General features: G+C 71.8%; 52 protein-coding genes, 2 tRNA genes and 1 riboswitch. Of the genes, 23 read left to right on the forward strand and 31 right to left on the reverse strand.

Annotated elements, in window-relative coordinates; genetic code table 11:
• From ACWGN5_RS29490 to ACWGN5_RS29500, 3 genes are all read left to right on the forward strand, one after another.
• Positions 1 to 1,010 (forward strand): AIM24 family protein (locus ACWGN5_RS29490; protein ID WP_453520689.1); only part of this gene is annotated, 1,010 nt, incomplete at its 5' end.
• A gap of 11 nt (positions 1,011 to 1,021) precedes the next feature.
• Positions 1,022 to 1,702: an AIM24 family protein gene (locus tag ACWGN5_RS29495; protein WP_453520691.1), complete on the forward strand. Its 681-nt coding sequence runs from the start codon at positions 1,022 to 1,024 to the stop codon at positions 1,700 to 1,702.
• Positions 1,703 to 1,721: 19 nt separating this feature from the next.
• The gene (locus ACWGN5_RS29500) at positions 1,722 to 2,477 is read left to right on the forward strand and encodes an AIM24 family protein (protein WP_453520692.1); all 756 of its coding nucleotides are present in this window, start codon (positions 1,722 to 1,724) and stop codon (positions 2,475 to 2,477) included.
• Between the two features lie 47 nt (positions 2,478 to 2,524).
• On the opposite strand, the gene ACWGN5_RS29505 is transcribed toward ACWGN5_RS29500, so the two are convergent.
• Both ACWGN5_RS29505 and ACWGN5_RS29510 read right to left on the reverse strand, forming a co-directional pair.
• The gene (locus tag ACWGN5_RS29505) at positions 2,525 to 3,049 is read right to left on the reverse strand and encodes an NUDIX hydrolase (protein ID WP_453520695.1); all 525 of its coding nucleotides are present in this window, start codon (positions 3,047 to 3,049) and stop codon (positions 2,525 to 2,527) included.
• Entirely contained in the window at positions 3,046 to 4,467 is a 1,422-nt protein-coding gene (locus ACWGN5_RS29510; protein ID WP_453520698.1) for a zinc-dependent metalloprotease, read from the reverse strand. Before ACWGN5_RS29510 ends, ACWGN5_RS29505 begins: the two co-directional genes overlap by 4 nt.
• Positions 4,468 to 4,681: 214 nt before the next feature.
• Here ACWGN5_RS29510 and ACWGN5_RS29515 point away from each other — a divergent pair, with 214 nt between their 5' ends.
• From ACWGN5_RS29515 to ACWGN5_RS29530, 4 genes are all read left to right on the forward strand, one after another.
• Positions 4,682 to 5,791, forward strand: a complete 1,110-nt coding sequence (locus ACWGN5_RS29515; RefSeq protein ID WP_351193747.1) for an SDR family oxidoreductase — start codon at positions 4,682 to 4,684, stop codon at positions 5,789 to 5,791.
• Positions 5,792 to 5,885: 94 nt separating this feature from the next.
• Entirely contained in the window at positions 5,886 to 6,347 is a 462-nt protein-coding gene (locus ACWGN5_RS29520; RefSeq protein ID WP_017239996.1) for a molybdenum cofactor biosynthesis protein MoaE, read from the forward strand.
• 224 nt (positions 6,348 to 6,571) lie between these two features.
• Positions 6,572 to 6,706 (forward strand): hypothetical protein, encoded by a 135-nt coding sequence (locus tag ACWGN5_RS29525; protein ID WP_453520701.1) that lies wholly within the window; start codon positions 6,572 to 6,574, stop codon positions 6,704 to 6,706.
• A 65-nt stretch (positions 6,707 to 6,771) separates the two neighbouring features.
• The gene (locus tag ACWGN5_RS29530; protein WP_453520702.1) at positions 6,772 to 7,860 is read left to right on the forward strand and encodes a YlbL family protein; all 1,089 of its coding nucleotides are present in this window, start codon (positions 6,772 to 6,774) and stop codon (positions 7,858 to 7,860) included.
• Between the two features lie 187 nt (positions 7,861 to 8,047).
• On the opposite strand, the gene ACWGN5_RS29535 is transcribed toward ACWGN5_RS29530, so the two are convergent.
• Positions 8,048 to 8,599, reverse strand: coding sequence for a PPA1309 family protein (locus ACWGN5_RS29535; RefSeq protein ID WP_453520704.1), 552 nt, complete (start codon positions 8,597 to 8,599; stop codon positions 8,048 to 8,050).
• 135 nt (positions 8,600 to 8,734) lie between these two features.
• Here ACWGN5_RS29535 and ACWGN5_RS29540 point away from each other — a divergent pair, with 135 nt between their 5' ends.
• The 4 genes from ACWGN5_RS29540 to ACWGN5_RS29555 all read left to right on the forward strand — a co-directional run bounded on the left by ACWGN5_RS29540 (position 8,735) and on the right by ACWGN5_RS29555 (position 14,071).
• On the forward strand, positions 8,735 to 11,641 hold the full coding sequence (locus ACWGN5_RS29540; protein ID WP_453520706.1) for a UPF0182 family membrane protein: 2,907 nt from the start codon (positions 8,735 to 8,737) through the stop codon (positions 11,639 to 11,641).
• A 53-nt stretch (positions 11,642 to 11,694) separates the two neighbouring features.
• Positions 11,695 to 11,768, forward strand: a tRNA-Met gene (locus tag ACWGN5_RS29545).
• Positions 11,769 to 11,970: 202 nt separating this feature from the next.
• The gene (locus tag ACWGN5_RS29550) at positions 11,971 to 13,932 is read left to right on the forward strand and encodes a sel1 repeat family protein (RefSeq protein WP_453520708.1); all 1,962 of its coding nucleotides are present in this window, start codon (positions 11,971 to 11,973) and stop codon (positions 13,930 to 13,932) included.
• A 65-nt stretch (positions 13,933 to 13,997) separates the two neighbouring features.
• A tRNA-Met gene (locus tag ACWGN5_RS29555) sits at positions 13,998 to 14,071 on the forward strand.
• 111 nt (positions 14,072 to 14,182) lie between these two features.
• On the opposite strand, the gene ACWGN5_RS29560 is transcribed toward ACWGN5_RS29555, so the two are convergent.
• Positions 14,183 to 14,602 (reverse strand): Fur family transcriptional regulator, encoded by a 420-nt coding sequence (locus tag ACWGN5_RS29560; protein WP_366040983.1) that lies wholly within the window; start codon positions 14,600 to 14,602, stop codon positions 14,183 to 14,185.
• A 169-nt stretch (positions 14,603 to 14,771) separates the two neighbouring features.
• On the opposite strand from ACWGN5_RS29560, the gene ACWGN5_RS29565 reads away from it, so the two are divergent.
• Positions 14,772 to 16,223 carry a catalase gene (locus tag ACWGN5_RS29565; RefSeq protein WP_453520712.1) on the forward strand — a complete coding sequence of 484 codons (1,452 nt, stop codon included), beginning with the start codon at positions 14,772 to 14,774 and terminating at the stop codon, positions 16,221 to 16,223.
• A 65-nt stretch (positions 16,224 to 16,288) separates the two neighbouring features.
• Here the strand turns inward: ACWGN5_RS29565 and ACWGN5_RS29570 are convergent, their stop codons facing one another.
• Together ACWGN5_RS29570 and hisN are read right to left on the reverse strand one after the other, a co-directional pair.
• Positions 16,289 to 16,678, reverse strand: coding sequence for a CBS domain-containing protein (locus ACWGN5_RS29570; RefSeq protein WP_369146409.1), 390 nt, complete (start codon positions 16,676 to 16,678; stop codon positions 16,289 to 16,291).
• A 162-nt stretch (positions 16,679 to 16,840) separates the two neighbouring features.
• On the reverse strand, positions 16,841 to 17,650 hold the full coding sequence (gene hisN / locus ACWGN5_RS29575) for a histidinol-phosphatase (protein ID WP_453520714.1): 810 nt from the start codon (positions 17,648 to 17,650) through the stop codon (positions 16,841 to 16,843).
• A gap of 116 nt (positions 17,651 to 17,766) precedes the next feature.
• Here hisN and ACWGN5_RS29580 point away from each other — a divergent pair, with 116 nt between their 5' ends.
• On the forward strand, positions 17,767 to 18,402 hold the full coding sequence (locus ACWGN5_RS29580; protein WP_453520716.1) for a TetR/AcrR family transcriptional regulator: 636 nt from the start codon (positions 17,767 to 17,769) through the stop codon (positions 18,400 to 18,402).
• Here the strand turns inward: ACWGN5_RS29580 and ACWGN5_RS29585 are convergent.
• From ACWGN5_RS29585 to ACWGN5_RS29600, 4 genes are all read right to left on the reverse strand, one after another.
• Entirely contained in the window at positions 18,294 to 18,617 is a 324-nt protein-coding gene (locus tag ACWGN5_RS29585) for a DMT family transporter (protein ID WP_351184086.1), read from the reverse strand. The two genes, ACWGN5_RS29580 and ACWGN5_RS29585, sit on opposite strands and share 109 nt — an antisense overlap.
• 92 nt (positions 18,618 to 18,709) lie before the next feature.
• Complete coding sequence (gene rsgA / locus ACWGN5_RS29590; protein ID WP_453520718.1) at positions 18,710 to 19,720, reverse strand: ribosome small subunit-dependent GTPase A; 1,011 nt, start codon at positions 19,718 to 19,720, stop codon at positions 18,710 to 18,712.
• Positions 19,721 to 19,723: 3 nt separating this feature from the next.
• Positions 19,724 to 21,055: a 3-phosphoshikimate 1-carboxyvinyltransferase gene (gene aroA, locus ACWGN5_RS29595; RefSeq protein WP_453520719.1), complete on the reverse strand. Its 1,332-nt coding sequence runs from the start codon at positions 21,053 to 21,055 to the stop codon at positions 19,724 to 19,726.
• A 20-nt stretch (positions 21,056 to 21,075) separates the two neighbouring features.
• A complete protein-coding gene (locus tag ACWGN5_RS29600) occupies positions 21,076 to 21,762 on the reverse strand; it encodes a M50 family metallopeptidase (protein ID WP_453520721.1) in 687 nt (228 codons plus the stop codon).
• Positions 21,763 to 21,812: 50 nt separating this feature from the next.
• On the opposite strand from ACWGN5_RS29600, the gene ACWGN5_RS29605 reads away from it, so the two are divergent.
• The 8 genes from ACWGN5_RS29605 to def all read left to right on the forward strand — a co-directional run bounded on the left by ACWGN5_RS29605 (position 21,813) and on the right by def (position 29,156).
• Complete coding sequence (locus tag ACWGN5_RS29605) at positions 21,813 to 22,628, forward strand: SOS response-associated peptidase (protein ID WP_453520723.1); 816 nt, start codon at positions 21,813 to 21,815, stop codon at positions 22,626 to 22,628.
• A 33-nt stretch (positions 22,629 to 22,661) separates the two neighbouring features.
• A complete protein-coding gene (locus ACWGN5_RS29610) occupies positions 22,662 to 23,294 on the forward strand; it encodes an alpha/beta hydrolase family protein (protein WP_453520724.1) in 633 nt (210 codons plus the stop codon).
• A 252-nt stretch (positions 23,295 to 23,546) separates the two neighbouring features.
• Positions 23,547 to 24,203, forward strand: a complete 657-nt coding sequence (locus ACWGN5_RS29615; RefSeq protein WP_030207302.1) for a sigma-70 family RNA polymerase sigma factor — start codon at positions 23,547 to 23,549, stop codon at positions 24,201 to 24,203.
• Entirely contained in the window at positions 24,200 to 24,517 is a 318-nt protein-coding gene (gene rsrA, locus ACWGN5_RS29620; protein ID WP_369146417.1) for a mycothiol system anti-sigma-R factor, read from the forward strand. The genes ACWGN5_RS29615 and rsrA overlap by 4 nt, the downstream gene beginning before the upstream one ends.
• Positions 24,518 to 24,704: 187 nt before the next feature.
• A complete protein-coding gene (locus tag ACWGN5_RS29625; protein ID WP_453520786.1) occupies positions 24,705 to 26,120 on the forward strand; it encodes an HD-GYP domain-containing protein in 1,416 nt (471 codons plus the stop codon).
• Positions 26,117 to 27,373: an HD-GYP domain-containing protein gene (locus ACWGN5_RS29630; protein WP_453520726.1), complete on the forward strand. Its 1,257-nt coding sequence runs from the start codon at positions 26,117 to 26,119 to the stop codon at positions 27,371 to 27,373. Before ACWGN5_RS29625 ends, ACWGN5_RS29630 begins: the two co-directional genes overlap by 4 nt.
• Before the next feature lie 79 nt (positions 27,374 to 27,452).
• On the forward strand, positions 27,453 to 28,433 hold the full coding sequence (locus ACWGN5_RS29635) for a tetratricopeptide repeat protein (protein ID WP_017236276.1): 981 nt from the start codon (positions 27,453 to 27,455) through the stop codon (positions 28,431 to 28,433).
• A gap of 72 nt (positions 28,434 to 28,505) precedes the next feature.
• The gene (def, locus tag ACWGN5_RS29640; protein ID WP_453520729.1) at positions 28,506 to 29,156 is read left to right on the forward strand and encodes a peptide deformylase; all 651 of its coding nucleotides are present in this window, start codon (positions 28,506 to 28,508) and stop codon (positions 29,154 to 29,156) included.
• Between the two features lie 70 nt (positions 29,157 to 29,226).
• On the opposite strand, the gene ACWGN5_RS29645 is transcribed toward def, so the two are convergent.
• Both ACWGN5_RS29645 and ACWGN5_RS29650 read right to left on the reverse strand, forming a co-directional pair.
• The gene (locus tag ACWGN5_RS29645; RefSeq protein ID WP_453520731.1) at positions 29,227 to 29,634 is read right to left on the reverse strand and encodes an SUKH-4 family immunity protein; all 408 of its coding nucleotides are present in this window, start codon (positions 29,632 to 29,634) and stop codon (positions 29,227 to 29,229) included.
• Entirely contained in the window at positions 29,631 to 30,515 is an 885-nt protein-coding gene (locus tag ACWGN5_RS29650; RefSeq protein WP_453520733.1) for a helix-turn-helix domain-containing protein, read from the reverse strand. Before ACWGN5_RS29650 ends, ACWGN5_RS29645 begins: the two co-directional genes overlap by 4 nt.
• A gap of 232 nt (positions 30,516 to 30,747) precedes the next feature.
• Between ACWGN5_RS29650 and ACWGN5_RS29655 the strand changes: the two genes are divergently transcribed.
• Positions 30,748 to 32,391 (forward strand): recombinase family protein, encoded by a 1,644-nt coding sequence (locus ACWGN5_RS29655; RefSeq protein ID WP_453520735.1) that lies wholly within the window; start codon positions 30,748 to 30,750, stop codon positions 32,389 to 32,391.
• 58 nt (positions 32,392 to 32,449) lie between these two features.
• Here the strand turns inward: ACWGN5_RS29655 and ACWGN5_RS29660 are convergent, their stop codons facing one another.
• The 19 genes from ACWGN5_RS29660 to ACWGN5_RS29750 all read right to left on the reverse strand — a co-directional run bounded on the left by ACWGN5_RS29660 (position 32,450) and on the right by ACWGN5_RS29750 (position 52,890).
• Positions 32,450 to 33,466, reverse strand: coding sequence for a ribonucleotide-diphosphate reductase subunit beta (locus ACWGN5_RS29660; RefSeq protein WP_453520737.1), 1,017 nt, complete (start codon positions 33,464 to 33,466; stop codon positions 32,450 to 32,452).
• Complete coding sequence (locus ACWGN5_RS29665; RefSeq protein WP_453520740.1) at positions 33,466 to 35,820, reverse strand: ribonucleoside-diphosphate reductase subunit alpha; 2,355 nt, start codon at positions 35,818 to 35,820, stop codon at positions 33,466 to 33,468. Before ACWGN5_RS29665 ends, ACWGN5_RS29660 begins: the two co-directional genes overlap by 1 nt.
• Before the next feature lie 132 nt (positions 35,821 to 35,952).
• Positions 35,953 to 36,075: riboswitch (cobalamin riboswitch) on the reverse strand.
• Positions 36,076 to 36,129: 54 nt separating this feature from the next.
• Positions 36,130 to 36,630: a GNAT family N-acetyltransferase gene (locus ACWGN5_RS29670; protein WP_453520741.1), complete on the reverse strand. Its 501-nt coding sequence runs from the start codon at positions 36,628 to 36,630 to the stop codon at positions 36,130 to 36,132.
• A gap of 86 nt (positions 36,631 to 36,716) precedes the next feature.
• Positions 36,717 to 38,339 carry a monocarboxylate uptake permease MctP gene (gene mctP / locus ACWGN5_RS29675; RefSeq protein WP_453520742.1) on the reverse strand — a complete coding sequence of 541 codons (1,623 nt, stop codon included), beginning with the start codon at positions 38,337 to 38,339 and terminating at the stop codon, positions 36,717 to 36,719.
• Entirely contained in the window at positions 38,336 to 38,599 is a 264-nt protein-coding gene (locus ACWGN5_RS29680) for a DUF3311 domain-containing protein (RefSeq protein WP_453520744.1), read from the reverse strand. The genes mctP and ACWGN5_RS29680 overlap by 4 nt, the downstream gene beginning before the upstream one ends.
• Positions 38,600 to 38,699: 100 nt before the next feature.
• Positions 38,700 to 39,683, reverse strand: coding sequence for a LuxR C-terminal-related transcriptional regulator (locus ACWGN5_RS29685; protein WP_453520747.1), 984 nt, complete (start codon positions 39,681 to 39,683; stop codon positions 38,700 to 38,702).
• Between the two features lie 90 nt (positions 39,684 to 39,773).
• Positions 39,774 to 41,639 carry a hypothetical protein gene (locus ACWGN5_RS29690; RefSeq protein ID WP_453520750.1) on the reverse strand — a complete coding sequence of 622 codons (1,866 nt, stop codon included), beginning with the start codon at positions 41,637 to 41,639 and terminating at the stop codon, positions 39,774 to 39,776.
• Positions 41,629 to 42,594, reverse strand: a complete 966-nt coding sequence (locus ACWGN5_RS29695) for an aldo/keto reductase (RefSeq protein ID WP_453520753.1) — start codon at positions 42,592 to 42,594, stop codon at positions 41,629 to 41,631. Before ACWGN5_RS29695 ends, ACWGN5_RS29690 begins: the two co-directional genes overlap by 11 nt.
• Before the next feature lie 16 nt (positions 42,595 to 42,610).
• The gene (locus ACWGN5_RS29700) at positions 42,611 to 43,582 is read right to left on the reverse strand and encodes an endonuclease/exonuclease/phosphatase family protein (protein ID WP_453520756.1); all 972 of its coding nucleotides are present in this window, start codon (positions 43,580 to 43,582) and stop codon (positions 42,611 to 42,613) included.
• Positions 43,579 to 44,682 (reverse strand): endonuclease/exonuclease/phosphatase family protein, encoded by a 1,104-nt coding sequence (locus ACWGN5_RS29705; protein ID WP_453520759.1) that lies wholly within the window; start codon positions 44,680 to 44,682, stop codon positions 43,579 to 43,581. The genes ACWGN5_RS29700 and ACWGN5_RS29705 overlap by 4 nt, the downstream gene beginning before the upstream one ends.
• Entirely contained in the window at positions 44,675 to 45,718 is a 1,044-nt protein-coding gene (locus ACWGN5_RS29710; RefSeq protein WP_453520762.1) for a glycosyltransferase family 2 protein, read from the reverse strand. The genes ACWGN5_RS29705 and ACWGN5_RS29710 overlap by 8 nt, the downstream gene beginning before the upstream one ends.
• Positions 45,719 to 45,731: 13 nt before the next feature.
• A complete protein-coding gene (locus ACWGN5_RS29715; RefSeq protein ID WP_453520765.1) occupies positions 45,732 to 46,784 on the reverse strand; it encodes an NAD-dependent epimerase/dehydratase family protein in 1,053 nt (350 codons plus the stop codon).
• Complete coding sequence (locus tag ACWGN5_RS29720) at positions 46,778 to 48,211, reverse strand: aspartate aminotransferase family protein (RefSeq protein WP_453520768.1); 1,434 nt, start codon at positions 48,209 to 48,211, stop codon at positions 46,778 to 46,780. Before ACWGN5_RS29720 ends, ACWGN5_RS29715 begins: the two co-directional genes overlap by 7 nt.
• Positions 48,169 to 49,170, reverse strand: a complete 1,002-nt coding sequence (locus ACWGN5_RS29725; protein WP_453520771.1) for a lysylphosphatidylglycerol synthase domain-containing protein — start codon at positions 49,168 to 49,170, stop codon at positions 48,169 to 48,171. The genes ACWGN5_RS29720 and ACWGN5_RS29725 overlap by 43 nt, the downstream gene beginning before the upstream one ends.
• The gene (locus tag ACWGN5_RS29730; protein WP_453520773.1) at positions 49,167 to 50,129 is read right to left on the reverse strand and encodes a UbiA prenyltransferase family protein; all 963 of its coding nucleotides are present in this window, start codon (positions 50,127 to 50,129) and stop codon (positions 49,167 to 49,169) included. The genes ACWGN5_RS29725 and ACWGN5_RS29730 overlap by 4 nt, the downstream gene beginning before the upstream one ends.
• 34 nt (positions 50,130 to 50,163) lie before the next feature.
• Positions 50,164 to 51,183: a glycosyltransferase family 2 protein gene (locus ACWGN5_RS29735; protein ID WP_453520775.1), complete on the reverse strand. Its 1,020-nt coding sequence runs from the start codon at positions 51,181 to 51,183 to the stop codon at positions 50,164 to 50,166.
• Between the two features lie 96 nt (positions 51,184 to 51,279).
• Complete coding sequence (locus ACWGN5_RS29740) at positions 51,280 to 51,558, reverse strand: hypothetical protein (RefSeq protein WP_453520777.1); 279 nt, start codon at positions 51,556 to 51,558, stop codon at positions 51,280 to 51,282.
• Positions 51,559 to 51,584: 26 nt separating this feature from the next.
• Positions 51,585 to 51,791 (reverse strand): hypothetical protein, encoded by a 207-nt coding sequence (locus ACWGN5_RS29745; RefSeq protein WP_453520780.1) that lies wholly within the window; start codon positions 51,789 to 51,791, stop codon positions 51,585 to 51,587.
• Positions 51,792 to 52,125: 334 nt separating this feature from the next.
• A complete protein-coding gene (locus ACWGN5_RS29750) occupies positions 52,126 to 52,890 on the reverse strand; it encodes a GntR family transcriptional regulator (protein ID WP_329851808.1) in 765 nt (254 codons plus the stop codon).
• Positions 52,891 to 53,175: 285 nt separating this feature from the next.
• Here ACWGN5_RS29750 and ACWGN5_RS29755 point away from each other — a divergent pair, with 285 nt between their 5' ends.
• Complete coding sequence (locus tag ACWGN5_RS29755; protein WP_453520783.1) at positions 53,176 to 54,471, forward strand: extracellular solute-binding protein; 1,296 nt, start codon at positions 53,176 to 53,178, stop codon at positions 54,469 to 54,471.
• The last annotated feature ends 61 nt before the right edge of the window (positions 54,472 to 54,532 follow it).

Consider the following 54,532-nt stretch of genomic DNA (forward strand, 5'->3'; position numbering starts at 1 on the left):
CGCCCGCCCCGGCCCCCGCGTTCGGCGCCCCGCAGGCCCCGGTTCCGCCCGCGCCGCCGGTCCACACGGCGCCCACGATGGTCGCGCCCATGGCCCCGACGGCCCCCGTGCCGCCGCCGGCCCCGGCCCCCGCCCCCTACGGGCAGCCGCCGCAGCAGCCCCAGTACGGCCAGGTCCCGGGTCAGCCGCCCGGCCAGTACCCCGGGCAGATCCCGGGCCAGGCACCCGGCCAGTACCCCGGTCAGGGCCAGCCGCCGCAGGCCCCCTACGGCCAGCCCGCCCCGTACGGGCAGCAGCCGCCGGCGTACGGGCAGCAGCCCGGTGTCCCGCAGGGCGCCCCGGCGACCGGCGCGGGACTCGCCGCCGCGCTCGCGCCGTACAAGGAGACCGCCACCGGCACCCGGTGGACCCCGCAGAACCAGCAGCTCATGCGGGTCGACCTCGCGATGGGCGGCGTTCCCGTCCTGGCCCGGCAGGGCTCCATGGTCATGTACCAGGGCAAGGTCGACTTCGGCTACAAGGGCGCGGGCTTCGCCGGCCGCATCGTCGGCAACGCCACCGGCCAGGAGATGCAGCTGATGAAGTGCACCGGCCGCGGCCAGGTCTTCCTCGCCGAACAGGGCGCCCATCTGCACCCGATCGAGCTCCAGGGCGACGGCATCTGCGTCTCCGCCGAGAACGTCCTCGCTTTCGACGAGTCCCTGCAGTACGAGGTCCGCCGCATCGAGGGCCACGGCATCCCCGGCGGCGCGCTGTTCACCATGCAGTTCCAGGGCACCGGCACCGTCGTCGTGAAGACCCACGGCGTCCCCGTCGTCCTGCCCGTCACGCCGACGACCTTCGCCGACTGCAACGCCGTCGTCGCCTGGTCGTCCGCGTCCCAGGTCATCCTCTCCAGCCAGGTCAGGCTGCGCCGCAACGCCTACCCGGGCCACAGCGGGGAGACCGTGAACCTCCAGTTCCGGGGAGCCCCCGGCAACTTCATCGTCGTCCAGCCCTACGAGGTCTGAGGGAGCCCGTCATGAACCAGCAACTCGCGGGCTACGCCCCGACCCCCGTCGCGGCCCGCATGGAGAACCACGGCCGCACCATGCTCAAGGTCGCCATGGCCTCCGGCCAGGACCTGTACGCCCGGACCGGCTCGATGGTCGCCTACGAGGGCTTCATCAGCTACGAGCCCAACCCGCCCGCCGTCCGCCAGGTCGCCCAGCAGTGGGCCACCGGCGAGGGCGCGCCCATCATGAAGTGCACCGGCGACGGGCTGCTCTACCTCGCCGACTACGGCGCCGACGTCGTCGTCATCAACCTCCAGAACGACTCGATCTCGGTCAACGGCACCAACGTGCTCGCCTTCGACGCCCACCTCCAGTGGGGCGTCGAGCGGGTCAAGGGACTCGCCAAGTTCGCCGGCCAGGGCCTGTTCAACGTGGAGATCGCCGGCACCGGCTGGGTCGCGCTCACCTCGCGCGGCACGCCGATCGTCGTGGACTGCGGCCGCGGCGAGGACGAGACGTACGTCGACCCCGACGCGCTCGTCGCCTGGTCGCCCGCGCTCAAGGTCAAGGGCAAGCGCAGCTTCAAGGCCTCCTCCCTCATCGGGCGGGGCAGCGGCGAGGCCTACCAGATGGCCTTCTCGGGCCAGGGCATCGTCGTCGTACAGCCGAGCGAGGACAGCACCGACCGCCTGCGGATCCGGGGCTGAGGGGGAGCGAGAACACACCATGCAGAGCCCGCTTTTCAACCACGCCGAACAGCAGAGCCAGGAGCGGTACGTCATCCAGAACCCGCAGCTCCTGCGGGTCAGCCTGACCGGGCACGACGACGTCCTCGCCCGCAAGGGCGCCATGGTCGCGTACCAGGGACTCGTCGACTTCGACGGCGAGTACCAGACCCCCAACCAGCGGCGGGCCCGCGCCCGCACCGGTGAGGGCCTGGACCTGATGCGCTGCTCCGGCCAGGGCACGGTCTACTTCGCCAACCTCGCCCAGTACGTCCACATCGTGGAGGTCGAGCAGGAGGGCCTGACCGTCGACAGCTCCTACGTCCTGGCGCTCGACTCGAGCCTCCACACCGAGGTCATCGCCGTCGACAGCCAGTACGGCATCTCCGGCTCCGGCAAGTACCAGCTCAACATCTCCGGCCGCGGCAAGGTCGCCCTGATGACCTCGGGGCAGCCGCTGATGATGCAGGTCACGCCCGAGAAGTACGTGAGCGTCGACGCCGACGCCATCGTCGCCTGGTCCACCGGCCTGCGCGTCCAGATGCAGGCGCAGACGACCAACTCCAGCGTCCGCCGCCGCCGTGGCAACACGGGCGAGGGCTGGGAGCTCAGCTTCCTCGGCCAGGGCTTCGCGCTCGTCCAGCCGAGCGAGGTCATGCCCCCGCAGAACGCCGCCATCGGGCAGGGCATCGCCGCCCAGTTCGGCGCCGGCCAGCACGGCTCCCACGCCCAGAACCAGAACAACGCCTGGAACTGAGTACGAGTAAGGGCCGGTCGCCAGGCGACCGGCCCTTACCGCTGTCCTCAGGCCAGCCGCGCCAGGGTGCCCTTCAGCAGCTCCACCACCGACGTGTCGGCGACATCCGCCACGTCCTCGTACGCGAACCAGCGCAGGTCCAGCGACTCCTCGCTGATCTCCGCCACCGCGTCCGCCGGGGCGAGCGCCGCGTACTGCACGTCCAGATGCCAGTGACACGGCGCCGGGATCGGATGCCGGTCGAGCCGCACCGGACCGCCCGGCAGCAGCGTCAGACCCGCGATGCCGGACTCCTCGGTCGCCTCGCGCAGCGCCGCGGCCTCCACCGTCGCGTCACCCTCCTCGCAGTGACCGCCCATCTGCAGCCACATGCCCAGCTTCTTGTGCAGGGTCAGCAGCACGCGCCCGCGTGACGGGTCGATCACCAGCGCGCTGGAGGTCAGATGCCCGGCCTCGCAGGGCTTGTACATGCCGTCGGGATGCCCGGCGAGATGGTCCAGATAGACATCGCGCAGCTCCGGCTGGTCCTCGTACCCCTTCAGGACGAGGACCGCGTCGTCGTACAGGCTCACTTCTCGCCGTCCCCGTCCTCGGGGTTCTCACCCTTGGCGGCCTCGCCGAGCATCTTGTCCAGCTCGGAGAAGTCCAGGTGCTCGCGGTGCACGAAGCCGTCGGGGTCGTCCAGATCGGTCGCCGTCGGCAGCATGTCCGGGTGCTCCCACAGACCGTCCCGGCCGTCGACCCCGCGCGCGTCGGTGAGCGAGGCCCACAGGCGCGCCGCGTCCCGCAGCCGCCGCGGACGCAGCTCGAGACCGATCAGCGTCGCGAAGGTCTGCTCCGCGGGACCGCCCGAGGCCCGGCGCCGGCGCAGCGTCTCGCGCAGCGCGTCCGCCGAGGTCAGCCGCGACTTGGCGGCCTCGTGGACCACCGCGTCCACCCAGCCCTCGACCAGCGCGAGCGCCGTCTCCAGACGGGCCAGGGCCGCCTTCTGCTCGGGGGTGTCCTGCGGCTGGAACATGCCCTGCTGGAGTGCCTCCTGCAGCTGCTCCGGATGCGTCGGGTCGAGCTGACCCACCGCCTCCTCCAGCTTCGAGGTGTCGACCTTGATCCCGCGCGCGTACCCCTCGACCGCGCCGAACAGGTGCGCCCGCAGCCACGGCACGTGCGCGAAGAGACGCTGGTGCGCGGCCTCGCGCAGGGCCAGGTAGAGCCGCACCTCGTCCGAGGGGACGCCCAGGTCCTTGCCGAAGGCCTCGATGTTCAGCGGCAGCAGCGCGGCACGCCCGGCCGGGCCCAGCGGCAGACCGACGTCCGTCGAGCCGACGACCTCACCGGCCAGCGCGCCCACGGCCTGCCCGATCTGCTGGCCGAACATGGCGCCGCCCATCGAGCGCATCATGCCGATCAGCGGGCCGGCCATGGCCTGCATCTCCTCCGGCAGGACGTCGCCCATCGCCGAGCCGACCCGCTCGGCGACCGGGTCCACGAGCTGCTGCCACGCCGGCAGCGTCGCCTCGACCCACTCCGCGCGGCTCCACGCCACGGCGGTGTTCGCGCCCGAGGGCAGCGAGGTGACCTGGTCGAGCCACAGGTCGGCCAGGCGCACGGCCTCCTCGACCGCGGACTTCTCGGCCGGGCCCACGCTGGCGTCCTTGACGCCGTCGGCGGTGCCCTGGGCCACCACCTGGCGGGCGATCTGCTTGGCCATGTCCCAGTTCACGGGACCGCCCTCGTAGCTCAGCATCTGCCCGAGCTGCTGGAAGGCCGCGCCCAGATCGCCGGGGTTCAGGGAGCCGAACATCGCGGCGAACGGATTGTCCGCGCCACCGGGACCGCCCATGCCGGGCAGCCCGCCGAAGCCGAACGGGTTCGCACCGAACGGGTTGCCGCCGGACCCCTGGCCACCTCCGGCGGGGTCCTTCTTCTTGCCCTCGTCGCCGTTCTCCGGCTCCTCCGGCGGAAGGCCGAATCCGAATGGGGTGTCACTCACAGGTTTCCTCGGCTCGTAGGGCCGCCGGCCTCCTGCCGACGGCGACTGCCCGACCAGGGCCTGTCCAGACAGGCCCCGCACACCACCAGCGTAGACATCCGGGCCGGAAATGGGCTCGGTGCTCCGCCGGGCCGTGCCCTGCGGCAGGATGGACGCCACCTGGTCCGTACGCGTCATGCGCGTGCGTACTGAAGACAACCGCTGGAGACGCCCGGTGAGTTCCCCAGATCCACAGGTTCGCGGAGCGCGAAACCCCTCAACCCGGTCCGCCGTGCGAGGCCCCGTCGTCGCGGTCACCGGTGCCGCCTCCGGCGTCGGTGACCTGCTGACCAGGCGCCTCGCCGCCTCCGAGGAGATCAAGCGGGTCGTCGCCATCGACGAGCGCCGGGGCGAGGTCGCCGAGGCGCAGTGGCACATCCTCGACGTGCGCGACCCGGCCATCGCCGAGAAGCTGCGCGGCGCGGACGTCGTCGTGCACCTCGCCGTCGACCTCGACCTGGAGACCGACCCCGCCGCCCGGACGGCCTACAACGTGCGCGGCACCCAGACCGTCCTGACCGCGGCCGCCGCGGCCGGGGTCCACCGGGTCGTGCTCTGCACCTCCGCGATGGTCTACGGCGCCCTGCCCGACAACGACATCCCGCTCTCCGAGGACGCCGAGCTCAGGGCGACCGCGGAGGCCACCGGCGTCGGCGACATGCTGGAGATCGAGCGCCTCGGCCGCCGCGCCCCCCGCGCGCACCCCGGCCTGCACGTCACCGTCGTCCGCCCCGCCGTCCTCGTGGGCGGTACGGACACGGCGCTGACCCGCTACTTCGAGTCACCCCGGCTGCTCGTCGTCGCCGGATCCCGGCCCACCTGGCAGTTCTGCCACGTCGAGGACCTGGTGAGCGCCCTGGAGTACGCGGCCCTGGAGAAGGTCGACGGCGAGTTCGCGGTCGGCTGCGAGGGCTGGCTGGAACAGGAGGAGGTCGAGGAGCTCTCCGGGATCCGGCGCATGGAGCTGCCCTCGGCGGTCGCCCTCGGCACGGCGGCCCGCCTCCACCGGATCGGGCTCACCCCGTCCCCGGCGGGCGACCTCGCCTACACGATGCACCCGTGGGTGGTGAGCGTCGGACGGCTGCACGACGCCGGCTGGCGCCCGAAGTGGACGAACGAGGAGGTCCTCGCGGCGCTCCTGGAGGAGGTCGAGGGCCGTCACACGGTCGCCGGCCGCCGCCTGGGCCGCAAGGACGCCACGGCGGCCGGTGCGGCCGGTGCGACGGTGGCGCTGCTCGGCACGGCGGCCCTGGTCCGGCAGATGCGGAAGCGGCGCGGCCTGTAGAAACCGTGGCTTGTAGGACCCTCCTACGGAGGGTCCGGTCCACAGGTCGAAAGGTCCCTTACCGGATGTCGGAGCCGTACGGCACCATGGGCGCATGGCGCAGAAGCACGACCACCCCGGCGAGCAGGCAGCGGACGACCCGATCAAGCTGCTCGCGATCCGTGACACCCCGCTCTCGGTCGACGAGGTCTTCCGGGCCGTCGGAGACGACGCCTCGGGCGGCACCACCCTCTTCGTCGGCACCGTCCGCAACCACGACGGCGGAGCGGACGTCGACGCGCTGGGCTACTCCTGCCATCCGACCGCCGAGGCGGAGCTGCGCCGCGTCGCCGAGAAGGTCGTCGCGAACTACCCGGTCCGCGCCCTGGCCGCCGTGCACCGCGTCGGCGACCTGCGCGTCGGTGACATCGCGGTGGTCGTCGCCGTGTCCTGCCCGCACCGCGGGGAGGCCTTCGAGGCCTGCCGCAAGCTCATCGACGACCTCAAGCACGAGGTCCCGATCTGGAAGCACCAGACGTTCTCGGACGGCACCGAGGAGTGGGTGGGGGCCTGCTAGGGCAGCAAGGCGGCGCGCCGACAGGGCGTAGTCGAACGCCCGATTTGCGTAACCGCCCCCCAGGCGCGAGCGTTGATCCCACAGATGACACAGTCTGCTGATCAACTCACTGGGGATGGGAGGTCGGGATGGCAGCGCTGGCCTGGTTGCTGATTCCGCTTTTCGCAGTCGTCGGCGCGGCGATATGGGGAAGCTGGGCTTCGAGGAACAAGACCATAGGTGACGTGGCGGAACTCGCCGGGTACGCGCGCTTCCGGGACGCCATGGAGCGGTCCCACGTCGCCACCGCCGATCCCGTTCGTCCCGAGCGCGAACCGGCCGCGACGGCCTCCGCCGTCAGTACTTCCACGTCCGGCTGACGCGGGCCGCCTCGTACGGACCGCCCCAGGGGTGCACCCACAGACGAGTCCCGTACTGTCGTTCCATGCCACGCCGCACCGCGACGATGCTCGCCTCCACCCTGGTCCTGATCTGTCTGCTCATCGCGGGCGTCCTGATCCCGGTGCCGTACGCGGAGATGAGCCCGGGTCCCACGGTCAACACCCTCGGCGAGGCCAGGGGAGAGCCGGTCCTCCGGATCTCGGGCCGCAAGACCTACCCGACCGACGGTCACCTCAACATGACGACGGTCCGCGTCACGAGCGCGGACTACAAGATGAACGCCGTCGAGGCCGTCTACGGATGGCTCGCCCACGACAACGTGGTGGTGCCGCACGACACCCTCTACCCGGACGGCAAGACCGAGGAGGAGTCGAGCCAGGAGAACGCCGAGGAGTTCAGCCAGTCCCAGGAGAGCGCCAAGGTGGCGGCCCTCGGGGAGCTGGGCATCCCGGTGGTCGCCCGGGTCGTCGTCGCCACCGTCGTCAAGGGCGCCCCGGCCGAGGGCAAGCTGCACGCCGGGGACGTCATCAGGGCCGTCGACGGCGTGCCGGTCAAGGAGCAGGGTGACGTCGCCAAGCAGGTGACGAAGCGCAAGCCCGGGCAGGACGTCGAGTTCACGATCGTCCCGGCCAAGGAGGCGGCGGCCGCCGAGAAGGCCCACAAGGAGCCCACCGTCACCCGGAAGGTCGTCATCAGGACGACCACGTCCGAGGAGGGCGACCGGGCCGTCGTCGGCATCCAGGCGGGCACCGACCACGTCTTCCCGTTCACGATCGACATCAACCTGGCCGACGTCGGCGGACCCAGCGCCGGTCTGATGTTCGCCCTCGGCATCGTCGACAAGCTCACCCCGGAGAGCCTCACCGACGGCCGGTTCGTCGCCGGCACCGGCACCATCGACGACAAGGGCCAGGTCGGCCCGATCGGCGGCATCGAGATGAAGCTGGTCGGCGCGCGCAACGCCGGCGCCGAGTACTTCCTCACCCCGGCCGACAACTGCGAGGCGGCCGCCGCCGACACGCCTGACGGGCTCACCCTGATCAAGGTCGACACCATCGACGACGCCACGAAGTCGCTGGAGAAGCTCCGCAAGGGCGACACGAAGTCCCTGCCGAGCTGCTCGAAGAGCTAGCCGCAGCCACGCAGAGGGGCGGCCCGGGGCCCTGGCCCGGGCCCCCGCGCCCGGGCCGGCGGCCCCGCCGCGCAGCAGGGTCGCCGCCACCCCCCCCGGGCCCGTCGTTTCTATTCGCCCCCCCCCCCCCGGCGGGGGGCCCCCGGCCCCACCCCCGCGCCCCCCCCTCTCGCGTACGCGCGCGCGCTCAGCTCTCGAAGGTCGCCGCCAGCGCCTCGGCGAGGCCCGGCACCAGGTCGGGGCCGGTCAGCACCTCGGTCGCGGAGTCCTTCTCGCGCAGCCGGATCGCCGCCTCGCGGGCGCCGTCCCGCAGCACGGCCACGGTCATCCGGACCTCCTGGCGGTCCGGGTGCCCGGCGACCCACTTGGCGAGCTGCTTCTCGCTCAGGCCCTGCGGGACCTGGGCCTCGGCCGACGGGGGCAGCATGAGCCGCTCCACGGTCAGGGCGCAGCCGGCGACGGCGTCCGGCCACGCGATCGTGCCGAGGAACTCGTCGAGGGCCTTGCCGCGCGGCAGCTTGTCCTGCTCGATCGGGGTGTAGGCGGTGGCGTCGTCGCCCAGGCCGAGCTGGGAGGCGAGCTTGGGCTCCTGGGCGCGCAGCCGTGCGGTGTCGACCAGGGCGAACAGACGGGCGGGCTGGTCCCAGCCGAGGCCCGAGGCGTACTCGTCGATCTCGAGCACGGCACGGGTGAGGGGGCTCGCGGCCATCGCCGGGCCGGAGGGGGAAAGGTTGGACATGACCAATATCCTGCCTCCTCTTCCCCTGAAGACGGGAACTAGGTAAAGCCTCAGTAAGTTGCATCAGTGGGCTCTACGATCGCGGGGCCTGCTTTCAGACGCATCAACATCGAGGGGCGCACGTTGGCTTTCCAGATGCCGGACCGTGGCCAAGGCCCGTCCGGGCCGAGGGTGAGAGTCGGCCGGCCGTCCCGGCGGGCCCGCACCCTGCTCATGACACTCGGGGTGCTGGCCGTCCTCGCCATGGCGTTCGTGATGTTCGCCGGGTTCTGGACGGACTGGCTCTGGTACCGCTCGGTCGAGTACTCGTCCGTGTTCACCACCACGCTGTGGACCAAGATCGGTCTCTTCCTGGTCTTCGGCCTGCTGATGGGGCTCGCCGTCGGCTTCAACATCTGGCTGGCGTACCGGCTGCGGCCGCCGCTCAGCGCGATGTCGATGGAGCAGCAGAGCCTCGACCGGTACCGGATGGGTCTGGCCCCGTTCAAGAAGTGGGTGCTCCTCGCGGTCACCGCGCTGGTGGCCCTGATCGCCGGCGCCTCCGCGTCGGGCCAGTGGCGCACCTGGCTCATGTGGGTCAACGGGGTGAAGTTCGGCCAGAAGGACCCGCAGTTCGACCTCGACGTGTCGTTCTACGCCTTCGACCTGCCCTGGTACCGCTTCCTCCTCGCGTTCGGCTTCGCCGCCGCCGTCCTGTCGCTGATCGCCGCCGCGCTCACGCACTACCTGTACGGCGGGCTCAGGATCACCAGCCCGGGCGCGCGTGCCACCGCCGCGGCCACCGGGCACCTCTCGGTGCTGCTCGGCCTCTTCGTCGCGCTGAAGGCCGTCGCGTACTGGCTCGACCGGTACGGCCTCGCGGTGAAGTCCAGTGACTTCAAGGCGACCGGCAACTGGACGGGCCTGCGGTACGTGGACGCCAACGCGTACCTGCCGGCGAAGACGATCCTGTTCTGCATCGCCGTCATCTGCGCGCTGCTGTTCTTCGCGACGCTCTGGCGCCGCACCTGGCAGCTGCCGGTGATCGGCTTCGGTCTGATGGTGCTCTCCGCGATCCTGATCGGCGGTCTGTACCCGGCGATCGTGCAGAAGTTCCAGGTCCAGCCGAACGAGCAGGCCAAGGAAGCGCCGTACATCCAGAAGAACATCGACGCGACCCGCAAGGCGTACGCGATCGACGGGACGAAGGCCGAGAACTACTCGGGCAAGTCGACGGTCAAGGCCAAGGACAAGCTGCGGACGGACGCCGACACGGCGGCCAGCTACCGCCTGCTCGACCCGAACATCGTGTCGCCGACGTTCCAGCAGCTGGAGCAGAAGCGGAAGTACTACCAGTTCCCGACGACCCTGGACGTGGACCGCTACCAGGGCAAGGACACCGTCGTCGGTCTGCGCGAGCTGAACATCAAGGGCATCCCGAAGCGGAACTGGATCAACGACCACTTCACGTACACCCACGGCTACGGCGCGATCCTCGCCTCGGGCACGCAGACCGACGCCAACGGCTCCCCGGTCTTCACCGAGGCCGGACTCCCGACGACCGGCTCCCTCGGCACGTACCAGCAGCGGATCTACTACGGCGAGAAGACCGACCAGTACTCGATCGTGGGCGGCCCGCAGAAGGAGCTGGACTACGAGGAGAACGGCGAGAAGACCACCAGCTACAAGGAGAAGAGCGGCGTCAGCCTCTCCAACACCTTCAACCGCGCCGCGTACGCGGTGGCCTTCAGCGAGCCGCAGATCCTCTACTCGGGAGCCATCGGCGACGGCTCCCGGATCCTGTACAACCGCACGCCCAAGGAGCGCGTCGAGGCCGTCGCGCCCTGGCTGACCATCGACGGCGACGCCTACCCGGCGGTCGTCGACGGCCGGATCCAGTGGATCGTCGACGCCTACACGACGACCAACGGCTACCCGTACGCCTCGCGCACCACGCTCGGCGACACCACGGCCGACTCGCTGACCGTCGGCAACCAGCAGCGCACGGTCGTCGCCCAGCAGAACCAGGTCAACTACATCCGCAACTCGGTCAAGGCCACCGTCGACGCCTACGACGGCACGGTGAAGCTCTACGAGTGGGACACCCAGGACCCGGTCCTCAAGACCTGGATGAAGGCCTTCCCGGACACGGTGAAGCCGAAGTCCGAGATCAAGGGCGACCTGCTCGCGCACCTGCGCTACCCGCAGGACATGTTCAAGGTCCAGCGCGAGCTGCTGACCCGCTATCACGTCACCGACCCCGCGCAGTTCTACAGCGGCTCGGACGCCTGGCAGGTGCCGGACGACCCGACCAACAAGGACGGCAACGCGGTCCCGCCGTACTACCTGAGCATGAAGATGCCCGGGGACGCGGCGCAGCGCTTCTCACTGACGACGACGTTCACGCCGAACGGGCGGCCCAACCTCGGTGCCTTCATGGCGGTCGACGCCGACGCCACCAGCAAGGAGTACGGCCGGCTGAGACTGCTCCGGGTCACCGAGGACGTCCCGGGCCCGGCCCAGGTGCAGAGCAAGCTCAACGGTCTGCCGTCCGTGGCCACGTTCGTCCGGGACATGAAGGGCGCCGACTCGGACATCCAGTACGGCAACCTGCTGACCGTGCCGCTCGACGGCGGGTTCCTGTACGTGGAGCCGGTGTACGCCCAGGGGCGCAACGCGCTCTACCCGCTCCTGAAGAAGGTCGCGGTGTCGTACGTGGACGCGGACCAGCCGAACGGTGACACGACCAAGGACACGACGGTGTTCGAGGACAACCTCACCGAGGCGCTCAACGCGGTCTTCGGGGTGGAGGCGCCCACCACGCCGCCGACGACCCCGCCGGGAACCACGCAGCCGCCCGGCACGACCCAGCCGCCGGCTTCGAACGACGCCGCTCTGAAGGCGGCCATCGCCGACGCCCAGAAGGCGTACGACGCGGGCCAGGCCGCTCTGCAGAAGGGCGACTGGACCGCGTACGGCAAGGCCCAGGAGGACCTCCAGTCGGCGCTCCAGCGGGCCGCGGACGCCGGGGCGAAGCTCAAGAGTCCCGGGGCAGGCGGCTGACCTGAGCTTTTCCGGTTCTCCACCTCCGCGTCGTGATACTGTGGTTTCACCGACGCGGGGTGGAGCAGCTCGGTAGCTCGCTGGGCTCATAACCCAGAGGTCGCAGGTTCAAATCCTGTCCCCGCTACTCAGGACAAGGGCCCGGATCCATAAGGATCCGGGCCCTTGTCGTGTGTCGACGTGCCCGGGGGTGCCGAAGAGCGGTAGGGAAGGGGCGAGTTGGCGTGAGTCGTGTTTGACTTGTCTCTCTGTGGGCATGTCGACAAAACGCTGAGTGACCTCACTGGCTGCGGTATACCAGGTGTGCTCGGGTTGCGGGTGGTGCGACGATGGTATTTATGGGGGACAGGGCAACTCTGTTGGAGACAGGGCGGTTTGTGCAGCGGCACGCCAGAAACGCCGCAGACGAGATCATCGAGGCAGTAGGGGCCGTCGATGCGGCCGTCGACACCACCGCCGAGACCGACGCCGAGAACGAGACCGAGACCGAGGCCCGGCACCGACGGGCCGCCGAGCGGGGCGACGTCGCCTCGATGAGCGCCCTCGGCGCGCTGCTGCTGCGCCGCGGCGACCTCGACGGCGCCGAGCCGTACCTGCGCGGAGCCACCGCCGAGGGGGACCGGGCCGCCGCCAACAACCTGGGCGTCCTGCTGCACCAGCGCGGGTACGCCGACGAGGCCGCCGGCTGGTGGCGGGTCGCCGCCGTCGCCGGCTCCGCGCCCGCCGCCCACGCCCTCGGCCGCCACCACCGCGAGCGCGGCGACGAGCCCGCCGCCGAGTACTGGCTGCGCCAGGCCGCCGAGCAGGGCCACGCCCTCGGCGCGTACGCCCTCGCCGACCTCCTGGAGCACCGCAGCGACGTCGGCGCCGAGCGTTGGCTGCGCGCCGCCGCCGAACAGGGCCACCGCGAGGCCGCCTACCGCCTCGCCGTGGCCCTGGAGCGCCGCGCCACCGAGACCACCCGCGGACCGCACGAGACCGGCACCCGCCTCCGGGTCCCCGGCACCAGGGCGATCGTGCCCTCCGGGGCGCCCGCGACCGGCACCGCCGTGCCCGGGCAGCCCTCCGGCGAGGGCGCGGGTGAGACCGCCGAGGCCGAGCAGTGGTTCCGGCAGGCCGCCGCGCGCGGCCACCGGCGGGCCGCGCTCCACCTGGGCGCCATCCTGGAGCAGCGGGGCGAGCTCAAGGAGGCCGGCCGCTGGTACCTCAGCTCCGCCAAGGAGGGCGAGGCGAAGGCCGCCTGCGCGCTCGGCTTCCTGCTCCGCGACGCCGGCGACGAGGAGAGCGCCGCCGTGTGGTGGCTGCGGGCCGCCCAGGACGGCGACGGCAACGCCGCCAACGCGCTGGGCGCCCTGCATGCCGCCCGCGGCGAGCAGCAGACCGCCGAGCGCTGGTACCGGGCCGCCATGGACGCCGGCGACGTCAACGGCGCCTACAACCTCGGGCTGCTCTGCGCCGCCCAGGACCGCATCCCGCAGGCCGAGCAGTGGTACCGGCGCGCCGCCTACGCGGGCCACCGCGAGGCCGCCAACGCGCTCGCCGTGCTGCTCCTCCAGGCCGGTGACGCCAACGGCGCCGAGCCCTGGTTCTCCAAGGCCGCCGAGGCCGGCAGCGTGGACGCCGCCTTCAACCTGGGCATCCTGCACGCCGGCCGCGACGACGACCGCACGGCCCTCGTCTGGTACGAGCGGGCCGCGGCCGCCGGGCACACCGAGGCCGCCCTCCAGGTCGGCATCGCCGCCCTGCGCGACGGCGACGAGCAGACCGCCGAGCGGCACCTGCGCTGCGCGGCCGGCGGCGGCAGCGCCGAGGCAGCCTTCCGGCTCGCCTCGGTGCTCGACGCGCGTCGCCCCGAGCCCGGCCCGGCCGTGCTCGGCGCGCCCCGCGAGGAGAAGTCCGAGTGCGAGGCGTGGTACGAGCGGGCCGCCCAGCAGGGCCACCGCCGTGCCCAGGTGCGGGTCGGGATGCTCGCCGCCGGGCGTGGCGACCTGGCCGAGGCCGATCGCTGGTACCGGGAGGCCGCCGAGGCGGGCAGCCGCAACGGCGCCTTCAACCTCGGGCTGCTCCTCGCCCGCGAGGGCAGCGAGCGGGAGGCCGCCCTCTGGTGGACCCGGGCGGCCCGGGCCGGCCACGGGCGCGCCGCGCTCCGGCTCGCGCTGCTCGCGGCGCGCCGGGGCGAGCTCACCGAGGGGCGTCACTGGTGCGACCGCGCGGTCGAGCTGGGTCCGGCGGAGGTCGCCGAGCGGGCGGCCCGGCTGAGCGAGGCGCTGCACCAGGAGCTCACCGCATAGCGCGGGTACGGCGGGTTAACGGATTTGCGCTGGTGACGGGGGACCCGTAAGGTTGGGTTCACCGACGCGGGGTGGAGCAGCTCGGTAGCTCGCTGGGCTCATAACCCAGAGGTCGCAGGTTCAAATCCTGTCCCCGCTACTCAGTAGCAACGAAGGCCCGGATCCAGTCACTGGATCCGGGCCTTCGTCGTATGCACATAAGTCGCACGAAAGAAGCCCCCGCCGGAGCGGGGGCTTCTCGATCGGATCGTCAGGCCGTGGTGGCGCAGCTCGGGCAGATGCCCCGGTACGTGACCTCGACGTTCGAGATGGTGAAGCCGAAGCGCTCGGTGTCCGGGAGGTCCGCGAGGGGGTCGCCGGCCGGGTGCACGTCGCGGATCGCGCCGCAGCGGCCGCAGACCAGGTGCTGGTGGGGCCGGTGGGCGTTGGGGTCGTACCGCTTGGCGCGGCCGTCGGTCGCGACCTCCATGACCTCGCCGAGGGTGACCATCTCGCCCAGCGTGTTGTACACGGTCGCGCGCGAGATCTCCGGCAGCCGCGTCACCGCGCGCGCGTGCACCTCGTCGGCGGTCAGGTGTACGTGGTCCCCGTCGAGGACCTCGGCCACGACACGCCGCTGCGCGGTCATCCGCCAGCCGCGTCCGCGCAGTCGTTCCAACAGGTCACTCATGAGGGCCAGCCTAACAGCCGGGGGAACGGGGTCCCGAACGGGTGTGACTTTGGACGTTCACTTGACTTAGACATTGTCCATTGTAGGATCGAAACCGGCACTGGCCAAGATCCCATGCGAGGTCTCGGCCGAGGGACAGGACACGCAGGACTTCACGCAGGAGGCGCACGTGACGCAGGGACCGCTCACCACGGAGGCCGGGGCTCCGGTCGCCGACAACCAGAACAGCGAGACCGCGGGCATCGGCGGTCCGGTCCTCGTCCAGGACCAGCTCCTGCTGGAGAAGCTCGCCCACTTCAACCGTGAGCGAATCCCGGAGCGCGTGGTCCACGCGCGCGGTGCGGGCGCCTACGGCACCTTCACGGTGACCCGTGACGTCACGCGGTGGACGCGCGCGAAGTTCCTCTCCGAGGTCGGCAAGGAGACCGAGACCTTCCTGCGCTTCTCCACCGTCGCGGGCAACCTCGGCGCGGCGGACGCGGTGCGCGACCCCCGCGGCTGGGCGCTGAAGTTCTACACCGAAGAGGGCAACTACGACCTCGTCGGCAACAACACCCCGGTGTTCTTCATCAAGGACGCCATCAAGTTCCCCGACTTCATCCACACCCAGAAGCGCGACCCGTACACGGGCTCGCAGGAGGCGGACAACGTCTGGGACTTCTGGGGGCTCTCCCCGGAGTCGACCCACCAGGTCACCTGGCTCTTCGGCGACCGCGGCATCCCCGCCTCGTACCGCCACATGAACGGCTACGGCTCGCACACGTTCCAGTGGAACAACGAGGCCGGCGAGGTCTTCTGGGTCAAGTACCACTTCAAGACCGACCAGGGCATCAAGAACCTCACCCAGGACGAGGCCAACCGCCTCGCCGGCGAGGACCCGGACTCGCACCAGCGCGACCTGCGCGAGGCCATCGAGCGAGGCGACTTCCCCAGCTGGACCGTGCAGGTCCAGATCATGCCCGCGGCCGACGCGGCGAACTACCGCTTCAACCCCTTCGACCTCACCAAGGTGTGGCCGCACGAGGACTACCCGCCGATCGAGATCGGCAAGCTGGAGCTCAACCGCAACCCGGAGAACATCTTCGCCGAGGTCGAGCAGTCGATCTTCAGCCCCGCGCACTTCGTGCCGGGCATCGGCCCCTCCCCGGACAAGATGCTCCAGGGCCGCCTCTTCGCGTACGGCGACGCCCACCGCTACCGCGTCGGCATCAACGCCGACCACCTGCCGGTGAACCGCCCGCACGCCACCGAGGCGCGCACCCACGCGCGTGACGGCTTCCTCTACGACGGCCGCCACAAGGGCGCCAAGAACTACGAGCCGAACAGCTTCGGCGGCCCGCACCAGACGGACCGTCCGCTCTGGGCCGGCTCCGCGGTCACCGGCGTCACCGGCGACCACGCCGCCCCCTCGCACGCCGAGGACGACGACTTCGTGCAGGCGGGCAACCTCTACCGCCTGATGTCCGAGGGCGAGAAGGGCCGCCTCGTCGGGAACCTGGCGGGCTTCATCGCCAAGGTCTCGCGCGACGACATCGCCGAGCGGGCCATCGACAACTTCCGCAAGGCGGACGGTGACTTCGGCAAGCGGCTGGAGGCCGCGGTCCAGGCCCTTCGTGGCTGAGGGCGCTTGCCGTGGGTAGAGGGCGGGCCGGACTTCCGTACGGAGTCCGGCCCGCTCTCGCGTGCTCAGCGGGCGACGCTGTGCACCGGGATCCAGCAGCGGATGATGTCGCGGACGGAGACGATGCCGACGGGGCCCCGGTCGTCGAGGACGACGAGGTGGCGGAAGCCGCCGTGCGTCATGGCCTCGGCCGCCTCCGCCAGGGTCCAGCCGGGTGCGGCGAAGACGACGTCACGGGTGGTGTGGGAGCCGGCGGTCTCCCGGTCGGGGTCCTGGTCGCGGGCGAGGGAGTTGAGGATGTCGCGCTCGGTGATGATGCCGAGGCCGCCGGCATCGGTGTCGAGGACGATGGCGGCGCCGACGCGGCGCGCCGCCATCAGCCGGGCTGCCTGTCGGAGGGTGTGGGCGGGGCCGATGGTGAGGACCACGGTGCTCATGGCGTCACGGACGAGCATGGACGGAGCCACCTCCTTGGTGAATCCTTCAACGAGAAACCCGGCGCCGGAGGCGCCTGATGTCGCTGCACAAGTTCACAAGCGGGGGGACTCTCAGAGTTGCACCGGGGGAGTCGGTCGACAAGGGGGCGCGCGAGGCGCCCCCCGGTAGCGCCGGGGCGCTCAGCCCTGCGCGCTCTCCTGGTTGAGGTAGCTCAGCAGCTCGCCGTGGAGCAGACCGTTCGACGCCGCCGCGTTCCCGCTGTGCGGGCCGTGCCGACCGTCCAGGCCCGTGTACGTGCCGCCGGCCTCCTGGACCACGATCGCGACCGCGGCCATGTCCCACAGCGACAGCTCCGGCTCCGCGCAGATGTCCACGGAACCCTCCGCGACCATCATGTACGGCCAGAAGTCGCCGTACGCCCGGGTCCGCCAGCACGCGCGCGTGAGGTCGAGGAAACCGTCCAGGCGGCCCCGCTCCTCCCAGCCGCTCAGCGAGGAGTACGCGAACGAGGCGTCCGCCAGGCGGCCGACCTTCGACACGCCGATCCGGCTCGCCGAGGCCAGGCTGCGGCCCGTGTACGCGCCCAGGCCCTTCGCCGCCCACCAGCGCCGGCCGAGCGCCGGGGCGGACACCACGCCGACCACCGGCTGGAACCCGGTCTCCCCGGCCTCCATCAGCGCGATCAGGGTCGCCCAGACCGGCACCCCGCGCACGTAGTTCTTCGTGCCGTCGATCGGGTCGATCACCCAGCGGCGCGGGCCCGTGCCCTCCACGCCGTACTCCTCGCCGAGGATCGCGTCACGCGGCCTCGCGCGCTGGAGCTGTCCGCGGATCAGCTCCTCCGCCGCCTTGTCGGCCTCGCTCACCGGAGTCATGTCCGGCTTCGTCTCGACCTTGAGGTCGAGCGCCTGGAATCGGTCCATGGTGGCCGCGTCGGCGGCATCCGCGAGGACGTGGGCGAGACGCAGATCATCGTGGTAGTCGGCCATGGTCGGCACTCTATCCCCGAGGCAGGAGGCGGCGCGGAACCGTCCGCCGCGGCCCTTGACACGCCCCGTACGCGTGTCGACGCTGAGCGGAGAACCGTTCCCTCCCGGAGGTGAGGATGGCGAACGCCCGCGAGGCCCTGATCGACGCCGCGCTCGCCGAGCTCGCGCACCGCCCCTGGTCCGCCGTGCGGATGGCCGACCTGGCCGCCTCCGCCCGGGTCTCCCGGCAGACCCTCTACAACGAGTTCGGCTCCAAGGAGGGCCTGGCCCGCGCCCTCGTACGGAGGGAGGCCGACGCCTACCTCCAGGGCGTCCGGCAACTCCTCGCCGCCCCCGCCCCGCCCGAGCGGAACCTCGTCGCCCTCGCCGAGTGGATCGTCGCCCGCGCCGCCGTCCGCCCGATACTGCGGGCCCTGCTTACCGGCGCCTGGAACGAGCGCCTGCCCCAGCCCCGGCCGGTCCGCCCCGGCGCCCGGCCCGCCCCCGTACCCGCCCAGCGGCGCGCCGACGCCGGACCGCCCGCACCCGGCGAGCTCGTGGCGGAGGCCGCGGCCGCGGCAGGCGAGCAGTGGGCGGCCGGCTGCGAACTCGCCGTACGGATCGCCCTGAGCCACGTCGTCGCACCGGTCCTGCCGGTGCCCCCTCAGTGCGCCGATCCGGACAGCTGGAGTCCGATGACCCCCACGATCACCAGGGTGATGGAGACGATCTTGAGCGTGGAGACCAGGTCGCCGAGGAAGACCATCCCGTAGATCGCCGTCCCGGCCGCGCCGATCCCCGTCCACACCGCGTACGCCGGACCCACGTCGAGCTTCCGCAGCGCGAGGGTGAGGAGACCGAAGCTGCCGAGGGCGAAGGCCGCGAAGGCGATGGTCGGCCAGAGCCGGGTGAAACCGTGCGAGAGCTTCAGGCAGACCGCGAAGCCCGTCTCCAGGATCCCCGCGATCACCACCAGCAGCCACGCCATCGTCAGTGCCTCCCACGCCGTCGGTGACTGCTTCGTCTCACTTGGTGCGATTATGCACTTACCGGCAGCGAGCGGACGTAAACGCCGACGGCTCAGTCGCCCTCGCGTCGCTCCCGCGTCGCGAGCAGTCGCCGCAGCGAGAACAGCCGCGCCGGATCGGCGTGCCCCTCCGCCACGAACGCGTCGAGCGCGCAGTCCGGCTCGTCGTGACTGCAGGCCCGCGGGCAGTTCTCCGTGCCCGGTTCCAGGTCCGGGAAGGCGTGGATGACCCGGGACGGATCGACGTGGTGCAGACCGAAGGAACGCACGCCCGGAGTGTCGATGACCCAGCCCTCGGCCGCGTCCAGGGGCAGCGCGAGCGCCGAGGTCGTGGTGTGCCGGCCGCGGCCCGTCACCGCGTTCACATGACCGGTGATGCGCCGCTTCTCCTCCGGCACCAGGGCGTTGACCAGCGTCGTCTTCCCGACGCCGGAGTGCCCGACGAAGGCCGTGACCCGCCCGTCCAGGTACTCCCGCACCCGGTCGGCCGCCCCGCCGTCGTACAGCTCCTCGCGGTTCACCACCACGTGCGGGATGTCCAGGTCCCCGTACAGCTCCAGAAGCATCGAAGGCGGCGCCAGGTCCGACTTCGTCATCACCAGGAAGGGTTCGAGCCCGCCGTCGTACGCCGCCACCAGGCAGCGGTCGATCAGTCGGGGGCGCGGCTCCGGGTCGGCGAGCGCGGTGACGATCGCCAGCTGGTCGGCGTTGGCGACGACCACCCGCTCGTACGGGTCGTCGTCGTCGGCCGTGCGCCGCAGCACCGAGCTGCGCTCGCCGATCCGCACGATCCGGGCCAGCGTGTCCTTCTCGCCGGAGAGGTCGCCGACGAGGGAGACCCGGTCGCCGACGACGGCGGCCTTGCGGCCCAGCTCGCGCGCCTTCATCGCCGTCACCGTCCGGTCCTCGACCAGACAGGTCAGCCGGCCCCGGTCGACGGTCAGGACCATGCCCTCGACGGCGTCCTCGTGCTTCGGGCGGATGGTGGTGCGGGGCCGGGTGCCCTTGCGGTTGGGCCGCTGGCGGATGTCGTCCTCGTCGGTGTGCTTGCCGTAGCGCCGCATGGTTCAGACCCCGAGCATTTCGGTCCACATCGTCGGGAAGTCCGGCAAGGTCTTCGCCGTCGTCGCCACGTCCTCGATCTCGACGCCCTCGACGGCGAGGCCGATGATCGCGCCCGCCGTCGCCATGCGGTGGTCGTGGTACGTGTGGAAGACGCCGCCGTGCAGCGGGCGCGGGCGGATGTGGAGACCGTCCTCGGTCTCGGTCACGTCGCCGCCGAGCTCGTTGATCTCCTTGGTGAGCGCCGCGAGCCGGTCCGTCTCGTGCAGCCGCAGATGGGCGACCCCGCGCAGCGTGGAGGGGGAGTCGGCCAGGGCCGCGACCGCCGCGATGCCGGGGGTCAGCTCACCGACCTCGCCCAGGTCCACGTCGATGCCGTGGATCCGGCCCGTACCGGTGAAGGTGAGGCCCGCGTCGGTGAGCTCGCAGGAGCCACCCATCTCGGTGAAGATCCGGCGCAGCTCGTCGCCCGGCTGGGTGGTCCGCTCCGGCCAGTCGGGGATCGTCACCCGGCCGCCGGTCACCAGGGCCGCCGCCAGGAACGGCTGCGCGTTCGACAGATCGGGCTCGACGACGAGGTCCCGGCCGCGCAGCGCCGAGGGCGCCACCCGCCACACGTTCGGCTCGCCGCCGTGCTCCGGCTCGTCGACCCGGGCGCCGACCGCGCGCAGCATGTCGACCGTCATCCGGATGTGCGGGAGCGAGGGGAGCCGGCTGCCCACGTGCCGTACCTCGACGCCCTGGTTGAAGCGGGGCGCGGACAGCAGCAGGGCGCTGACGAACTGGGAGGACGAGGAGGCGTCGATCTCGACCGTGCCGCCGTCCAGGCCCCCGGCGCCGCGCACGGTCATCGGGAGCGCGCCCCGCTTGTCGTCCTCGATCCGGGCGCCCAGCGCGCGCAGCGCGTCGATCACCCCGTGCAGCGGGCGCTCGTGGGAGCGGGGGTCGCCGTCGAAGCGCACCGGGCCGTCGGCGAGCGCCGCGACCGGCGGCAGGAAGCGCATGACCGTGCCGGCGTTGCCGACGTCGACGGTCGCGGGCCCGCGCAGCGGGGACGGGATGATCCGCCAGGCCTCGCCGGACCCGTCGGGGCCCACCCCCTCCTCGATCTTCACGCCGAGGGTACGGAGCGCCTCGGCCATCAGGAGGGTGTCGCGGGAGCGCAGCGGGCGGCGCAGCCAGCCCGGCTCGGCCGCGAGCGCGGCGAGGACCAGGGCGCGGTTGGTGACCGACTTGGATCCGGGCACGGTGACGGTCGCATCGACGGCGCCGCTCGCATACGGGGCGGGCCAGAGGTCGGTCGGCGGGTCGGTGTGCGCGGAAGCTGCTGCGGTCATGGACTCACTGTACGGGGGAGTCAGAAGCCCAGGAGCCAGCGACCGCCGCCGATCAGGGCGGATATCGCGACCGTGTGGAAGAAGAGGAGCCACACTCCGGCGGGCACCTGGGTGAGCCGCGCGAGCTGGTCCGCGTCCGAGTCGGGGGCGCCGCCGTGGCGCCGCTTCCGCTGGAGCTCGAAGGCAGGCCGGACGCCGCCGAGCAGCAGGAACCAGACCACCGCGTACGCGAACACGGACTGGACCTCGGGCCCGGCCAGCCAGGAGACGAGCACGAAGGTGCCGCCCGTCAGGACGACGGTGAGCACCCCGTACGCGTTGCGGACCATCACCAGCAGCGCGAGCAGCAGCGCGGTCGCGATCCACAGCAGCAGGGTGACGTGGCCGGTGCCGAGCAGGGCGGCGCCGCCGAGCCCGAGCAGCGGGGCCGCCGGATAGCCGGCCGCGAGCGTGAGGACCACGCCGAGGCCGGTCGGGCGGCCCCGGGTCACGGTCAGCCCGCTGGTGTCCGAGTGCAGCCGGATCGCCTCCAGACGGCGGCGCATGGCGAGGGCGACGATTCCGTGGCCGCCCTCGTGGGCGATGGTGATCGCGTTCCGGGCCAGGAGCCAGAGCCTGCGGAACACGACCAGGCTCAGTGCGCAGGCGGCCGTGAACCAGACGGTCCACTCGGTCGGAGCGGGCTGGGTGCCGAGGATCTCGGTCATTTCGCGGACGGCTCCTCGGTCGGGTTCGGGAACGTGGCAGTGTGGCACGCATGTGCGGACGGTTTGCATCGAGTCGGCGGCCCGAGGACCTCGTCGAGGCCTTCGGGATCGAGAAATGGGAGCCCGAGGAGGCCCTCGCCCCCGACTGGAACGTGGCCCCGACCAAGGAGGTCTGGGCCGTTCTGGAGCGTCCTCTGAAAGACGCCGAATCCCGCCGGCCGGTTCGCCAGCTCCGCGCCCTGAAATGGGGGCTCGTCCCGTCCTGGGCGAAGTCGCCCGAGGGCGCCGCCCGGATGATCAACGCGCGCGCGGAGACCGTCGACGAGAAGCCCTCCTTCAAGCGCGCCTTCCAGTCCCGCCGGTGCATCCTGCCCGCCGACGGCTACTACGAGTGGGTGACCGGGGCCGCCGAGCGCGACCTGGAGGTCGAGGGGAAGAAGAAGCGGGCCCGCAAGCAGCCGTACTTCGTCACCCCGGCGGACGGCTCCGTCTTCGCCATGGCCGGGCTCTACGAGTTTTGGCGGGACGGCACCCTGCCGCCCGAGCACCCCGCCGCCTGGTGGGTGACCTGCTCGGTGGTCACCACCGAGGCCGAGACCGGCCCCCTCGGCGTCGCGCCCGCCGAGGGCCCGGCCTCGCTCGCCGAGATCCACCCCCGGATGCCGCTGATGCTGACCGAGGACCGCTGGGACGCCTGGCTCGACCCGGCGCGCACCGACCCCGAGGAGCTGCGCGGGCTGCTCGCCCCGCCGCCGGGCGGACTGATGCGGGCCTACCCGGTCGCCACCGCCGTCAGCAACGTCCGCAACAACGGCCCCGAACTCCTCGCGGAACTCGACGGACCCGACGTCGGCACGCTCTTCTGAGCTCTCCGGGGAGAGGCGCGGCAGGATGGGGACGTGACACAGTACGAGACCGTTTCCACCGACGCCGGTGAGGCACGCATCACCTGGCACGCGGGCACGAAGCCATGGGCCGTGCTCGCCCTCGGGCACGGCGCCGGCGGCGGCGTCGAGGCCCGCGACCTCCAGGCCCTCGCCGGCGCCCTGCCCGCCCGGGGCGTCACCGTCGCCCTCGTCGAGCAGCCCTGGCGGGTCGCCGGCAAGAAGGTCGCCCCCGCCCCGAAGACCCTCGACACCGGCTGGCGCGGCCTCTGGCCCGCCCTCGCCGAGCCCGGCCTCCCGGTGATCGCGGGCGGCCGCAGCGCCGGCGCCCGCGTCGCCTGCCGCACCGGCCGTGAACTCGGCGCGCTCGCCGTCCTCGCCCTGAGCTTCCCGCTCCACCCGCCGGGCAAGCCCGAGAAGTCCCGCGCCGAGGAGCTCCTCGGCACCGGCCTGCCCACCCTCGTCGTCCAGGGCGGCAACGACCCCTTCGGGCGCCCCGAGGAGTACCCGGAAGGCCCGTACGAGCTCGTGGAGATCCCGTACGGCGACCACGGCTTCGCCCTCCCCAAGCGCGCGCCGCTCGGCCAGGACGAGGCCCTCGGGCTCCTCGCCGACGGGGTCGCCGAGTGGATCTCCGCACTCCGCTGATCTCCCCGCCGCCACCGGGAATGTTGAGCGGGGGACCACTGTTGTGGAGAGCGTCGGTGTGAGAGCAAGGAAGAGGGAGTCCGTCGTATGGGTATGACCATCTGCCCGGAGCGTGCGCAGGCCGCTGACCTCGACTGGACAGTGCTGCCCGCGCCCAAGGCCGCCCCGATTCGGGCGGCGGGCGGAGCGGTTCCTCGTCTATCCTCCGAAACGAGCGGGTCCGCCCTCGGGCTCGCCGCCGCGCTGGAGGAGGTGGGTCCGGTCACTGGGACCGACACAGGGACCGACGACGGCCCCGAGGAGACGACCGAGGAGCGCAACGCGCGCTTCGAGCGGGACGCCCTCGGCTACCTCGACCAGATGTACTCCGCCGCGCTCCGCATGACGCGGAACCCCGCGGACGCGGAGGACCTGGTGCAGGAGACCTACGCCAAGGCGTACGGATCCTTCCACCAGTTCCGCGAGGGTACGAACCTCAAGGCTTGGCTGTACCGCATCCTCACGAACACCTTCATCAACTCGTACCGCAAGAAGCAGCGTGAGCCCCAGCGCAGCGCTGCCGAGGAGATCGAGGACTGGCAGCTCGCCCGCGCCGAGTCGCACATGTCGACCGGTCTGCGCTCCGCGGAGTCCCAGGCGCTCGACCACCTTCCCGACTCCGACGTGAAGGAAGCGCTCCAGGCGATTCCCGAGGAGTTCCGCATCGCCGTCTATCTCGCCGATGTCGAGGGCTTTGCGTACAAGGAGATCGCGGACATCATGGGGACACCCATCGGTACGGTGATGTCCCGACTGCACCGGGGCCGCCGCCAGCTGCGCGGCATGCTCGAGGACTACGCTCGCGACCGCGGGCTGGTACCCGCGGGCGCCGGAGAGTCGTCGAACGATCTGAAAGGCTCGGGCTCATGAGCTGCGGAGAGCCGCACGAGACGGATTGCTCAGAGGTCCTGGATCATCTCTACGAGTTCCTCGACCATGAGATGCCCGACAGTGACTGCACCAAGTTCGAGGTGCACTTCGAGGAGTGCTCCCCGTGCCTGGAGAAGTACGGCCTGGAGCAGGCGGTGAAGAAGCTCGTCAAGCGCTGCTGCGGCAGTGACGACGTCCCCACCGACCTGCGCGCCAAGGTCATGGGCCGGATCGACCTGATCCGCGCCGGACACCTGGTGCCCGAGCAGGACATCACGGTGAGCGGCCCGACGACACCGGCCCCGCAGGAGTAGCACCTCCCGCGACACCGGCCCCGCAGGAGCAGCACCCCTGCCCGCACGAGCCGTATCAGGGAAGCGAACGGCCGCCGCGAGAATCTCGCGGCGGCCTCACGCATATATCAGCTTGTATCACCCGATGGTGCGAATCACCGGGAGCGCGCCGCCCCCGGCCGCCCAACTCGCTAGCGTGACCCGCGTGATGGGCGTGAACGTCATTCCGCGAGCGGCCCGCGTGTACATCGGCTGCGCCCTGCTCGCCGCCGGCGCGTGCGCCCTGCCCGCGCTGCGCCCCGGCGCGCCCGTCCCCTGGGGCACGGTCGCCCTCCTCACCGCCCTCTACGCCCTCTGCGAGCTGCCCGCCCGCTGCCGGCTCATCGGCCGCGCCCTCGGCGGCTCCGTCCCCATGGGCACCGGCTCCTTCTTCCCCGTGCTCCTCGCCGCCGCCCTCCTCCTGCCACCCGCCGCCGCCGCGCTCACCGCGATCCCCGGCAGCCTCCTCGCCCGCGTCGAGGAACCCCCCGCCGCACCCCGCCGCGCCTGGCGGGCCGCCGCCACCGCCCTCGCCGTCTGGGCCGCCGCCCTGAGCGCAGGCGCCCTCGGCGGCCCCACCGCCCTCGGCCGCGGCCCCGACGCCCCCGACCTGCCGTACGCGCTGCTGCCCGCCGGCGCCGCCGCCCTCGCCTTCTGCCTGGTCCTCACCGCCCTCGACGGCGGCATCCGGGCCACCGCCGACGGACTGCCCCCACGGGCCGCCTGGCGCGGCCTCCTCGGCCGGGCCCTCGCCCCGCACGCCGTCCACGGACTCGCCGGACTGATGATGGCCGTCCTCTGGCGCAGCACGTACGGACCGGTCGCGGCCCTCTTCGTGGTGCTCCCCATGTACATCTCCTGCTGGGTCTTCGCCCAGTACCACCGCGAGCGCGCCGCCCACCAGGCCACCATCCGCGCCCTCGTCCAGGCCGTCGACATCAAGGACCGCTACACCCGCGGTCACAGCGAACGCGTCGGCCACGCCTCCGTCCTGATCGCCCGTGAGCTCGGCATGGCCGAGGACCGCCTCGACGTCGTCCGCTTCGCCGGCATCCTGCACGACGTCGGCAAGCTCGGCGTGCCCACCCGGGTCCTCCGCAAGGACGGACCCCTCACCCCCGAGGAACGCCGGATCATCGAACTGCACCCCGAGTACGGCCACGAGATGGTCCGCGGCATCGGCTTCCTCGGCGAGGCACGGGCCGCGATCCTCCACCACCACGAACGCATGGACGGCAGCGGCTACCCGTACGGGCTCCACGGCGAGCAGATCCCCGAATTCGCCCGCGTCGTCGCCGTCGCCGACGCCTTCGACGCCATGACCTCCACCCGCTCCTACAGCCGCGCCCGCCCGGTACCCACCGCCCTCGCCGAACTGGAGCGCTGCGCCGGCACCCAGTTCGACCCCCGCATGGTCACCGCCCTCGCCCGGGCCCTCCACCGGCACGGCTGGCAGCCCGCCGTCACCGCCGACGAGACCACGCCACCACCGGAACCACAGCCCGAGCAGCTCCCGCCGCCACGAGAGGCCGCCCCCGGGCCCGCCCCTGCCCCCGCCCCCGCCGCAGCCAAGGAGCCCGCGTGAGACCAGGGGCCCTCACCGTCGGGGCCGTACACGGCGCCGCCCTCCTCCTCGGCCTCGCCGGCTTCGCCACCACCCTCTGGAACGGCCTCGACGAACCCGGCAACGCCCTCGCCTTCGGCACCCTCATCGCCCTCGGCGAACTCGCCCGCTGGGGCGCCGCACCCGACGAACGCGAACCCGCGCCGCTCGCCGCCGCCGGAGCCCTCGCGTACGCCCTCCTCGGCACCAGCGCCGGCACCGCCACCACCCACGGCGCCCTCCAGACCGTCGCCGTCGCCGTCGCCGCCGGCCTCGCCGGGATCGTCCCCCACCTCGCCCGAGGCCGCGGCCCCGGCCTCGACCACCTCGCCCGCCGCGTCCTCACCGTCGGCTTCGCCGCACTCTGCTTCCAGCCCCTCTACAACTCGGGCGCCGTCACCGAGCACCTCGGCCAGGGCCCCGCGTACGCCCTCTTCCTCCTCCTGCTGCTCGTCCTCACCGCCCTCTGCGACGCCGTCCTCGCCGCCCTCGTCCTGCGCGCCCGCACCGGATTCCCGTACGGCCCCCTCCTCCGCGACGAACTCCGCGCCCTCCTCGGCATCGGTTCCGCCGTCTGCGCCACCGGCACCGTCATGGCCCTCGGCGTCGCCGCCGCCGGACTCTGGGCCCTGCCCGTCCTCGCCGTCCCCCTGCTCCTCACCCAGGTCTCCTTCCGGCGGTACGCGGCCGTGCGGACCGTCAACCGGCAGACCATCGCCTCCCTCGCCCGCGCCACCGAGATCGCCGGCTGCACCCCGCCCGGACACGCCCGCCGGGTCGCCGCCCTCAGCGCGGCCGTCGGCCGCGAGCTGGGCCTCTCCGGGACCGAACTGACCGTCCTGGAGCACGCGGCCCTCATGCACGACATCGGACAGCTCTCCCTCGTCGACCCCGTCGCGGGCGGCGCAACCGCCCTCCTCCCCGCCGAGGAACAGCGCCGGATCGCCCTCCTGGGCGGCGAGGTCGTGCGCAGGACCGGCGTCCCCGAGGCCGTCGCCGTCGTCGTCGAGCGGCAGGCCGACCCGTACCGCGAGCAGCCGACGGCCGCCCGGATCGTCCGGACCGTGAACGCCTACGACGACCTCGCGGGCGACGGCGCGGGCGCCGCACTCGACGCCCTGGAGCAGCTCAGGCTCGGCACCGCCCGCGACTATCACCCGGATGTCGTCGAATGCCTGGCCAGGGTCCTGGCGCGGGGCGGAGCCGCTGGGGTGACCTCGGCGGTCCCGGGGTAACCCATGGGTAATGAGCGCGCGTCCGACCGGGCATGGTTGGATGCGAACAAGAGGGTGAAGCGACCGGCAGGCGGGAATCGTGAAGATCTTCGGGAAGGTACGGCATCGGCCCTCCGCCTCGTGGCGGCAGGCCACCGACCGCGCGTTCACGCTGATCGGCGACGGCCGGTACGAGGACGCGGGCGCACTCCTGACGCGCGCGGCGGACCTGGAGCCCTGGCTCTCCGAGTCCTGGTTCAACCTGGCGCTGCTGCACAAGTTCCGGCACGACTGGGAGCAGGCGCGGGCCGCGGGCCTGCGGGCCGTCGCGCTGCTCGACAAGGAGACCGGCGCCCCCGACTGGTGGAACGTGGGCATCGCCGCCACCGCCCTCCAGGACTGGCCGCTCGCCCGCCGCGCCTGGCAGGCCTACGGCCTCAAGGTGCCCGGCGCCGCCGCCGGCACCGGCGAGCCCGCCGGCATGGAACTGGGCAGCGCCGCCGTCCGCCTCTCGCCCGAGGGGGAGGCAGAGGTCGTATGGGGCCGCCGTCTGGACCCCGCCCGGATCGAGGTCCTCTCCATCCCCCTGCCCTCCTCCGGCCGCCGCTGGGGCGAGGTCGTCCTCCACGACGGCGTCCCGAACGGCGAGCGGACCACCACCGCAGGCCCCTCTTACCCGGTCTTCGACGAGATCGAGCTCTGGGCCCCGTCCCCCGTCCCCACCTGGGTCGTCCTCCTGGAGGCCGCCACCGAGGCCGACCGGGACGCCCTGGAGCAGCTCGCCGCCGAGGCCGGTTTCGCCGCCGAGGACTGGTCGTCCTCCGTACGGCTGCTCTGCCGCGCCTGCTCCGAGTCGACGATGCCGAGCGCCGAGGGCGAGGGCGAGCACTCCGACCCGCACGACCACAGCGAGCCGGGGCACCCCGGACCGCTCGGCCACCGCTCGCCCGGCGAGCTGTGGGTGCCCGAGCGGGAGTGCGGCATCGCGGCCCCGGCGGGCCTGGTGCGGGGGCTCCTCGACGGCTGGGTGGCGGACAGCCCGGACAGCCGGGAATGGCGTGATCTGGAGGAAGTCTGCTGACCGCTGCCCGTAGGCTGTACTCGGCACCTACCACGGGGTGTACCGGTTCGAGGAAGAAGGCGTACGGCGGACATGTCGCAGCAGGGCACTGAGCAGGAGCAGACGGGCGTGTACGCCGTGGACGACGAGGGCTTCATCGTCGACACCGAGGACACCGAGGCCCGCGAGACCGCCCACCGCGAGCGCGGCACCTCGCGCCCCATCACGGTCGTGGGCAACCCCGTCCTGCACCGCGAGTGCAAGGACGTCACCGACTTCGACGACGAGCTGGCGCAGCTCATCGACGACATGTTCGCCAGCCAGCGCACCGCCGAGGGCGTCGGCCTCGCCGCCAACCAGATCGGCGTCGACCTCAAGGTCTTCGTCTACGACTGCATGGACGACGAGGGCAAGCGCCACGTCGGCCACGTGATCAACCCGGTCCTCGTCGACCTGCCGGCGGACCAGCGCCACCTCGACGACTCCAACGAGGGCTGCCTGTCGGTCCCGACCGCGTACGCCGAACTGGCCCGCCCGGACTACGCCGAGGTCACCGGCCAGGACATGAAGGGCAACCCGATCAAGGTCCGCGGCACCGGCTACTTCGCCCGCTGCCTCCAGCACGAGACGGACCACCTGTACGGCTTCCTGTACATCGACAAGCTCTCGAAGCGCGACCGCAAGGACGCCCTCCGCCAGATGGAAGAGGGCACCCCCCGCTACCCGGTCGTCCCGAACGAGTGACGTTCTCGTAGGTACGCAGAAGGGCCCCGCACTCCTCGGAGTGCGGGGCCCTTGCGTGTGCAACGGAGACTCAGAGGTCCTCGTCGGCGTAGTCACCCATCGCCACGTCGTCGCAGAAGGTCTCCCAGAACCCCGCCGGTACGACTGCGGACGCATCGAGGACTGAGACGAGCTCGCGAATCTCGTCCGCCACTCCCTTCGTCGACTCGACTTGGGGGACGTACACCACGCGGCCGGTGGCCACGTCGATGCCGATTCTTCCGAACAGGCCACTGGCTCCGAAGGCGACCAGCCCGTTCTCTCCGGTCCCGCCCAAGAAGCCCGCCTCATCCAGTGGCCGGAACTCGCAGCCGATCAACCCTGCGGGGACACCGATCTCCCGGAGATCCGAGGCGATCTGGGCAGGCACCTCGGAAGAGGATTCCAGGTGGATCACGGTGTACTCGGGCCTGGACGACTGCGCCAGGTGCTGGTTCATGGGAAGACGCGCCCCTCGCCGTCCTCCACGTCGCTCAAGGTGCGCGAGATCAACTCCATGGACTCCCGTGACGAGAGGGCTGAGGCTCGAATCCCCTCGAAGAGCAATCGGTGGTTCTCGACCTCCACAGGATCTTCCAGGAAGAGACCGTGGGGCCAGTGGCTCGTCTCCACGACGTTCACAGGTGCGGGGGAGGAACCGAACAGCGCGCGGAAGGCGCTGTGCATGCCGGGGTAGACCGCCCGGTCGGAGGGGACGACCTGAACGACGACGTTGGGCTTGTGGCTCATCTCGATCAGTTTGCGTAGCTGTCGCCTCGTTACATCGATGCCGCCAACAGGCCGCCTGAGCAGCGATTCGTCCAGCACGGTGATGAACTGTGGCGGATCGGACCGATCGAGGATCTGCTGCCTCCGCCTCCGGAGCTGCACGTAGAACTGCATCTGTTCTTCGGAAAGACGTGAGTCGAGCCCAGCGATGAGAGCGCCCGCGTACTCGTCCGTCTGCAGAAGGTCGGGCAGGGTCATATTGCAGTAGTGGAGGATTCGATCACATTCCTCCTCAAGGGAGATCGCGTCGAGGGCGTGTGCGCTGAGGGCCCCGGCGTACTGATGCCACCACCCCTTCGTACGGGCTCTGTGGAGAAGGGCGAGCAGCGCGTCGCGCAACTCCTGGTCCTCGACTCGGTAGAGATCCAGCAGGGCGAGGAGTTCCAGCCGGCGAATGCTCTGGCGGCCCGTTTCGATCTTCGACAGCTTTCCCTGCCCACCGTCGATGTGTGCGCCGGCATCACGCTGCGAGATCTCTGCTGCCTCGCGCAGTCTGCGCAGTTCTGATCCCACGCGCCGCTGCAGGACGCCTGGCCCCGGCCGGACCGTCATGTGTACCCCTCGATGCGATCTGCTGCCGCGACTTGCCCTGGGCCCGAGGCGGTGGCGACACGATACGCGCACCGGAGGCGTCGTATCCCTCGATCGAATGTATTCGATGGAGAGAGTTGCTTGCGGCGATGCATCGCGCTCACAGTGGAGCGTCGGAGAGGGCGATCAGCCGTGATCCAGGGCGAGTTGGTGCGGCTGTCGCCTGTGATCGGTTTCTTGGGAGGGAGGCGGCGTGGGGAGCGCGCAGGGCAGGGGAAGCGGTCTGGGGGCAGAGTCAGGGGCGCGAAAGAGTGCGGCGTCGTACTGGGCTCCCCACCCGGACCTCGTTGACGCGCTCGCTCGCGGGAGCGGTTTCGACGAGTGGCTGGCCGGGCGGCTTCCCGTCGCGTCCTACGCGCGCGTCAGCCGTGATGCCGCGGGCGATGGAAGGGGCGTCGGACGCCAGCATCTGAACAATGACGACGCGGCCGCGGGATTGGGCTGGGCTGTGGTCTACCGCTTCACGGACAACGGGGTCACCGCCTCCGACCCCTTCGTCGAACGGGCAGCGTTCCTTCAATTGCTTCGTGCCCTGAGGGCGAGGCGCACGGTCGAAGGATTCTCTGTCTGCGGGGTCGTCGCGGTCGAGGAGGAGCGGCTCGCTCGTCTGCAGAACGACTACGCCCTGTTGTGTCGGGCGCTGAGCATGGAGGAAGACGGATGCTTGTACCTGGTGGACGCAGACCAACTCGTCGACGTGACCATCGAGACGGAGTGGGCTCGCAGCAGGAGGCCGGGGGAAGCGCGGCAGGGTGAGTCGGAACGTACGAGCCGGCGCCGGCGCCGCTCCGTACGGGATCACGCTCACGAGGGGCGTGGGCTGGGAGGAGCGCGCCGGTTCGGCTGGTGCGGGCCCGATGCGGCAGCGGGGCGTTCGACCAACACGGTTCTCGACCCTTATGAGTCGAGGTATCTACGCTCCGCGATCGACATGGCCCTTGCCGGAACGTCGTGGACGGCGATCACCGACTGGCTCACCGAGGAGTCGGTGCCCACGGTCCGGGGCAGCCGGTGGGCCGTGGACACCGTCCAGTCGATGGTGACGAATCCAGCGATCTGCGGGTATCGCATGGTGTCGGGAGAGATCGTCCGGGACAGGGCCTCGGGGCGGCCGGTCGTCGGCGGATGGCAGACGGTGGCGACGCCGGAGGAATGGCTGAAGCTGGTGGAGCGCTGTGATCGCTGGCATTCGCCCGACCGCACTCGGCCCACCTACAAGCAGGCTCACGCGTCTCGACTGGCGGCGCTGGGGACGGCGCGGAGCGCCCGAGAACGAAGGGAGCGGGCAGACCTCGGGCGCAAGTACCTGCTCTCAGGGTTCCTGCGCTGCGGCTACACCGGCGACGGCGGATCGATCTGCGGCTGCAAGATGGGAGGGCAGCCTCCCCGCGGGACGAACAAGCACCCCTCGTACAGGTGCGTGGCGGCCAGGTGCCGCAAGGTCGGGCGTCGCGCCGACCTCGTGGACGCACACGTCGAGTCGGTGGTGCTGCGCGTGCTTGAAGAGAGGTACCGCGACAGGGCCCCCGACGAGAGCGCGTTCCCGGCGGAGGAGCAGCTGGCCAGGCTGAGGGCATGCGGGAGCCCCACGGACCTGAGCCGTATGCAAGTGCACGATCTTGAAGAGGACCGGAGGGACTTCTACGCCCAGCAGGCCGACAGGAATCTACTGGCTCGGTTCACGAGGGAACGCTGGAGCTCGTACGACGTCAGGCAGAAGCGACTGGTCCTTGCCGCAGTGGTCGACTCGGTGGTGATTCGACCGATCCCGAAGAACCGGACCAGGAACGCGCCCTTCGATCCGGCTCTCGTCGAGGTCACGTTGAAGGAACGCTGACAGGTGAGGGCTGCCCCTTCGCAGCGCGCGATCGGGGCAGCCCTCGTCCTCTGGAGACCTAGAAGTCCTCGTCGAGGTCCACCGAGCCCTCGACCGCCACCTGGTAGGCGGACGGGCGGCGCTCGAAGAAGTTGGTCAGTTCCTGGACGCCCTGGAGCTCCATGAAGGAGAAGGGGTTGCCGGAGCCGTAGACGGGCGGGAGGCCGAGGCGCTGGAGGCGCTGGTCGGCGACGCACTGGAGGTACTCGCGCATCGACTCGGTGTTCATGCCCGGCAGGCCGTCACCGCACAGGTCGCGGCCGAACTGCAGCTCCGCCTCGACGGCTTCCTTGATCATGTCGGTGATCTGGCGGCCCAGCTCGTCGTCGAAGAGTTCCGGCTCTTCCTCGCGGACGGTGTCGACGAACGCGAAAGCGGCGTCCATGTGGCAGCTCTCGTCCCGGAACACCCAGTTCGTGCCCGTCGCCAGGCCGTGCAGCAGACCGCGCGACCGGAACCAGTAGACGTACGCGAAGGCGCCGTAGAAGAACAGGCCCTCGATGCAGGCCGCGAAGCAGATCAGGTTCAGCAGGAAGCGGCGGCGGTCGGCGGCCGTCTCCAGCTTGTCGATCTTCTCGACCGAGTCCATCCACTTGAAGCAGAACTGCGCCTTCTCGCGGATGGAGGGGATGTTCTCCACCGCGTCGAAGGCCGCCGCGCGGTCGTCCGGGTCGGGGAGGTACGTGTCCAGGAGCGTCAGGTAGAACTGGACGTGGACCGCTTCCTCGAAGAGCTGGCGCGAGAGGTAGAGGCGCGCTTCCGGGGAGTTGATGTGCTTGTACAGCGTCAGGACCAGGTTGTTCGCCACGATCGAGTCGCCCGTCGCGAAGAACGCGACCAGACGGCCGATCATGTGCTGCTCACCGGGGGTGAGCTTGGCGAGGTCGGCGACGTCCGAGTGGAGGTCGACCTCCTCCACGGTCCAGGTGTTCTTGATGGCGTCCCGGTAGCGCTCGTAGAAGTCCGGGTAGCGCATGGGGCGGAGCGTGAGCTCGAAGCCCGGGTCCAGGAGGTTCTTCTTCTCGGTGGAGCTCATTACTGGCAGGCCTCGCAGGACTCGGGGTTCTCAAGGGAGCAGGCGATCGCGTCCGCGTCGGGGGTCGCCTGCTGGACGGGGATCGGGGCGGCGGCCTGGGCGGCGCGGGCGATCCGGGTCGCCGGGCGGGAGCGCAGGTAGTACGTCGTCTTCAGGCCCTGCTTCCAGGCGTACGCGTACATCGACGACAGCTTGCCGATGGTCGGCGTCTCCATGAAGAGGTTCAGGGACTGCGACTGGTCGAGGAAGGGGGTGCGGGCGGCGGCCATGTCGATGAGGCCGCGCTGCGGGATCTCCCAGGCCGTGCGGTACAGCTCGCGGACCTCGGCCGGGACCCAGGTGAAGCCGGCCACCGAGCCGTTGGAGTCGCGCAGCGCCTCGCGGGTCTGCGCGTCCCACACGCCGAGCTTCTTCAGCTCGTCGACGAGGTACGAGTTGACCTGGAGGAACTCGCCGGACAGCGTCTCGCGCTTGAACAGGTTGGAGACCTGCGGCTCGATGCACTCGTAGACGCCGGCGATGGAGGCGATGGTCGCCGTCGGGGCGATGGCGAGGAGGAGGCTGTTGCGCATGCCGGTGGAGGCGATGCGGGCGCGCAGGGCCGTCCAGCGCTCCGGCCAGTTCAGCTCCACGTCGTAGTGGTCCGGGTGCAGGACGCCCTGGGCGGTGCGGGTCTTGTCCCAGGCGGGGAGCGGGCCGCTGCGCTCGGCGAGGTCCGCGGACGCCTCGTAGGCCGCCAGCATGATCCGCTCGGCGATCTTCGTCGACAGGGCGCGTGCCTCGGCCGAGTCGAACGGCAGCTTCAGCTGGAAGAAGACGTCCTGGAGGCCCATGGCGCCCAGGCCGACCGGGCGCCACTTGGCGTTGGAGCGGCCCGCCTGCTCGGTCGGGTAGAAGTTGATGTCGACGACGCGGTCGAGGAAGGTGACGGCCGTGCGGACGGTCTCGTCCAGGCGGGCCCAGTCGATGTCCCCGCCGGTGACGAAGGCGCCGAGGTTGACGGAACCCAGGTTGCAGACTGCCGTCTCGTCGTCGTTGGTGACCTCGATGATCTCGGTGCAGAGGTTCGAGGAGTGGACGACGGTGCCCGGCTCGGCCGTCTGGTTGGCCGTGCGGTTGGAGGCGTCCTTGAAGGTCATCCAGCCGTTGCCGGTCTGGGCGAGGGTCCGCATCATCCGGCCGTACAGGTCGCGGGCCGGCATCGTCTTGCGGGCGAGGCCCGCCGCCTCGGCCTTGCGGTAGGCGGCGTCGAACTCCTCGCCGTACAGGTCGACGAGCTCGGGCACGTCGGCCGGGGAGAACAGCGACCACTCGGCGTCGGCGTTGACCCGGCGCATGAACTCGTCCGGGATCCAGTGCGCCAGGTTCAGGTTGTGCGTACGGCGCTGGTCCTCGCCGGTGTTGTCGCGGAGCTCCAGGAACTCCTCGATGTCCGCGTGCCAGGTCTCCAGGTAGACCGCGGCGGCGCCCTTGCGGCGGCCGCCCTGGTTCACGGCGGCGACGGAGGCGTCGAGGGTCTTGAGGAACGGCACGATGCCGTTGGAGTGCCCGTTGGTGCCGCGGATCAGCGAACCGCGGGCGCGGATGCGGGAGTACGAGAGGCCGATGCCGCCGGCGTGCTTGGAGAGGCGCGCGACCTGGTGGTAGCGGTCGTAGATGGAGTCCAGCTCGTCCTGCGGGGAGTCCAGGAGGTAGCAGGAGGACATCTGCGGGTGGCGGGTGCCGGAGTTGAAGAGCGTGGGGGAGGACGGGAGGTAGTCCAGGCGGCTCATCAGGCCGTACAGCGCGCTCACTTCGTCGAGGGCGCGGGCCGAGTCGTCCTCGGCGAGGCCGCAGGCGACGCGCAGCATGAAGTGCTGCGGGGTCTCGATGACCTTGCGGGTGATCGGGTGGCGCAGCAGGTAGCGCGAGTAGAGGGTGCGCAGGCCGAAGTAGCCGAAGCGGTCGTCGCCGGCCGGGTCGATCGTGGCGTCGAGCCGGGCCGCGTGCGCCGCGACGAGCTCGGCGGTGCGGTCGGCGATGAGGCCTTCGCGGTGACCGACGGCGACGGAGGCCGAGAAGTTCACGGCGCCCTGGCCGGCGGCCTCGTCGGCGATGGTGATGGTGAGGAGCCGGGCGGCGAGCCGGGAGTACGCGGGGTCCTCGGCGATCAGGCCGGCGGCCGCCTCGGTGGCCAGCTCGCGCAGCTCCGCCTCGTCCGACGTGGCGCTGCGGCCGCGGAGGGCGGCGGCGGCGACCTTGCCGGGGTCGGTGTCCGGGAGGTCGGCGGTGAGATCGGTCAGGGTCCGCAGGAGTACGGTCCCGGGGCCGTCGGTCTCGATCGCTGCGGCCGGATCGGCGGGCGCGATGGTCACGTGGGGGCTCTCCCTCGCTCGGCTCGGGGCCTCGGGCGGGAAGGCGGGCAGGCGGGCACGCGTACGCGTGGGCGCGCCGTGTCCACCGGCCCACTCCGCGAGGCCCGGACGTCTGTGACACCCGGAACGGACGGACCGGGTGCGCTGCCGGCAGGTCTTCGGACTCACCGCGTACGAATCCGCACGAAGCACACCGTTGCGGGACAGTTCCGGATTCGCGCCGGATTCCCCTGCGTCGACAGCGAGGATGAGCATACATGTGGGGGGCGCCGCTCGTGGCACCCCCCACATGTTGTGTCGGTCCCGGCGCTACAGCTCCAGGGCGTAGGTCCTCAGCGAGAGGTCGGGGATCGGTTCCCAGTCCCGTTCGGGGGTGCGGACGAAGCCGAGGCGCTCGTAGATCCGGTGCGCGGAGACCATCAGATCGGCCGTGGAGAGCACGAGACGAGCGCACCCGGGGAGGGCCCTCGCCCGGTCCACGCAGGCCCGTACGAGGGCTTCTCCGACGCCCCTGCCGCGGGCCTCGGGGGCGACCACGAGCATCCGGAACTCGGCCTCGCCGGCGACGGCGATGTCCGCCCAGGTGGTGCCGCCGGCGGCGAAGGTCACGCCGCCGATGATCCCGCCGTCGGCGTCGACGGCGACGAGCACCTCGCTCTCGCGGGCCCGCCGGGCCGTGTCGCGGAGGACGGCCAGATAGAAGTCGTCCTCGCCGTCGTGCAGCAGCCCGTCATTCAGATAGGTGAAGCCGGTGAGGTCGCCGAGCTCCTCGTACTCCTCGGGCCGTACACCCCTGATCGTGAAGTCCATGCGTCCCAGTCTGCCGCGCGCGGGCAGACGGGAGGGGCCCGGGATCTCCTGGTGAGATCCCGGGCCCCTGCGGCGTGTCCTTCCGGTCAGTGCGTTCCGGCGCCGACCTTCGGGAGGTCGCGGACACCGGCGTCGCCGGCGTCCGCCGTGTAGTCCTCGGGGGAGGTCTCGTCGACGCCCTCGGGGGCCTTGACGGCCTTGAGGACGAAGGTCAGGACGACCGTGACGAGGACGTTGAGCACGAAGGCGGTGAGGCCGATGTAGCCGATCTCGCCGATGCCGGGGATCTCGGCGGCCGAGCCGCCGAAGTGCTTCTGGGTCGGGCTGGCGACGCCGTACGCGGCGGCCGTGCCGTACGCCATGCCGACGGCCCAGCCGGCGAGCAGCGCCCAGCGGTGGAACCAGCGGGTGAAGAGACCGCCGACGAGCGCCGGGAAGGTCTGCAGGATCCAGATGCCGCCGAGCAGCTGGAAGTTGATCGCGACGGTCTTGTCCATGGTGAGGACGAAGACCAGCGCGCCGACCTTCACCAGGAGGGAGACCAGCTTGGAGACCTTGGTCTCCTGGGCCGGGGTGGCGTCCTTCTTGATGAAGTCCTTGTAGATGTTGCGGGTGAAGAGGTTGGCCGCGGCGATCGACATGATGGCGGCCGGGACGAGCGCGCCGATGCCGATCGCGGCGAACGCGACGCCCGCGAACCAGTCCGGGAACATGGTCTCGAAGAGCTGCGGGATGGCGAGCTGGCCGTTCTTGACCTTGATGCCGGCGGCGATCGCCATGAAGCCGAGCAGCGCGAGCAGGCCCAGCATCAGCGAGTACAGCGGCAGGATGGTGGTGTTGCGGCGGATGACGTTCCGGCTCCGGGACGACAGGGTCGCCGTGATGGAGTGCGGGTACATGAAGAGCGCGAGCGCCGAGCCGAGCGCGAGCGTCGCGTAGGTCCACTGGCCGGCCTCGCCGGGGACGAGCGCGCCCTTCGGCTTGCCGGTGGCCGGGTTGACCGTCGCGTACGCCTCGCCCGCCTTGGCGAAGATCTCGTCGAAGCCGCCGAGCTTGATCGGGATGTAGATGATCGCCACCGCGATGACGATGTAGATCAGGGTGTCCTTGACGAAGGCGATGAGCGCGGGGGCGCGCAGGCCGGACGAGTAGGTGTACGCGGCCAGGACGCCGAAGGCGATGAGCAGCGGCAGGTCCTTGACGAACCAGTTCGTGTCCTCGCCGCCGCCGACGCCCATCACGTCCAGGACGGCCTGGATGCCGACGAGCTGGAGCGCGATGTACGGCATGGTGGCGAGGATGCCGGTGACCGCCACCGCCAGGGACAGGCCCTTGGAACCGAAGCGGCCGCGCACGAAGTCGGAGGTGGTGACGTATCCGTGCTTGTGCGAGACCGACCAGAGGCGCGGCAGGAAGGTGAAGATCAGCGGGTACACCAGGATCGTGTACGGGACGGCGAAGAAGCCGGCCGCGCCCGCCGCGTAGATGGCCGCGGGGACGGCGACGAAGGTGTACGCCGTGTAGAGGTCGCCGCCGAGCAGGAACCAGGTGACCCAGGTGCCGAACGATCTGCCGCCCAGGCCCCATTCGTCGAGGCTGTGCTCGTTCTCGGCCTTGCGCCAGCGCGCGGCCAGGAAGCCCATGACCGTGACGGCCAGGAAGAAGAAGACGAAGACGCCGAGCGCCACGCCGTTCACGCCGTCCTTCATCGTGCGTCACCTCCCTTGCGGGCGCGCTGGTCCCGCTGCCACAGCTTGTAGGCGACCATGGTGAGCGCCGTGGAGACCAGCACCCAGAGCATCTGGTACCAGTAGAAGAACGGGATGCCGGCGAAGAGCGGTTCGACCTTCGCGTAGGAGCTCACCCAGAGCATCGCCACGAACGGGGCGAACAGGCAGAGCGCGATCACCACCCGCACGGGAGTGATGGTCGGTTGTTTCCCTTGTGTCACATCTGACGCTTCTGACATGGCAATTCCGTCCCCTCACTGATCACCTGGGTAATGCTGGGGAAATCTAGGGGACGGGTCCGTTGCTGGGAACCCCTGTCCGCATAACGGAAGCGACTCGTCAGAGCCAGCCCTCCTTGGCGGCTCGTACGCCCGCCTCGAAACGGCTGCGGGCGCCGAGCCGGTTCATCAGTTCCGAGCTCATCCGGCGGACGGTCCGCAGCGAGACCCCGAGCCGTCGGGCCGCGATGTCGTCGGTGCAGCCGATGCCGAGGAGCATCAGCAACTCCCGTTCCTGCGGGGAGAGGTCGTGCGCGTCGCGGCGTGGGGCCTCGCCGAAGGGGGTGCCCGCGTCCCACAGCCGGTCGAAGAGCACCACGAGCGCGTGGACCAGGCCGGGGCTGCGCACTTCGAGGGCGCCCGCGCGCCCGTCCTCCGGGTCGACGGGGACGAGCGCGGCCTCGCGGTCGACGATCACCATGAGCATCGGGACGACGGGCACGGTCCGCGCCTCGCCGCCGAGGTCGCAGTACCAGCGCACGTAGTCGACGGTCGGCGGGTCGTTGCGGAAGCTCTCCTGGTAGATCGAGCGGATCCGCACCCCGCGTTCCAGGGCGAGTTGGTCGAGCGGCTGGCTCGCGTCCATCGTGTCGGGGAGCTGGGCGCCGCCGGGCAGGAGGGAGAGGCACTCGGTGCGGGCGTTCGCGGCGAGGTCCTCCAGGCGTTCGCGGACGGTGTCGAGTCCGGTGATGCGGTCCACGAGGTCGTGCCGGACGCCCGCTTCGGGGTGGTCCGCGTACGAGGCGAGGATGCCGGCGACCGCCCTGCCCGCCTGCTCGACCTGGCGCTTGCGCTTGCTCAGTTCGGCCTCGGCGCGGGAGAGCAGGAACGAGAAGCCGACGTCCGGGCTGAAGGGTTCGACCTCGCCCGAGGAGTCGTCCATGAGGACGAGCTTGAGGTCGGCGAGGCAGGCGAGCGCCTCGCGGACCTCCGGCTCGGGGCGGCCCAGATGGGCCGCCATGTCCGTCACGTCGTACTCGGGCCGCTCCAGGAGCAGGCGGTAGACGGCCTCCGTCGACTCCTTTATGCCGAGCGCCTCCAGCATCAGGTATCTCCCCCTCGTCACCTTCCGTGGTGCGACCGGTCGAACTCGTGATCGCGGTCGTCGATGCTAGAGGGGAGGAGCGGTCTAGGTCTAGACCAATCGGGGTGAACTCCCGGGTGTGGCCACGCGGGTACGCGGGTGCGGCCTCGGGGGTACGGCGGTCGGCGCGTCCACCAGCGCGCCCGCCGCGAACCCCGAGACCAGCAGCGCCAGTTCGACCTGCGGACCGATCCCCGCCGCGAGCACCGCGAGCGCGCCCGCGCCGGCCGCCACCGGACCGGCCCACCCCGGCCCGCCCGCCGCCGAGGCCGCCGAGCGCTCCAGGGACACGCAGAACGCGAAGGCGCCCACCACCAGCGGCACCCAGCCCGTCACCGCGCCGGTCCCCGCCGGGCCCCACTGCCACAGCACCACGAGCGCCCCCGCCGACGCGCCCGCCGCGAGCAGCCCGCCGAGCACCGTCCGCGCCGCCGGGCCCGGCCCCAGCCGCCGCGCGAGCACCCCGAACGCCGCAAGCGCCGCCGCCGGGACCGCGTACGGCAGCAGCCCGTACACCCCGTCCACCAGATCGCGGTCCACCACGCCCGAACCGCCCACCAGGGCGCCCGTCCCGGCGAGCGCCGACCGCAGCGCCGTCACCGTCCCGGCCCCGGCCGCCGTCATCGGCTCCTCCTCCGGGACGACCGCCACCAGGGCGGCCCCCGAGCGGTGCCAGTCGGCCGGCGCCGCCGCGAGCAGCACCCCCGGGACCCGTGCCGCCCGCGCGGCCACCGCCGCCGCGTCCGCGCCCTCGGGGACGAGGACCTCCAGCGGGTTCAGCACCCCGGACGGCAGCCCGGCCGCCGTCAGCCGGTCCAGTCCGTCCCGGGCCGGACCGCTCGCCACCAGGGCACGGGCCTCCGGATTGCCGACCCGAAGCTGCGTGGCCGCGCCGGTGAGGAGGACGAGAAGGGCGAGGCCGACCGCCGGGAGCGCGCGGGGGCTCCGTACCCGGAGAGCAGGGGGGTCCGCAACCATCGACCGCAGCACCGGCGCCAGCGTCAGGGTCGCCGCCGTGCCCACCGCGCAGACCGCGAGCCCCGCCACCCCGACCGACCGCAGGAACGCCGCCGGGAACAGCGCCAGGACCGCGCAGGCCGCCGCTCCGGCCGCCCCGCCCGTCACCGCCGACCGGGCGGCGGCCGGCCCCGGCGGCTGCGCCCAGCGGTGCACGGCGACCACGAGCGCCGTCACCGGCACCAGATACACGACCACGAAGCTGATCTCGGTGACCCCCGCCACCGCCTCCACCAGGACGAGCGCCCCCACCGAGGTCACGGCCGCCAGGAGCAGCGGCGCCAGGACCCCGAGCGGCGAGCGGAACGCCAGGACGAGCACGAGCACCAGGCCAAGCGCGCAGGCCGCCTTCGACGCGAGGGCCACCGGGCCAGGCCCCGCGAGCGCGCTGTCGTGCTGGAGCGGCAGCACCCCCGTCACCTCCACCCGGGCCTCGGGCAGGGCCGAGCGCAGCCCCGCGCGGAGCGAGACCGCCGCCTCCTCGACGGCCGCCAGACCCGCCAGGTCCGGCTTGCCCGCCCCCGGGTACACCAGGGCGTACTCGGTCCGGCCGTCCGCGCCGAGGAAGCCCTCGTCGCCCGTCCCCGCGTACGAGACCGTCCGCGCGCCCGGTCCCGCCGTCCGTCCGAGCGCGTCAGCGAGCCGCGTGGCGGCCGCCCGGTCCCGTACCTCCCAGGTCACGACCGCCACCAGCGGGGCGACGGCGGCCCCGTTCCCGTACCGCTCCTGGATCGCCAGGTTCGCCCGGTGGCCCGGCCCGCCGGAGGCCGTGAACGACTGGTCGAGGCGCCCGAGCCCGAGCACCGCCGCCGCTCCGCCGAGCAGCAGCACGAGGAGCCACACCACCCCGACCGCCACCCGGTGGCGCGGCACCACGGTCCGTACGCGCTCAGTCCACATCGTCGAGCCGCTTCCTGAGCTCCTCGTCCAGACGCAGCCCCACCGCGCCGAGCGCCTCGTCCAGCTGCCCCGGCGCGCTCGCCCCGATCACCGGCAGGACGGGCAGCTCACCGCCCAGCGCCCAGGCCAGGACCACCTGGTTCGCGGTCACCCCGAGCTCCGCCGCCACCTCCGCGAGCACCTTCAGACGCCGCTCCGAACCCGCGTGCCGGTACTGGGACGGGATCTCCTTCCCCGGATCCGTGTACGCCCCCGTGAGCTGCGTCGTGTACGCGGTGAACGTCAGCTCCGGCCGCGTCCCCAGGTAGTCGAGCAGCTCCTCCGAGGCGTGCGGGTTCACCCCGAACTCGGCGCCGGGGCGCGGCCGCAGGTAGGTGTAGCGCTGCTGCACGGCCGCGTAGTCCGGCAGGTCCGCGGCGACCGCCGCGCCGCGCGACTCCTCGATCCGCCAGGCCGCGAAGTTCGAGCAGCCCGCTCGGCCGATCTTGCCCACGTCCACCAGCTCGCCGAAGGCGCCCATCGTCTCCGCGACCGGGGTCGACCGGTCGTCGATGTGCGCGTAGTACAGGTCGATCCGGTCCGTGCCCAGGTTCCGCAGGCTCTCCTCCACCTGACGCCGGATCACCGGCGCCGACAGACCCTCCGCGCACTCCGGCCAGGCCGAGCCCGGCGGGTCGGGCAGCGCGCCGACCTTGGTGGCGAGCACCATCTCGTCCCGGACGCCCCGGCTGCGCAGCCAGCGGCCGATGAGCAGCTCGGACTCGGCGCCGGTCGCGCCCGGCTCCCAGAAGGCGTACGTGTTCGCGGTGTCGATGAAGGTGCCGCCGGCCTCGTGAAAGCGGTCGAGGACCGCGAAGGCCGCGGCCTCGTCGATCCGGGTGCCGAACGGCAGGGTGCCCAGGCACAGCGTGGACACGCGCGGGCCCTCGGGGCCGCCCAGGTTCGTGTACTCCATGGCTTCTTCTCTCTTCTCAGACGGAGACGGTCAGTTCCTGGACCAGGTGGTCCGAGAGCCCCTCGGCCTCGGGGAAGCGGTACGAGCCGACCCGGGCGCCACCGCCGGTGAACGCCCAGTCGATCCGCCACAACCGCAGCCGCGCGCGGGCGTTCCAGCTGGCCGGCAGGACCGAACGGCAGGCGCCGATCGCGTCGCGCAGCGCCCGGGGCATCCGGCGGATGTCGCCGATGGCGGCGCTGGTGTTGAAGTCCCCGGTCACCAGGACCGGGTGCGGGTTGGACCGCAGGTCGGCGACGAGCGCCGCGTACTCCCGGTCGCGGGCCGCCGCCCGGCGCCGCATGTCCCGGAGGAAGGCCGGACGCAGCGGGTTCATGACCGTGAGCTGGACCGGGATGTGCACGTTGTACGTGGACAGGACGCCGTGCCCGACCCGCAGGTCCACCCGGAGCGAGCAGGCGCCGACGGGCACGGGCGGCCCGGCGGGCGGGAACCGGGACAGGGTCACGGAGTTGTTGCCGACGGCCAGGTGGTGGCGGGGGAACGCGGCCCGCAGCCGCTCCTCGTCGTCGATGTCCCAGACCTCGCCGCCCTCGAAGCCGTTCAGGTACTCCTGGAGGACGTACACGTCGGCGTCGAGCGCGCGCAGGAAGGCGTAGAAGCGGTCGGGGTCGCCGCCCTGGTTCCAGTGCTGCGTGTTCCAGGACACCAGCCGCAGACCGCCCGGGCCCTCCGTGCGCCGCACGAGCCCCCGCAGGTTGATGCCGTTCTGCGGCCAGGCCACCAGGAGGCAGCCTGCGGCGAGCGCCGCCGCGAGCCCGTCGCCCGTGGCCCCGGCGGCGGCGAGCAGCGCCAGCGGGACGGCGGCGAGCGTGACCGGCGGGAGGAGCGAGACCGCGAGCCAGGGCCACCAGCGGCCGTTGAGCGCGAGGTGCAGCGCGAGGAAGACCGCCCATCCGAGGGCGCAGTACAGGACCATCGCCGTCATCCACTCCCCGGCAGCGCGACCCACAGGTCCTGCACGGCGTGGTCGGAGAGCTTCTCCGGCGCGTTGAACTCGTACTTCTCGGCCCGCGCCCCGTTCCCGGTGAACGCCCAGTCGGTCCGCCAGAAGGGCTTCCAGCCGCCCTCCTCCCAGCTCGTGGGGTACGGGTCGGTGCTCACCTCCGCCGCGTCGTCGAGGCGCTCCCGCAGCGGGTCGAGGTCCGCCATCGCGGCCGTCGCGTTGAAGTCGCCGGCCACCACCACCGGGTTCCGGTTGGCGGCCAGGTCGGCCTCCAGGCCCTCGTACTGGGCCCGGCGCGGGGCGAACCGTTCCCGCATGTGGCGGTAGAAGGCGGCGGAGAGGAGCCCGTCCGGCATGCTGTTCCACACCGGCATGTGCACGTTGTAGAAGGACACCGCGCGGCCCCCGACCAGCACGTCCGTCCGCAGCACCTTGTTCGCGCCGAACTCCGTCGCCCAGTCCGCGCCGGGCGGCACCTCCCGGGCCGGGCCCACGGCCGGCTGCCGCAGGATCGGGAAGCGGGAGAGCGTCACCAGCTCGCCCCGGACGGCCACCTGGTAGCCGGGGAACTCCCGGTGCAGCCGCGCCAGGTCGTCGATCGGCAGCTTCCCCTTCCGGTCGGCGGTGACGTGCTGGTACTCGTGCAGCAGGTACACGTCCGCGTCCTTCGCCTTCAGGAAGGCGTAGAAGTGGTCCTGGGTGCCGAGGAGCTGGTTCCACGAGTTGGTGTTCCAGGCGAAGACCCGTACGGCGTCCGCGCCCGGCCGGGGCTCCGCCCGCCAGAGCGCCGCCGGGTCGAAGCCCGACCGCCCGAAGCCCAGGAGCAGGGCGAGCGCGGCGGCGGCGAGCGTCCGCCACCGGGCGGCGCCCCGGGCGAGCGGGGCGAGGGCCGCCACCGCGAGCGGCACCAGGGCGAAGACGGCCGGCGGGACGATGCCGACGAGGTGCCCGAGCCAGATCCGGCCGTCCGCCGCCCACTCCACGAGGAGCAGGACGAGCCAGGCGAGGGCCGCTCCCAGGACGAGCCGGTTCCGGCGGTTCCGTACGGGCACGGTCCGAGCCGGCGCGAGCGTGTCAGCCACGGGAGGCACCCACGGCGACCGGTGCGAGGTCCGGGCGCGGCTGCGGGTCGTACAGGTGCCGGAACCGCTTCGAGCACAGCCACTGCACGCCCGCGACCCCGATCGCCGCGCACACCGTCAGGTTCACCAGGAAGTTGACCGCCACGAAGTACCCGAGGAACAGCCGCCCGCGGTGCCGCCGCACCTCCCGGTACATGTCCAGGTCGCCCCAGACGCCCAGGAGGAACAGGGCGAGCGGGAGCAGTGCCCACGCGGCCCCCCACAGCGGCGGCGCGGCGAGCGCGGCGACCGTCAGGGGCGCGGCCAGGCTGGCGCCCGCGCGCGGCCCGGTGACGAAGCCGCCCTGGAGGTGGCGCCGGCCGAGGATGAGCGGCACGGCGAGCCGGGCGCGGGCGAAGACCTTGTCGAGGACGATCCGTACGGTGTCGTCGTGGTCGTGCCGGCCGCGTACCTCAAGGGAGCTGAGGACCGTGTACCGCTCGGAGATCCGGCGGCCGTAGTCCTGGTCCTCGGTGTGCCGCAGGAGCGGGTTGAACGGCCCGACCTCGTCGAAGACCGTCCGGGGGACGGCGAGGATCGCGGTGTGGACGGTGTCGATGACCCCTTCGGACTTCAGCAGCAGGTAGTACTGCTGGAGCGAGCGGTACTCCTCGACGAGGCTGTCCCGGATGAGCGGCTCCGGTTCGTAGGTGCCGCAGATCGCCCCGTACCCCTGCCCGGAGCCGAGGAGTTCGACGGACCTGGCGACCGCGTCGGGGTGCATGGCCACGTCGGAGTCGAGGAAGACGAGGATCTCGCCGGAGGAGAGCTCCGCGCCGAGGTTGCGGGCGACCGCGACGCCGCTGTTGACGCCGGTGGAGACCACCCGGGCGCCGGCCGCGGCGGCGATCGCCGCGGAGTCGTCGGTGGAGCAGTCGTCGACGACGATGACCTCGATGTTCGGGTACGTCTGGGCGAGGGCGGCCTCGACGCACAGGCCGATGGAGCGGCCGTAGTTGTAGTTGGGGACGATGACGGAGACCAGGGGGAGGGTCATGTGGGGGGTTCTCCTAGAAGAGGACCTTGGCGAGGGAGAGGGCTCCCTGCCGCCAGGGTTCGACGCTGGTGACGCCCTCGCTCTTCTTCGCGGGGCGGGCGCCGGCGGTGCGCTGCTGCTCGCGCCACCAGGCGTAGGTGCGCAGGATCGCGTCCTGGTTGGAGTGCTTCGGCCGGAAGCCGAGGACGTCCCCGGCCTTGTCGGTGGAGACGAAGCTGTCGTCGAGCAGCTTGTGCAGCAGGCGGCCGTAGACGGGGGAGAGCCCGGAGCGCTGGAGCAGGCTGAGCGCGGCGAGGGCGGGCTTCGCGGGCAGCGAGCGGACCCGCTTGCCGTGCCCGGCGGCGTCCAGGACGGCCTGGAAGTCCTCGCGTATCGTGCCGAACTCGGTGGCGCCGAGGTTGAAGGTGTCGTCGGCCCGCTCGGCGGGCGCCCGCATCGCGGTGACGACCGCGTCGACCAGGTCGGCCACGTCGAACATCTGGATGCGGACGTCTCCCCGGCCGAGGACGGGGAAGTTCCGGCCCTCCTCGGCCCATTCGAAGAGCATCGCGAAGAGCCCCATCCGGCCGGGCCCCAGGAAGGTCTTGGGCCGCAGGATCGGCACGCACATCTCCCGGCCGCGGAACCGCTCCGCGACCTCCTCGGCCTCCGCCTTCGCGGCGCTGTACGTGTCGACGGGCTCCCTCGGGTACTCCTCCGGGGTCGGGACCACCTTCGGCAGTCCGTACACGGCGGTCGAGGAGATGTGCACGACCCGGGGCACGGCGTTCGCCTCGGCGGCCGTCAGGACCGCCTCCGTGCCGCCGACGATCACCGAGCGGATGGTGTCCGCCGGGTAGCTGGGCAGGGCGGCGGCGCAGTGCACCACCACGTCGGCGTCCGCCGTGACCCGCTTCATCGCCACGGTGTCCCGGACGTCCGAGACCGTGTGGGTCAGGTGCGGGTGCTCCGTGCGCGGGGCCCGCAGGTCCACGCAGTGCACCTGCCGGCCCTCGTCGAGCAGCCGCTCGATCAGGGTCGAACCGAGCATTCCGGCACCGCCGGTGACCACGATGCGCTCTACCACAGCGACGACACCTTCTCCTTGACGAAACGGGTGAGCAGACGGGGCAGACCCTGGGCGAGGGTCTTGTCGAGGCAGTCCAGGAAGAACTCGACCTCGTGCGGTTCGGCGACCAGCGAGGGGGCGACCATCAGCGGGTTGTCGCCGTTGAGCGTGTAGTACGTGTAGATGCCGTGGTCCCGGTACAGGGCGTTGACCACCGACGAGGTGATGAGCTTGGTGCGGAAGCGCGGGTCCTTCGTCATCGCGCCCGGCACCAGCTTCGTGACCAGCTCCAGGATCTTCGGGCCCTTGTGCAGGAAGACCCCGTGCAGCGCGCCGTGGCCGCGGACCTCGGCCACCACGTCCGGGTACTCCTTCGCGATCCGCTCCAGACCCGGGGCGAGGATCCGCTCGATGTCCCGGGCGCGGGCCGGATAGTCGTCCTCGACGGCCACGTTGACGGCCTCGATGGCGGTGACCGCCTCCTCGCCGAAGCCGTAGTAGGTGGTGGACGTCGACTGGAGCAGGGCGTCGGTGAGGTTGTCGTAGGCCTTGCGGAAGACCGGCTCGCGGGCCACGAAGGCCGAGATGGAGGACTTGCCGCCGCCGAAGGACTTCGAGGTGGTGAGGATGTCGGGGACCAGACCCTCGTACCGCATGAAGTGGAAGAGGGTGCCGGTCTTGCCCCAGCCGGTGTAGATCTCGTCGAAGAGCAGCACGATGTCCTCGGCCGTGCACAGCTCGCGGAGGCCGCGCAGGAACTCCTCGGAGCACTCGTTCATCGTGGACGCCGACAGCGGCTCGATGAGGATCGCGTACACGTCGGACTCGCCCTTGGCGGTGCGCAGTTCGGCGACCAGCTCCCGTACGGAGTCCAGGTCGCCGTACCGGAAGATCCCCACGCCGGGGATGCCGGGGAACTGGAACGTCGACGCGTTCTGGCCGGTCAGGCTGCCCGAGCCGAGCAGCTTGCCGTGGAAGGAGATGTCGGCCCGCAGCACCCGGGAGCGCCGGCCGCCGTGGTACTTGTACGCCAGCTTGACCGCGCCCTCGACCGCCTCCGCACCGGAGTTGGGGAAGAACGACATGTTCAGGTCGCCGGGCAGCAGCTCCGCCAGGTTGTGGCCGAGGGCCGCGATGTACGGCGAGAAGTAGGTCTTGTGGACCTCCATGCTCTTCCGCTCCTGGAAGCGCTGCCGGGCGGCGAGGATCCGGGGGTGGTTGTGGCCGTGGTTGAGGACGCCGACCCCGCCGGTGAAGTCGAGGACGCGGCGGCCGTCGCGCTGGGTGATCCAGACGCCCTCGGCGCTCTCGACGAGCTCCTGGCCGAAGCCGAAGGAGGTCATCAGGGAGACCTGGCTCTTGTTGACGTGGTCCTTGTACAGGCCGTGGACCTGCTTGGTCGTCAGCGACTCGCAGTCGTCGACGGTGTAGAGCTGACCGGACACGGGATTCCTTCGGGAGAGTCGGGAACGTGGGGGGAGTGGCGGGGCAGGGTGAGGAGGAGGGCGGCGCCGCCGACCAGGACCTCGCTGAGCGTGCAGACCACCCGGCTGGCGACGGCGGCCGCGGTCGCCTCCTGCCAGGGCAGGACGGCGGTCAGGGAGAGCAGCAGCAGGGCCTCGCGGGCGCCCCAGCCGTCCGGCAGGACGACCACGAGGCTCGCGGCGGCGGTGGCGAGGGCGAAGCCGCCCACGCAGACCGGCAGCGCGGTCAGCGGCGGGGCGCCGAGCATCACGGCGAGCGCCCACAGGTGCAGTCCGGACACCGCCCAGGAGGCGGTGGCGGCGGCGAGCGCCCGGCGCACGCCCCGGGCGCTCGCCCGGGCCTGCGGCGCCGGCCGCCGGGCCAGCCGGGCGGCGGCCGCGGCCAGCCGGTTGAGCAGGCGCGGTCGCACCACGAGCAGCAGGGTGAGCGCGCCGGGCAGGACCAGCCACCAGGCCCCGGCGCCGAGCGTCCAGGGCGCGGCGAGCGGTCCGACGGCGAGGCCGGTGAGGACGGCGACGATCAGGTTGAGCAGGAAGACGGCGAGCACGACCGGCGCGGGCACCCCGGCGGCGCCGGCCATCCGCAGCTGGGCGAGGACGCCCCAGACCGCGCCCGGCACGTACTTGCCGAGGTAGGAGGTGAAGTAGATCCGGGTGCTGGTCCGGCCGGGCAGCCGCGGCCCGAGGTCGGTGAGCAGGCTGCGCCAGGTGGCCATGGTGAACAGGACGGCGACGGCGTTGGCGGCGAGGGCGAGGAGCAGGTACGGGACGGAGCCGGGCCGCAGGAGGAGCGCGGCGAGCTCACCGGCCCGGTCGTACAGGGCGAGGCCGATGCCGGTGAGGACGGCGAGCGGGAACAGGATCCGCAGCGGGCGCGGGAGCCGTGCGCCGCCGGCCCGGGGAGCGGTGGCCGTGGTCATCGGCCGAGCCGGTCGAGCAGCCACGCGCCGGTCAGGAGCGCCGACCAGAGCAGCGCGTTGGTCACCGTCATCCGGTCGGCGAACAGGGCCCGGGTGGGGTTGCCGCCGCCGGAGTCGACCACGATCAGCTGGAGGTAGCGGGCGAGGCCGAAGAGCGCGAACGGCGCGGTGAGCACGGCGACGAGCGGCCCGTGCGCGCCGAAGACCGGGCTGGCCTGCACGTGCAGCACGTAACTCACCGCCGCGAGGACCGCGGTGAAGCCGAGCAGCTGGTCGAGGAAGCCGACCGTGTAGCCGCGCAGCGCGGGCCGGTGCAGGACCCCGCCGACGGCCATCTCGTGCCGCCGTTTGCCGAGGATCAGCAGGAGGCAGAGGGTGAGCACCCCGAGCGCCAGCCAGCTGGGCACCGGGTTCCCGGAGGCCAGACAGCCCTGGGCGAGCCGCAGAACGAACCCGAGCGCGACGATGAACACGTCGAGCAGCGGCACGTGCTTGAGCCCCCTGCTGTACGCGGCGTTCAGCGCGACGTACGCGGCGACCGGCCACCAGTCGGCGGGCGCGGTGGCACCGGTGGCGACGGTCAGTCCGACCGTCGCCGCGAGGAGCAGCGCGAGGGCGGCGGCGAACGACACGGCCGTGCCGACGCCGATCCGGCCCGCGGCGATCGGCCGGTGCCGCTTCTCCGGGTGACGGCGGTCGCGGTCCCGGTCGCCGATGTCGTTGACCAGGTAGATCAGCGCGGAGGCGAGGGTGAAGACGGCGATCGCGGCGAGGGTGCCGCCGAGCGCGCCGGCGTCGAGGCGGGGGGCGCCGAGCAGGCCGAGGGGGACGACGACCAGGTTCTTCGTCCACTGTCCCGGGCGGACGAGGGCGGTGAGGTCGGCGAGGCGACTGGGGGGAGGGGAGGCCGGCGGACGGACCGCCGGCGCCTCCCGTCCGGTGAGCGTGGGCGTGGCCATGGACGTACTCCTGTGGGGAGGGTCGTACGGGTGGTCATACGGAGGTGGTGGCGGTGGGGACGGTCCGGCGGCGCACGCTCGGGCCGAAGTCCGGCTCGGTGAGCCAGCGGACGGCGCCGCGGGCCGCGCCGAGGACGATCGCCTGGTGCAGGACGAAGTGGACGGCGGTGAAGTACAGGAGGAACCCCGGTCCCCGGGTCCGCAGCGCGAACCGGCTGAGGCCCGGGTCGGCGCAGGCGAAGAGCAGCGCGCACAGGGCGGGGACGAGCAGCAGCCAGGGGGAGAGCAGGCCGAGCAGCAGCGTGGGGAGGGACAGCGCGGCGGCGAGGACACCGAGCGGCCGGTTGGCGGTGAGGCCGCCCTCCCGCATCTGCCCGAGCGCGGCGATCAGCAGCTGCGAGCGCCGGTACTGCTCCGAGAGCATCGCCCCGAGCCGGTCGACGTCGTCGTGGCGGCCGCGGATCGCCTCGGTCATCAGGATCCGGTGGGTCCGGACGAGCCGGCCGCTGTACTCGACGTCCTCGGAGTCCCGGAGGTTCTCGTCGAAGGGGCCGGTCTCCTCGAAGACCTGCTTGCGGATCGCGCCGAGGGCGAAGAAGGCGGTGCGGACCTCGCCGGCGGCGCGGTGGCGCCAGTAGTGGGCGTGCAGGGCGTGGTAGCGCTCCACGGGCCCGTCGTCGTAGAGCGGTTCGGGGTCGAGGACGCCGTGGACACAGCCGAGGCCGGGGTCGTCGGCGAGCAGGTCGGCGGCGTTCGCGAGGGCCTCGGGGTGCAGGGCGGTGTCGGAGTCGAGGAAGAAGAGGACCTCGCCGCGGGCGGCGGCGGCCCCCATGTTCCGGGCGGCGGACACCCCGCGGTTGTGGGGGTTGGCGATGAGGACGACGTCGAACTCGCGGGCGATGTCCCGGGACCGGTCGGTGCTGGCGTCGTCCACGACGATGACGTCGAGCGGGGCGTGGGTCTGGGCGAAGACCGAGGTGAGACAGGCGCGGAGGGTCTTCTCGTAGTTGTAGTTGGGGATGATGACGGACACGCTGGGACGGGCCCTGGGCATGGGGGTTCCTTGGGAGGTGGGGCTCTTCGAGAGGCGAGGGCTCTTCGAGAGGTGGGGCTCTTCGAGAGGCGAGGGCTCTTCGAGAGGTGGGGGGTGTCAGAGGAGCCGGAAGTCCGCGATGCGGTGGCGGGAGAGCTCGGGGGAGTGGCCGAGGAGGAGCCGGCAGAGCAGCAGCGCGTGGCCGACGGCCTCGATCTCGTCGGGGCCCCTGATGTAGAGGGCCAGCCGGACGGTGCGGTCGAGGACCAGTGCCCGGGCGGACTCGAAGCGGTCCTGCGGCCGGGCGACGCGGTGCAGCGTCTCGACGAGTCGTGCGGCGGACGGGGCCGGTGGGGGGTCGGCGTCCGGTGCGGGGTCGTCGTCCGGTGCCCTCATCGAGACGCCGATGAGGTAGATGGGGATCAGCCCCAGGAGAAGCCGTCGTTGCCGTCGGAGGGCTGGACGGTCGACGTCACGGTCCCGCTCGTGATGTCGCCGGAGGCGGTGACGGCGGGCGCCGGCTGCGTCGCCAGGACCAGGGTCAGCGCGGCCGCGGCGGGGACGGCCAGGGCGACGACGGCACGGAGCTGAATGCGGGCGAAGCTGGCGAAACGGGCGCTGCTGGGCATGGCGGGGCTGCCTTCCTCAAGGGTGCGGAGTGGGGGTCGCGGGGGTGGTTCCCCGGGGCCGCTCCCGGGCTCTGCCGGGCGGCTTCGACATGTCCAAGACTGGCCTGCCGGGGGTGCCCTGTCACCGGAGAACGGCTGGCGCCAACCGCGTGGCCGTTAGGGGCCAGGAGCTGCCACGGGCCTTCGCGCGCCGCCCACCAGGGGGTTTCCCGGAGGCGTCACGTTCCTGCCAGGCGGAAGGTGCCGGGCGCCCGTCACGTCCCGTACGACCTCCGGAAACGCCGGACGGCCGCACCCCCCGCCGGGGTGCGGCCGTCCGTCTCGTACGGGATGCTCAGCCGTTGGGGCGCTTGAGACGCGCCACGAACTTGTACCGGTCGCCGCGGTAGACGGACCGTACCCACTCGACCGGCTCGCCCTGGGCGTCCAGGGAGTGGCGGGAGAGCATCAGCATCGGCAGGCCCACGTCCGTGCCGAGCAGCCCGGCCTCGCGCGGGGTGGCGAGGGAGGTCTCGATGGTCTCCTCGGCCTCGGCGAGGTGCACGTCGTAGACCTCGGCGAGTGCCGTGTACAGCGAGGTGTACTTCACGAGCGAGCGGCGCAGCGCCGGGAAGCGCTTCGCCGACAGGTGGGTGGTCTCGATCGCCATCGGCTCGCCGCTCGCGAGGCGCAGGCGCTCGATGCGGAGCACCCGGCCGCCGGCCGAGATGTCGAGCAGTCCGGCGAGGGTGTCGTCGGCCGTGACGTACCCGATGTCGAGGAGCTGCGAGGTGGGCTCCAGGCCCTGGGCCCGCATGTCCTCCGTGTACGAGGTGAGCTGCAGGGCCTGCGAGACCTTGGGCTTGGCCACGAACGTGCCCTTGCCCTGGATGCGCTCCAGGCGGCCCTCGACGACCAGCTCCTGGAGGGCCTGGCGCACGGTGGTGCGCGAGGTGTCGAACTCGGCGGCGAGCGTGCGCTCCGGCGGGACCGGGGTGCCGGGCGGCAGGGTCTCCGTCATGTCGAGCAAATGCCGCTTCAGTCGGTAGTACTTGGGCACGCGCGCGGTGCGGGTGGGTGTCCCGCCCTCTGTCTCCGTACTGCCCGCGTCCGTGGCCATGGCCTGCCTTCCCGACTCCTGTGCTGCTGCCGTCACCGGCTCCTCCGTCTGTCGCGGCTCACATGGTGGCACGGACCGGTCACGGGTCGTCGCCCTCCCTCAGGTGTCGGTCCGATAACGGACGCGACTGCCCTTCTTATACACCCTTGACACCCCTAAAGGTCTAGGCCAAGCTCCGGGTACTGGTCTAAACCATTAAAGACCAGGTCCCAGCCCCACGAGCACTACCTGACGTATGTCTTCGCGCGGTGGGCAGGGGTTGCAGGCATCCCTGAGGAGGGTGGCGTGAAGCGCAAGCTCATCGCGGCGATCGGCGTCGCGGGCATGATGGTCTCCATCGCTGCGTGTGGTTCGGACAGCGACAGCGGCAAGGACGGCGGCAAGGCCACGGCCGGCGGCAACAAGACCCTGACGGTCTGGGTCATGGACGGTTCCGCGCCGGACGCCTGGATGGCCGAGGTGAACAAGGCCTTCGAGGCCAAGCACCCGGGCGTCAAGGTCAAGGTCGAGAAGCAGATCTGGAACGGCATCCAGGAGAAGGTCACCACCGCCCTCTCCGAGGACACCCCGCCGGACGTCCTCGAGCTCGGCAACACGCAGACCGCCGGCTACGCGGTCACCGGCGGTCTCGCCGACCTCTCCGGCGACAAGGCCAAGCTCGGCTACGACGCCTGGAACAAGGGCATGGTCGCCTCCAACGAGCTGGACGGCAAGCTCTACTCCGCCCCGTGGTACGCCGCCAACCGCGTCGTCGTCTACGACAAGGCCGCCTTCAAGAAGGCCGGCGTCACCCCGCCGAAGACCCGCGCCGAGTGGATCGACGGCCTGAAGAAGCTCAAGGCCTCCGACCCGAAGTCGCAGGCGATCTACCTGCCGGGCCAGTCCTGGTACGTCCTCGCCGGCCTCATCTGGGACGAGGGCAGCGACCTCGCGGTCAAGGACGGCGACAAGTGGAAGGGCAACCTGTCCTCCCCCGAGGCCGCCAGCGCCATGAACTTCTACAAGGAGCTGGCGTCCTACTCCACCGCTCCGAAGGACAAGGACGAGGCGACCCCGCAGCAGTCCACCGACATCATCCCCAAGGGCGGCGTGGCGTCCTGGATCGGTCTCGGCTGGGAGGCCGGCGGCGCCATCGACGCCATGAAGAAGGCCGGCAAGACCGCCGACTTCGGCTACTTCCCGATCCCGGGCAAGACCGCCGACAAGCCGGGCTCCGTCTTCCTCGGCGGCTCCAACCTCGCCATCGCCGAGCGCTCCCAGAACAAGGACCTCGCCAAGGAGTGGCTGGCCCTCGCCGCCGGCAAGGAGTTCATGACGAAGTACGCCGCCGCCACCGAGGGCGCGCTGCTTCCGAACACCGACGCCGCGCAGTTCAAGCCCGCCGCCGGCTCCTTCGCCGAGGCCATGGCCGCCTCCTCCGCCTCCGGCAAGGTCACCCCGGTCACCCCGGGCTGGGCGAACGTCGAGACCGCGCCGAACCCGATCAAGGACTACATGACCAAGGTCCTGAAGGGTGAGGACGCCAAGAAGGCCGGCGAAGCCGCCGACAAGGTCATCAACGAGCGCATCAACCAGCAGTAATCCGTAGCCCCGGTGGTGGGGGGGGGGTGGGGGCCGGCCCCCCCCCCCCCCCCGGGGACGC

Source organism: Streptomyces sp. NPDC055815 (assembly GCF_053616475.1).

Excerpts from the sequence above, each read along its gene's own strand:
- ACWGN5_RS29495 (WP_453520691.1), top strand. The coding sequence starts at position 1,022 with ATGAACCAGCAACTCGCGGGCTACGCCCCGACCCCCGTCGCGGCCCGC.
- ACWGN5_RS29500 (WP_453520692.1), top strand. The coding sequence starts at position 1,722 with ATGCAGAGCCCGCTTTTCAACCACGCCGAACAGCAGAGCCAGGAGCGG.
- ACWGN5_RS29520 (WP_017239996.1), top strand. The coding sequence starts at position 5,886 with ATGGCGCAGAAGCACGACCACCCCGGCGAGCAGGCAGCGGACGACCCG.
- ACWGN5_RS29530 (WP_453520702.1), top strand. The coding sequence starts at position 6,772 with ATGCCACGCCGCACCGCGACGATGCTCGCCTCCACCCTGGTCCTGATC.
- ACWGN5_RS29535 (WP_453520704.1), bottom strand. The coding sequence starts at position 8,599 with ATGTCCAACCTTTCCCCCTCCGGCCCGGCGATGGCCGCGAGCCCCCTC.
- ACWGN5_RS29540 (WP_453520706.1), top strand. The coding sequence starts at position 8,735 with ATGCCGGACCGTGGCCAAGGCCCGTCCGGGCCGAGGGTGAGAGTCGGC.
- ACWGN5_RS29550 (WP_453520708.1), top strand. The coding sequence starts at position 11,971 with ATGGTATTTATGGGGGACAGGGCAACTCTGTTGGAGACAGGGCGGTTT.
- ACWGN5_RS29560 (WP_366040983.1), bottom strand. The coding sequence starts at position 14,602 with ATGAGTGACCTGTTGGAACGACTGCGCGGACGCGGCTGGCGGATGACC.
- ACWGN5_RS29570 (WP_369146409.1), bottom strand. The coding sequence starts at position 16,678 with ATGCTCGTCCGTGACGCCATGAGCACCGTGGTCCTCACCATCGGCCCC.
- hisN (WP_453520714.1), bottom strand. The coding sequence starts at position 17,650 with ATGGCCGACTACCACGATGATCTGCGTCTCGCCCACGTCCTCGCGGAT.
- ACWGN5_RS29580 (WP_453520716.1), top strand. The coding sequence starts at position 17,767 with ATGGCGAACGCCCGCGAGGCCCTGATCGACGCCGCGCTCGCCGAGCTC.
- ACWGN5_RS29585 (WP_351184086.1), bottom strand. The coding sequence starts at position 18,617 with ATGGCGTGGCTGCTGGTGGTGATCGCGGGGATCCTGGAGACGGGCTTC.
- rsgA (WP_453520718.1), bottom strand. The coding sequence starts at position 19,720 with ATGCGGCGCTACGGCAAGCACACCGACGAGGACGACATCCGCCAGCGG.
- aroA (WP_453520719.1), bottom strand. The coding sequence starts at position 21,055 with ATGACCGCAGCAGCTTCCGCGCACACCGACCCGCCGACCGACCTCTGG.
- ACWGN5_RS29600 (WP_453520721.1), bottom strand. The coding sequence starts at position 21,762 with ATGACCGAGATCCTCGGCACCCAGCCCGCTCCGACCGAGTGGACCGTC.
- ACWGN5_RS29605 (WP_453520723.1), top strand. The coding sequence starts at position 21,813 with ATGTGCGGACGGTTTGCATCGAGTCGGCGGCCCGAGGACCTCGTCGAG.
- rsrA (WP_369146417.1), top strand. The coding sequence starts at position 24,200 with ATGAGCTGCGGAGAGCCGCACGAGACGGATTGCTCAGAGGTCCTGGAT.
- ACWGN5_RS29625 (WP_453520786.1), top strand. The coding sequence starts at position 24,705 with ATGGGCGTGAACGTCATTCCGCGAGCGGCCCGCGTGTACATCGGCTGC.
- def (WP_453520729.1), top strand. The coding sequence starts at position 28,506 with ATGTCGCAGCAGGGCACTGAGCAGGAGCAGACGGGCGTGTACGCCGTG.
- ACWGN5_RS29645 (WP_453520731.1), bottom strand. The coding sequence starts at position 29,634 with ATGAACCAGCACCTGGCGCAGTCGTCCAGGCCCGAGTACACCGTGATC.
- ACWGN5_RS29650 (WP_453520733.1), bottom strand. The coding sequence starts at position 30,515 with ATGACGGTCCGGCCGGGGCCAGGCGTCCTGCAGCGGCGCGTGGGATCA.
- ACWGN5_RS29660 (WP_453520737.1), bottom strand. The coding sequence starts at position 33,466 with ATGAGCTCCACCGAGAAGAAGAACCTCCTGGACCCGGGCTTCGAGCTC.
- ACWGN5_RS29670 (WP_453520741.1), bottom strand. The coding sequence starts at position 36,630 with ATGGACTTCACGATCAGGGGTGTACGGCCCGAGGAGTACGAGGAGCTC.
- mctP (WP_453520742.1), bottom strand. The coding sequence starts at position 38,339 with ATGAAGGACGGCGTGAACGGCGTGGCGCTCGGCGTCTTCGTCTTCTTC.
- ACWGN5_RS29680 (WP_453520744.1), bottom strand. The coding sequence starts at position 38,599 with ATGTCAGAAGCGTCAGATGTGACACAAGGGAAACAACCGACCATCACT.
- ACWGN5_RS29685 (WP_453520747.1), bottom strand. The coding sequence starts at position 39,683 with ATGCTGGAGGCGCTCGGCATAAAGGAGTCGACGGAGGCCGTCTACCGC.
- ACWGN5_RS29690 (WP_453520750.1), bottom strand. The coding sequence starts at position 41,639 with ATGTGGACTGAGCGCGTACGGACCGTGGTGCCGCGCCACCGGGTGGCG.
- ACWGN5_RS29695 (WP_453520753.1), bottom strand. The coding sequence starts at position 42,594 with ATGGAGTACACGAACCTGGGCGGCCCCGAGGGCCCGCGCGTGTCCACG.
- ACWGN5_RS29700 (WP_453520756.1), bottom strand. The coding sequence starts at position 43,582 with ATGACGGCGATGGTCCTGTACTGCGCCCTCGGATGGGCGGTCTTCCTC.
- ACWGN5_RS29710 (WP_453520762.1), bottom strand. The coding sequence starts at position 45,718 with ATGACCCTCCCCCTGGTCTCCGTCATCGTCCCCAACTACAACTACGGC.
- ACWGN5_RS29725 (WP_453520771.1), bottom strand. The coding sequence starts at position 49,170 with ATGACCACGGCCACCGCTCCCCGGGCCGGCGGCGCACGGCTCCCGCGC.
- ACWGN5_RS29730 (WP_453520773.1), bottom strand. The coding sequence starts at position 50,129 with ATGGCCACGCCCACGCTCACCGGACGGGAGGCGCCGGCGGTCCGTCCG.
- ACWGN5_RS29735 (WP_453520775.1), bottom strand. The coding sequence starts at position 51,183 with ATGCCCAGGGCCCGTCCCAGCGTGTCCGTCATCATCCCCAACTACAAC.
- ACWGN5_RS29740 (WP_453520777.1), bottom strand. The coding sequence starts at position 51,558 with ATGAGGGCACCGGACGACGACCCCGCACCGGACGCCGACCCCCCACCG.
- ACWGN5_RS29745 (WP_453520780.1), bottom strand. The coding sequence starts at position 51,791 with ATGCCCAGCAGCGCCCGTTTCGCCAGCTTCGCCCGCATTCAGCTCCGT.
- ACWGN5_RS29750 (WP_329851808.1), bottom strand. The coding sequence starts at position 52,890 with ATGGCCACGGACGCGGGCAGTACGGAGACAGAGGGCGGGACACCCACC.